The organism is Micromonospora sp. NPDC050276 (assembly GCF_044459545.1).
In the GTDB taxonomy this organism is placed as follows: domain Bacteria; phylum Actinomycetota; class Actinomycetes; order Mycobacteriales; family Micromonosporaceae; genus Micromonospora.
The window spans coordinates 460,221-515,711 of sequence record NZ_JBITJA010000005.1 but is presented as its reverse complement, the minus strand read 5'-3'; the positions used below and the strand labels follow the sequence as shown (position 1 = coordinate 515,711).

Sequence of the window (55,491 nt, the reverse complement as noted above, 5' to 3'; positions counted from 1 at the left end):
CGGATCGCCCCGGGCTCGCTAAGATCCACTCGGCTTCTTGAAAGTCGGGGTGACACGGCGGCACGGACAGCCCAGGTTCCTGAAACCCGAGTCGATCAAGCGGCCTCCGTACCCCAAGGGAGTTTCATGTCCGATCTGGTGACCTCCAACCGACGTCAGGCCGGGCTCACCGCCCTCTACCTGGGCATCTTCGCGATGGCCTGGTTCAGTGTGCCGGCGGCCGAGCAACCGCTGCGCGCCCTGCTCGTGGTGGGCAGCATCGTCGCGCTGCTCACCGCCGTGGCGGGCGGTGTGCTGTCGTCCCGGCTCCGGGGCGTCGGTAGCCCTCGGGACCGGGCCGCCGACCGCCCGTACCTGCTCATCGTCGTCGCCGAATTCGCCGCCGCCGGGCTGGGTGCCGCCGTGCTGATCGCCGCCGGTTGGTCCGAGTACGTTCCGGTGCTGGTCTGCCTGGTGGTCGGGCTGCACTTCTTTCCGCTCGCCCCGCTCCTGCGGGACCCGCTGCTGCGGCCGCTCGGGTTCGCCCTGTGCGTCGTGGCGGCGGCGGGGCTCGTCACCGGCCTCGCCTCGGCGGTCTCCGCCGGTCTGGTGATCGGCGTCGGCGCGGGAATGCTGCTGCTCGGTTACGCCGTGCAGGCGCTGGTCCGCGGGTACCGGCCGGCCTGACCGGCGAGACCGGTCACCGCTCAACGGGGCCTGGCCCAGGTGAGGAAGCGGTCGGTCAGCCGATCGTGCCCGGCGAGATCCCCGGCCGCCTCGCAGAGCAGCGTGGCGAGGTAGATGAGCAGGCCGATCCGATCCTCGCGGTATTCGCCCAGCAGCGCCAGGCGGGCCGGCGAACAGGGCCACGCCGCGCCGCAGACCCGGCAACGCCAGGACGGGCGGGCCGCCACGTGTGGGCGGTACCGGGGCATCAGTGCCCGCCGCCGTCGCGAGCCGACCGGGTGAGTCGCACGGGGAACCTCCATCGGGGTGGGTGGGGAGGGAGCGCCCCGGATCGGGGGTCACGGGGCGCTCCCGGCCTGGTTCCGCCCGCCGTCTGATCCCGTGAACGGTTCCGCTGCGTGACAGTCTGCTGATGGCCCGACTACGGTGGGAGGTTCCGCACGCCGACGACCAGCGCGTACGGCGATCGGCCCGGCGCGGTACGGGAATGTACGGGGGTTGTCCGTGGAGAGTTCGTCCATGCTGGAGCACTTCGCCGAGGAGCTGCGGCTGGCCCGGGCCGCCGCTGGGATGTCCCAGGCGGCGCTGGCCGAGGCGTTGAGCTATTCCGGGGCGCTGGTCGCCAAGGTGGAGACCTCCGAGCGCCGGCCGAGCCTGGACTTCGCCCGGCGGTGTGACGCCGTGTTCTCCGCCGATGGTCGGTTCGAACGCATCCAGCGGCGGATCAGCCGGGAGGCCGTGGTGCCGTGGTTCCGCGACTGGGCCGGCGTCGAGCAGGAGACCACGGCGCTGCGCTGGTTCGAACCGCTCTACGTGCCGGGCCTGGTGCAGACCGAGGCATACGCCCGCGCGATCCTGGCCGGTGCCGGGCTGTTCGCGGCGGACGAGGTCGAGCAGCAGGTGACCGCCCGGCTCGACCGGCAGAGCGTGCTCACCCGGGACCGGCCGCCGCTGCTCAGCGTGGTCGTTGACGAGTACGCGCTGCGCCGCCGCGTCGGCGGCCCGGAGGTGATGCGCGAGCAGTTGCGTCACCTGGTGAAGGTCGGCTCGGCCCTGCCCCGGGTCCGAATCCAGGTCGTGCCGCTCTCCGCCGGTGCGTACGCTGGGCTCGATGGTCCCTTCGTGATCGCCACCGCCGCCACCGGAGAGGATGTCGTCTACCTGGACGGGCAGCGGCACGGGCAGGTTATCGACCGCTCCGAGTACGTCCGGCAGATGGTTGAGGTGTGGGAGTCGATCCGGGGTGAGGCACTATCGCAGCAGCAGTCCCTCGACCTGATCGCGGAAGTGGCGGAGACATGGAGCTGACCGGCGCCCGGTGGCGCAAGAGCACCCGCAGCAACGGCAGCGGCGGTGCCTGTGTGGAGGTTGCCGACAACCTGCCCGGGATGGTGGCCGTCCGCGACTCGAAGGACCCGACCGGCCCGGTGCTCGTCTTCCCGCCCGACGCGTGGCGCGCGTTCGTCCGCTCCGACTCGGTTCGCCGGTAAGGCTCCGACTCGGTCCGCCGGTGACCAGCGGCCACGCCGCTTCGATCCGTTCCTTGATCCGCTCGTTGATCCACTCGGTTTTCCGGAAGTCGGGGCATCCAGGTGGCGTTGACACCCCGATTTTCAGCAAGCCGAGTTGATCAACGCGCGGGGTCGTGGACGGCACGGCGAAACCCGGGCGACAGGTCGACGGGGTCGTCGTAGGGTGACCGCCGGTCTGTCGTACCCCGGGGGTAGACAGGTCGTGGTGGTCGGCGCGGTGGTCGGGGTGGGCGGGGTGGTCGGGTGAGCGTGGCGGGATCGACGCGGTTCCCATGGGTGCCGGCGTGGGCGGTGTTCGAGCACTACCTGGTGGGTCTGCGACGCACCTGGCGGGCCGGGGTCTTCTCCTCGTTCCTGCTGCCGGTGCTGACCGTCCTCGGCTTCGGGTTGGGCGTCGGCGCCTACATCGACCAGGGCGTCGGCGGGGTGCGCTACCTCGACTGGCTGGTCCCCGGGCTGATCGCCTCGACCGCGCTCCAGGTCACCGTCGGTGACTCCACCTGGCCGGTGTTCAGCAACTTCCAGTGGGTCAAGACCTACTTCGCGCAGGGCGCGTCGCCGCTTCGGGTGGGTGACATCGTGGCCGGGCACCTGGCCTTCGTGCTGTTCCGGGTGCTCACCACGATCGCGGCGTTCCTGTTGGTCACCGGCGTGTTCGGGGCGTTGCGGTCCCCGTGGGCGGTGATCACCCTGCCGGTGGTGGCCCTGCTCGGGCTGGCCGTCGCCGCGCCGACCTTCGCGTACGCGGCGTCGGTGTCCAGTGACAGCTGGCTGGCGATGCTGTTCCGGTTCGCGGTCATCCCGATGACGCTCTTCGCCGGGGTGTTCTTCCCGGTCGAGTCGCTGCCCGAGGCGCTGCGCTGGCTGGCCTACGTGACGCCGCTGTGGCACGCCGTGGACCTGTGCCGTGCGGCCACGCTCGGCGTCGCGCCACAGTGGTCGATCGTCGGGCACCTGCTCTACCTGGCCGGCTGGGCGGTCGCCGGCTGGTTGCTGGCCCTGCGCGCGTTCCGCCGCAAGCTCGTCGTCTAGAGACCCAGTCAGAAGAGCAAGCAGAGAGGCTGTCGTGGTCACGCTGATCCTGCCCCGGCTGGTCGACGTCTCCGCCGCGTCCCGGCGGTCGGCGTCGGTGCTCGAACGCAACGTCGCGGCGCTGAAGTCGGTCTACTGGCTGCTGTTGCTCTCCGGCTTCGTGGAGCCGCTGCTCTACCTGCTCTCCATCGGGGTGGGCGTCGGCGCGCTGGTCGGCGACCTGCCGCTGCCCGACGGGCGGCTGGTCTCGTACGCCGAGTTCGTGGCCCCGGCGATGCTCGCCTCCTCGGCGATGACCGGGGCGCTCGCGGAGACCACCTTCAACTTCTTCGGCAAGATGAAGTACATGAAGCTGTACGACGGGGTGATCGCCACCCCGGTACGGCCGTTCGAGATCGCCATGGGCGAGTTGGGTTGGGCGATGTTGCGGGGCAGCGCCTACTCGGCGGCGTTCCTCGGGGTGATGGTCGCGCTGGATCTGACCAGCGTCACCCGCGCCCTGACCGCCCTGCCCGCCGCGGTGCTGGTCGGGTTCGCGTTCGGCGCGCTCGGCATGGCGATCTCCACCTTCATGCGCAGTTGGCAGGATTTCGACCTGATGGGCTCCGCGCAGTTCACGCTCTTCCTCTTCTCCGGCACCTTCGTGCCGGCGCAGGCCTATCCGACCCTGCTGCACTGGCTCGTCGAGATCACCCCGCTGTACCGGTCGGTGCACCTGATCCGCGGGGTCGCCCTGGGCAGCGGTGGCTGGGTCTGGCTGCTCGACGTGCTCTACCTGCTGGCGATGATGGCGGTGGGGCTGCTGGTGGCCTCCCGCCGGATGGGCAGGTTGCTCTACAAGTAGGGGTTACCCGTGCCCGTCGGCGGGGCATGTCCGGAGGTGACATCCCGCCGGCCAAGAGCCGGAGGTGACACCGTCGACCAGGAGGAGGGGCGATGGCCTCTGACGAGTCTTCCGCCCAGCGTGAGCGCGAGGGTGATCCCGCCACCACGCCGGTCGGGCCCGACGCGGGCCCGGACAGCCCCACCGACCTGCCGGGCAGTGGCTGGCGGGCGGCGCTGCGCCGGACGATCACCGAATTCCAGGACGACAGCCTGATCGACTGGGCCGCGGCACTGACCTACTACGGGGTGCTCTCCATCTTCCCCGGCCTGGTGGTGCTGATCTCCCTGCTCGGCCTGCTCGGCGAGAGCGCCACCGAGGGCGTCAAGGACACCGTCAACCAGGCGGTGCCGAACGACAGCATTCAGCAGATCATCGAGGGCGCGATCGACACGGCCCAGCGGAACGGCGGCCTGGCCAGCATCGCGGCGATCATCGGTCTGTTGGCGGCGTTCTGGTCCGCGTCCGGCTACATCGGCGCGTTCATGCGTGCGTCCAACACCATCTACGACGTGCCGGAGGGCCGGCCGATCTGGAAGACGCTGCCGATCCGGGCCGGTGTGACCGCGGTGATCGGCGTGCTGCTGCTGGTCTGCGCGGTGATCGTGGTCTTCACCGGCCGCCTCGCCGAATCGGTCGGTGATGTGATCGGGCTCGGCTCGACGGCGGTCGCGGTGTGGGACGTCGCCAAGTGGCCGGTGCTGCTGATCCTGGTCAGCCTGATGTTCGCGATCCTCTACTGGGCCTCGCCGAACGCGCGGCACGGCGGCTTCCGCTGGGTCAGCCCAGGCGGAGTGCTGGCCGTGGTGATCTGGCTGGTGATCTCCGGTCTGTTCGCCTTCTACGTGAGCAACTTCGGTTCGTACGACAGGACGTACGGGACGCTGGCCGGGGTGATCATCTTTTTGGTCTGGCTCTGGCTGAGCAACATCGCGATCCTGCTGGGTGCCGAGTTCGACGCCGAGCTGGAGCGCGGCCGTGCCATCTCGGCGGGGCACGCGGTGGACGACGAGCCGTACGTCGAGTTGCGCGATGATCGCAAGCTGCGCAAGAAGCGCAACTCCGCGGGCCGCCGCTGACGGCTCGGCCCGAAACCGCCCCGCCCGGCTCCGCACCAATCGCCCCGCCACCGAGGATCGGCTGGCGGGGCGATCGCATGTCCGTCGATGAAACTGCGGGCGAGGGGGTGCGGGCGGTCCGTGATCCTTTCCTTGATCGACTAGTAGCTTTTGTTCTTTCGGACAAAAGTTGGTTGCGGAACGGTTGAAGCTCTGGACAGGCGGCGTGGAACGCTCTTACTGTGTCGGACACAACACATCGGCATTGCGTCGATGTGAACGCTGCCAATGAAGAGGGGGCTCCCCGGGTGCGGACCGTCGACCCCCTGCACGTGCGACTGTTGCGGTTGCTCCGCGACGAGGGCGCCGTGTCCCGGGCCGAGTTGGGCGACCGACTCCAGATGCCGCGCCCGCGCATGTTGGCGGAGCTGGATCGTCTGGTCGCCCTGGGCTACGTCGCCGAGGCCGGGCTGGCCGCATCCCGGGGTGGGCGTCGCTCGACGTTGGTCGAGCTGAACCCGAAGCTCCGCTTCGCCGCCGTCGACCTCGGCGCCAGTTCGATGGACGTCGAGGTGGTCAACGGTCGCCTCGAACCGGTGGCCCACTACGCCGAGCCGGCCGACATCCGCAACGGCCCGAAGGTGACCCTGCAACGGGTCAACGAACTGCTGCACAAGGCCCGGGTCGACGGCGCGTACGAGCGACTGGACGCGGTCGGCATCGGTGTGCCCGGCCCGGTCAGCTTCCGGGACGGAGTTCCGGTCTCACCGCCGATCATGCCGGGCTGGGACCGGTTCCCGGTGCGCGAGCTGCTCAGCCGGGAGCACGGCTGCCCGGCGGTGGTCGACAACGACGTCAACATCATGGCGATCGGCGAGCGGCACGGTGGGGTCGCCCACTCGGTGGACGACTTCCTCTTCGTGAAGATCGGCACCGGCATCGGGTGCGGCATCTACCTCACCGGCGAGGTCTACCGGGGCACCGACGGCTGTGCCGGCGACATCGGCCACATCCAGGTCGACTCGCACGGTCCGATGTGCTCCTGCGGCAACGTCGGCTGTCTGGAGGCGCTGTTCAGCGGCGCCGCGCTGGCCAAGGACGCGGCTGCCGCCGCCCGCAGCGGGGCATCGCCGGCGCTGGCCGAGCGGCTGACCCTGCGGGGTGCGGTGACCGCGCTGGACGTCGCCGAGGGCGCCGTCGAGGGCGACGTGACCTGCATCCAGTTGATCCGCGACGGCGGGCGGCGGGTCGGCGGGGTGCTCGCCGGCCTGGTCAGCTTCACCAACCCGTCGATGATCGTGATCGGTGGCGGGCTGGCCCAGCTGGGTCACATCCTGCTCGCCGAGATCCGCAGTGTGGTCTACCGCCGGTCCCTGCCGCTGGCCACCGGCAATCTTCCCGTCGTCCTGTCCGAGCTGGGCGGCCGTGCCGGCGTCACCGGCGCGGCGGTGCTAGCGAGTGACGTCGCCTTCGGGGAAGCATCGTGAGCGCGAGGAGTGAGCCGGGTTTGCGAGCCCCGCAGTCGCGAACAGAGGCCGGCACAGTGAAGCTGTTCGAGATTCCGTCGTGAGCGAGGAGGAGACTGTGGCCCTGCCCGAGGATGACGCCGCCACCGCGTCGGCCGAGGCCGTCGCCGAGGCGCCGCTGGTCGAGGCTCCCGCCGACACCGTCGCGGGCGAGGTGGTCCTGCGCCTCACTGATGTGGTGAAGACCTTCCCTGGCGTACGGGCGCTCGATGGCGTGCAGCTGGAGGTGCGTGCCGGCGAGGTGCACTGCCTGCTCGGGCAGAACGGCGCCGGCAAGTCGACCCTGATCAAGGTGCTCGCCGGGGTGCACCAACCGGATTCCGGCCTGGTGGAGTGGCGCGGTGAGCCGGCCACGTTCGCCAACCCGCAGGCCGCCATGAAGGCCGGCATCGCCACCATCTACCAGGAGCTCGACCTCGTCGAGGACCTGTCGGTGGCGGAGAACGCCTTCCTCGGGCACGAGTACCGCAGCTTCGGGTTCGTCCGGCGCGGCCGGATGGCCCGGCACACCCGGCAGATCCTCAGCCGGCTCGGCCACGGCGAGATCCCGCCCGGACGGATGGTCCGGTCGCTGCCGGCCGCCGGCAAGCAGATCGTCAGCATGGCCCGGGCGCTGTCGCACGAGGCCCGACTGATCATCATGGACGAACCGAGCGCGGTGCTCGCCCACGACGAGGTCGGCAACCTTTTCCGGATCATCCGGGAGCTGACCGCGCAGGGCATCGCCGTCATCTACATCTCCCACCGGATGGAGGAGATCCGCGAGATCGGCGACCGGGTCACCGTACTCAAGGACGGCCGGACCACGGCGGCGAACCTGCCGGCGCGCGACACCCCGACCCGCGACCTGGTGAGCCGGATGACCGGCCGCACCATCGAGTACGTCTTCCCGGACCGGCCGACCGACGACTCCGCGGGTGCCGATCTGCTCCAGGTGGAGGGCTTGACCCGCGCGGGTGAGTTCGCCGACGTCTCGCTGAGCGTGCGGGCCGGGGAGATCGTGGGCATCGCGGGGCTGGTCGGCTCCGGTCGGTCCGAACTGCTGGAGACGATCTACGGCGCCCGCCTCGCGGAGGCCGGCACGGTGCGGATGGACGGGAAGGTGCTGCGTCCCGGCGTCGGCGCGGCGGTGCGGGCCGGCATGGGGATGGCCCCGGAGGAACGCAAGAGCCAGGCGCTGCTGCTCGGCGAGCCGATCTACCGCAACGTCACGCTGGCCACCTTCGGCCGGTACGCGCGGCTCGGCTTCACCAACGCCGCCAAGGAACGCGCCGAGGCGGACCGGATCGCCGAGACCCTGGAGCTGCGGCCCCGGGACGTCGACCGGCCGGTGCGCACACTGTCCGGCGGCAACCAGCAGAAGGTGGTGGTCGGGCGGTGGCTGCTCGGCGGCACCAAGTTGCTGCTTCTCGACGAGCCGACCCGGGGCGTGGACGTGGGCGCCCGGGCTGAGCTCTACCAGGTCATCCGGGCATTGGCCGCTCAGGGCGTGGGGGTGCTGCTGGTCTCCAGCGAGGTGCCCGAGGTGCTGGGCCTGGCCGACCGGGTGCTGGTGATGCGGGAAGGGCGGGTCGTCCGCGAAGCCGCGGCCGGCGAACTCGACGAGAACACTGTGCTTGACCTCGTGATGGCGGGGTCCTTGATGGAAGGCGCACCGGCATGAGCGACGCGACTCCCACTCCCACCGCGACACCGGAGCGCCCGCAGCTTCCGGCCCAGTCGCCGCCGGTGGATCCGGCGGAGACGGCGGTGGCCAGCGACAAGTCACATTCCACGGGCAAGCTCTCCTGGTGGCGGGGTGACGGTGGCGACGGTGCCAAGCGCAACCTCGGCCTGATCGGGGTGCTGGCCGCGCTCATCGTGGTCGGCGCGGTCACCAAGCCCGACCTGTATGGCGACCCGAACTGGGTCTGGAACAACGTCCTGGCCATCCTCCAGCTGGCCTCGGTCGTCGGCGTGGTCACGGTCGGGATGACCTTCGTGATCATCGGTGGTGGCATCGACCTGTCGGTGGGCGCGATCGTCGCGCTGGCCGGGGTCTGGTGCACCACGGTGGCCACCCAGAGCTACGGCGCCGGCGGCATGATCTTCACCGCCCTCGCGGTCGGCATCTGCGTCGGCCTCGTCAACGGGGTGCTCATCTCGTACGGGCGGCTGGTCCCCTTCATCGCGACGCTCGCGATGCTGGTGGCCGCGCGCGGACTCGCGGCATCGATCTCCAACAAGCAGACCCAGGTGTCGAGCAGCACCTTCATCAACGACATCGCGGCGCGCAAGGTGATCGGGATTCCGATCCTCGTCTACATCCTCGGCGCGGTCGTGCTGGCCGGCTGGGTGCTGCTCAACCGGACGACCTTCGGCCGGCGGACCATCGCCGTCGGCGGCAACCCGGAGGCGGCCCGGTTGGCCGGCATCAACGTCCGGCGGCACACCATGCTGCTCTACGCGCTCTCCGGTCTCTGCTGCGGCATCGCCGCCATCATGCTCACCTCGCAGGCCACCTCGGCGCAGGCGGCGATGGCCAACCTGTACGAGTTGGACGCGATCGCCGCGGCGATCATCGGTGGGACGTTGCTCAGCGGTGGTCGGGGCACGATCGTCGGCTCGCTGCTCGGCGTCATCATCTTCGCCACCATCACGAACCTCTTCGCTATCAACGGCCTCTCCATCGAGGCACAGAACATGGTCAAGGGCGGCATCATCGTCGCCGCCGTCCTGGTCCAGCAGTTCCAGTTCAAGTCCGTCACTCGGCTCCTCGCGCGGAACAGGGTCACCACCGCAACCTGACGCACCGCACCGTTGTCCTGGCGACGTCGAGACATTCGACGGTGGCCGGGCCTCGCACACCCTCAATAAGTCAAATCCCGCTCCCAGGAGGTCATTCATGACCCAGCACAGTCGCGACCTGTCGCGCCGCCGGTTGCTCTTCGGTGGAGCCGCAGTGGGCGCTGCCACCCTGCTCACCGCCTGCACCAGCAACGAGACCCCGGCCGCCAGCACCCAGACCAAGGCCGCCGGAAACAGTGAGGGCAACAACGCCCCGGGCAAGAAGGTCGTCATCGGCTTCTCCGCCCCGGCCGCCGACCACGGCTGGATGGGCGCGATCCACGCCAACGCCAAGGCTCAGGCCGCGGCCTACTCGGACGTGGAGTTCAAGGAGGTCGACGGTGGCTCGAACTCCGAGGCCCAGCGCTCCACGCTCGGCACGCTGATCGCCCAGAAGCCGGACATCATCGTCGTGCTGCCGCACGACGGCAAGGAGGTCAACGCTGTTGCCCTCCAGGCGATGCAGGCCGGCATTCCGATCGTGAACCTCGACCGGGCGTTCCCCGACGCGCTGGCCTCGCGGCTGGTCATCAAGGGCGACAACTACGGCATGGGCGTCTCGGCCGGGCACTTCATCGGCAAGATGCTCAAGGACAAGGGCGTCGCCAACCCGATCATCGGTGAGATCGCCGGTCTGGAGATCCCGCTGACCGTCGAGCGCAGCGAGGGCTTCAAGGCCGCCCTGGCGACGTACGGGTTCAAGGTGACCAACCGTCGCTCGGCCGAGTTCACCTCGGACAGCGGCCAGCGCGAGGCGTCCCAGCTGCTCCAGGCGCTGCCGAAGATCGACGCCATCTGGAACCACGACGACGACCAGGGCATCGGTGTGCTCGCGGCCATCAAGCAGGCCAACCGGTCGGAGTTCTTCATGGTCGGCGGCGCGGGCTCCAAGCTCGCGATCGACGCGATCAAGGCCGACAACACCGTGCTGAAGGCCACGGTCACCTACAACCCGTCGATGGCCTCCTCGGCGGTCTCGCTCGCGCGGCTCATCGCGCAGGGTCGGGGCCTGGGCGACCTGACGGAGCTGCAGGTGCCCAAGGAAGTGACCCTGGCTTCGGAGACGATCACCAAGGAGAACGCGAGCAGCTACGACAAGCTCGGGTTCTGACATACCGGGGGGAGACCCACCTTGTCCACGACAGACAAAGAACTGCGGGTCGGCATGGTCGGCTACGCGTTCATGGGCGCCGCGCACTCACAGGCGTGGCGCACCGTGAACCGCGTGTTCGACCTGCCGGCGCGGGCCCGGATGGCGTTGATCTGCGGCCGAGACACAGCGAAGGTGGCCGACGCCGCCGACACACTCGGCTGGGACGCGTACACCACGGACTGGCGTGACCTGATCAACCGGGACGACATCGACGTCGTCGACATCTGCACCCCGGGAGACAGTCACGCCGAGATCGCTCTCGCCGCGTTGGCCGCAGGCAAGCACGTCCTGTGCGAGAAGCCATTGGCCAACACGGTGGAGGAGGCACGGGCGATGACCGCCGCGGCGGACGTCGCCCGGGCCGCCGGAGTGCGGTCGATGTGCGGGTTCAACTACCGCCGGGTCCCCGCGGTCACGATGATGCGCCAGTTGGTCGCCGACGGACGGCTCGGGGTGATTCGACACGTCCGTGCGACGTACCTGCAGGACTGGATCGTGGACCCGCAGTTCCCGCTGGTCTGGCGGTTGCAGAAGGACAGGGCGGGCTCCGGCGCGCTCGGTGACATCGGTGCGCACATCATCGATCTGACCCAGTTCGTCACGGGTCAGCGGATCAGCGGGGTCAGCGCGGTCACCGAGACCTTCATCAAGGAGCGGCCGTTGCCGGCCGAGTCGAGTGGCCTGGCGGCCACGGTGGACGGCAGCACGGCGCCCACCGGGTTGGTCACCGTCGACGACGCCGCGGTCTTCGTGGCGCGGCTCGACGGTGGCGCCCTGGCCACGTACGAGGCGAGCCGTTTCGCCACCGGCCGCAAGAACGCGCTGCGTGTCGAGATCAACGGCTCGCTGGGCAGCGTGGTCTTCGACCTGGAGCGGCTCAACGAGTTGGAGTTCTACGACGCCACCCGTCCCAGCGTGGAGCAGGGCTTCAGCCGCATCCTGGTGACCGAGGGCGAGCACCCGTACATGTCGGCGTGGTGGCCCCCGGGCCACATCATCGGCTACGAGCACTCGTTCACGCACGAAATGCGTGACTTCGTCGAGGCGGTCGCCACCGGTGTCGACCCGACTCCCTCCTTCGCCGACGCGTTGCAGGTCCAGCTCGTGCTGGACGCGGTGGCGCGCTCGGCGGAGCTTGGCTCCTCCTGGGCCGAGGTGGAACCGACGCTGACCGCGGCGGCTGTCTGACCATTGACCATCCGCGATGGCAGTGTTCGCACCGCCATCGCCCGACCGGCTTTCCGAAGCCGACCGGCGAGGGACCAGCCACGGATTGCGCCCCGTGGCCGGGACAGAGGTCGGCAGCGGAGAGCGTGCAGCCGGGCCGTACGGCCCGGTGGCGCACGAGCAGGACGGTCGTCCGGTGCGACCGGACCGGGATTCCCCGGCCGCACCGGAGGACCGCCACCGGTGCACATTCCGGAGGACCTGATGACACCGCCCGCCGTTGCCCCCACCCGTACCGCATCCGCTCGCCGGTTCCCGGCGGGGTTCGGTCGGTGTCCTGGTGGGCGCGGCGGCCTGAGACGCCCGGCCGGGGCATGCCAATGCCCCGACCGGCCGGATGCGGGGGAGGCAGGGTCGAGACGCCGACCCGACCCTGCCTACCAGCCCCGTCTGCTCGCACCTGTACCGGGATCCGGTCCGGCGTCGTCGCCGCCGACGCCGACGTCGGAAGCCGGTGCCGTTCCGGTGCGGGGCGGGCGGACGGGGCCCATCCACCCGGGCTGTTTCCGAAACCGGACCATATCTTTCCGAAACATATTCTGATATCCCTATATTTAGCGGTACCGACGGTTCCTCGCGAACGGGGAAGGAGCACCATGCGAACAGGTGTCTGGCTGGTAGGAGCGCGCGGTTCCGTCGCGACCACCAGCATCGTCGGGGGGCTCGCGCTGCGGGCCGGCCTGGCCGGGCCGACCGGCTGCGTCACCGAGCTTCCCGAGCTGCGCGGCCCGGCCCTGCCGGCCTTCACCGACCTGGTCTTCGGCGGGCACGACGTGGCCACCACACCCCTGTGCAAGCGCGCCGAGGCGCTGGCCGACGCCGGTGTCATCCCCTGGCGGCTGGTCGCCGCGCTCCGCGACGAGCTGGGCGTGGTCGAGCAGGAGCTGCGCCCCGCGCCGTCCGGCGTCACCCAGGCCGATCGGGCTGCCGCCGCGGTCCGTGACCTCACCAGCTTCCGGGAGCGGCACAAGTTGGACCGGGTGGTGGTGGTCAACGTCTCCGCCACCGAGCCGGCCCCTCGACCACACCCCGGGCACGCCGACCCGACCGCGCTGCGGGCCGCCCTCGACGGGCCCGACGAGGTGCTGCCGGTCAGCTCCCTCTACGCGTACGCGGCGGTGTTGGCCGGCTGCCCGTACGTCGACTTCACCCCGTCCACCGGGCTGCGGCTGCCGGCGCTGGCCGCGCTGGCCGAAGAGGCCCGACTGCCGTACGCCGGGCACGACGGCAAGACCGGGGAGACCCTGGTCAAGTCGGTGCTCGCGCCGATGTTCGCGATGCGCAACCTGGCCGTGGGCTCCTGGTCCGGGGTCAACCTGCTCGGCGGTGGCGACGGCGCCACCCTCGCCGACCCGGCCGCGAACGCGGCAAAGGTGCAGAGCAAGCAGCGGGTGCTCGGCGAGACGCTGGGCTACGTTCCGCAGGGCGGCACCCGGATCGAATTCGTCGAGGAGCTGGGCGACTTCAAGACCGCCTGGGATCTGATCACCTTCAGCGGTTTCCTCGGCACCGGCATGCGGATGGAGTTCACCTGGCACGGCTGCGACTCCGCGCTGGCCGCGCCGCTGGTGCTCGACCTGGCCCGACTCACCGCCGCCGCGCACGCGGCCGGGCAGGTGGGCCCGCTGGCCGATCTGGGCTTCTTCTTCAAGGACCCGCTCGGCTCGCCCACCCACTCGCTGGGTGAGCAGTGGGCCCGGCTGACCGCCTTCACCCGGCAACTGCACGGCGGGGACGGTGCCCATGACAACGTTGGCTGACCTCGCCGAGTTGGTCCGCGCTCCAGCGGCGCTCTCGGTGCCCGGCGACGTGATCGCCGGGGCGGCGGCGGCCGGCGCGTTGAGCCCGCGTACCCCTGCCCTGGCCGGCGCGTCGGTGCTGCTCTACTGGGCCGGCATGGCCGCCAACGACTGGGCCGACCGACGCCTGGACGCGGTGGAGCGGCCCGAGCGGCCGATCCCCAGCGGGCGGGTCACCCCGGCCGCGGCGGTCGGTCTCGCGGCGGGCCTCACGGCCGCCGGCGTCGGCCTGGCCGCCGCCGTGGGCGGTCGCCGAGCCGCCGCCCTCGCCGTGCCGCTGGCCGCCACCATCTGGGGGTACGACCTGCTGGCCAAGAACACCGCGGCGGGCCCGGCCGTGATGGCCGCCTGCCGGGGGCTGGACGTGCTGCTCGGCGCGTCCGGCGGCCGGCTGACCCGGGCGTTGCCGGCGGCGGCCACCGTCGCCGCGCACACCTGGACGGTCACCGCGCTGTCCCGCCGGGAGGTCACCGGCGCTGACGCCGCCCTGCCGAAGCGCACCCTGGCGGGTACCGCGCTGGTCGCCGCCAGCGCCGCCGTCGCCGTGCCGGGCGCCAAGCGGGCCCGAGCGGTCGACCAGGCCGGTGTCACCGACTCCGCCGGGACCGTCGACGAGGTCGGTGGGCGCGCGAGACGCACGGCCGGGATCGCGGCCGTGCTACCCGCCGTGCTGGCCGGCTGGTATGCCGCCCGTTACGGTGCGGCCCAGGTCGAGGTGGTCCGGGACCCGTCGGCCGGGCGGGTCCGCGCCGCCGTGGGCGCCGGGATCACCGGGTTGCCCGCCCTCCAGGGGGCCCTCACCGCGCGGGGCGGCGCCGGTCTGCTCGGGGTGGCCGTCGCGGCGGCCGCGCCGCTGGGCCGACGGCTGGCCCGGAAGGTCTCGCCGACATGAGCGTCCCCGAGCCCCGACCGGCCGAGCCGCCCGCCGACGCCACGACGCTGCGCCTCGGGTACGGCACCAACGGCTTCGCCAACCACCGTCTCGACGACGCGCTCGCGGTCATCGCCGATCTCGGCTACGTCGGGGTGGCACTCACCCTCGACCACGATCACCTGGACCCGTTCGCGCCCGGACTGACACGTCGGGTCGCCGCAGTCGGCCGACGGTTGGAGGCGCTGGGCCTGGCGGTGGTCATCGAGACCGGGGCCCGTTACCTGCTCGACCCGTGGCAGAAGCACGCACCGACGTTGCTGCACGACGACCCGACCCGGCGGATCGAGTTCCTGCGCCGGGCCGTACGGATCGGCGCGGACCTGGGCGCGGAGGCGGTCTCGTTCTGGGCTGGTGTGCGGCCCGAGGCGGTGTCACCGCAGTGCGCCTGGGACCGGCTGGTGGCCGGCTGCGCCACCGTGGTCGACGCGGCCGACACCGCCGGCGTCACCCTCGGCTTCGAGCCGGAGCCGGGGATGCTGGTGCAGGACATCGCCGACTGGCGTCGGCTGCACGCCGCCCTCGGTGGTCCGGCCCGCTTCGGCATCACCCTCGACATCGGTCACTGCCGGTGCCTGGAGCCCTGGCCGGTGCCGCAGTGCGTCGCCGAGGTGGCCGGGCACCTGGTCAACGTGCAGATCGACGACATGCGCCGGGGCGTACACGAGCACCTGGAGTTCGGCGTGGGTGAGATCGACTTCCCGCCGGTGCTGGCGGCCCTGGCCGCGGCCGGCTATCGCGGGCTGGTCGCGGTGGAGTTGCCCCGCGACTCGCACGCCGCGCCCGCCGTGGCCGCCCGGTCGATCGAGTTCCTGCGGGCCGCCGCGGCCGCCGCTGGTCACAGTGCTCGCACCCTTTGCTCTGCACCCGCCGAGGCGACACCCGCCGAGGCGACACCCGCCGAGGCGACACCGGCCGAAGACCACCCAGGTGCATATGTAGGTGCAGAGCAAAGGGTGGCGGGGCACCGGGGTGCCGGCGTAGCTACAAGGGGAGGAGACGGGATGACACCGGATTCACTACGGGCCGCGCTGGGAGGCGTACCCGATCCCGATTGGCTGGACACGGCGCTGCGCCGAGTTGCGGCCGAGCCCGCCGCGATCACCCGGCTCTTCCCCGCCGTCGGCCGACGCTGCGGTCGGGCCGCATTGCCCGACGCCCCCGGCTGGACCGCCGACGACGCGGCCCGGGTGCTGCTGCTCACCAGCCTGCCCGGCGAGCACGCGGCGTACGCCGAGCGCCTCTACCAGCACGGTGACGCGGCCGAACGACGAGCCGTGCTGCGGGCCCTGTCGCTGCTGCCGATCGGCGCGGCCGGGGTTCCGTTGCTGCACGACGCGATCCGCACCAACGACACCCGGCTGGTCGCCGCCGCGCTCGGCCCGTACGCGCGGCACCTCGACCCGGCGGCCTGGCGGCAGGCGGTGCTCAAGTGCGTGTTCAGCGGCGTCCCCCTGGCCGTCGTGGCCGACCTGGACACCCGGGCCGACGGTGAGCTGGCCGCGATGCTGGCCGCGCTGGCCGCCGAACGACACGCCGCCGGCCGGGAACTGCCCGCCGACGCCACCGACCTGCTCGACCGGCTCACCGCCGCACTGCCCCGGGAGGCGTGAATGCGCATCTTCGACCCCCACATCCACATGACCTCACGCACCACCGACGACTACGAACGGATGGCCGCCGCCGGAGTACGCGCGGTGGTGGAGCCGGCGTTCTGGCTGGGTCAGCCGCGCACCAGCGCCGCGTCGTTCATCGACTACTTCGACTCGCTGATCGGCTGGGAGCCGTTCCGGGCCGGGCAGTTCGGGGTGCGGCACTTCGCCACCATCGCGCTGAACCCCAAGGAGGCCAACGACCCGCGCTGCCGTCCGGTCCTCGACCTGCTGCCCCGCTACCTGGACAAGGACGCGGTGGTGGCGGTCGGCGAGATCGGGTACGACTCGATGACACCCGAGGAGGACGAGGCGTTCGCGGCCCAGCTCGCCCTCGCGGTGGCGTACGAGCTGCCGGCGCTGGTGCACACCCCGCACCGGGACAAGGCGCGCGGCTGCGAGCGGACCCTCGCGGTGGTCGCCGAATCCGGCATCGACGCGGGACGGGTGGTGGTCGACCACCTCAACGAGGTGACCGTCAAGCTGGTCCGGGACAGCGGCTGCTGGCTGGGCTTCTCCATCTACCCGGACACCAAGATGACCCCGCAGCGGATGGTGGAGCTGCTGCGCGAGTACGGCACGGACCGGATGCTGGTCAACTCGGCCGCCGACTGGGGGCGCTCCGACCCGCTGCTGACCAAGGCCACCGGCGAGGCGATGCTGGCCGCCGGGTTCGGCGACGACGACGTCGACAAGGTGCTGTGGCGCAACCCGGTGGAGTTCTACGGGCAGTCCGGGCGGCTCGACCTCAGCGACCTGGACGACGCCGTCGCCGTGGACCCGCAGACCGGCAACTCGATCCTGCGCGGGGGCAGCTGATGCGGCTGCGACATGCCGGCGGCGAGACCGTCCACCTCGGCTACTGCACCAACGTGCACCCCGCCGAGGACCTTGCCGGCATCCTCGGTCAACTGGACACCTACGCGGTGCCGGTCCGCGAGGCGCTCGGCAGCGACCTGCTCGGGCTCGGCCTCTGGCTGGCCGCCCCGGTCGCCGCCGAGCTGGCCGCCGACCCGACGCTCCGCCGCCGGTTGCGCACCGAGCTGGACGCGCGCGGGCTGGAGGTGGTCACCCTCAACGGCTTCCCGTACGCGGCCTTCCAGGCGCCGGTGGTCAAGCAGGACGTGTACCACCCGGACTGGACCACCGAACAACGCCTCACGTACACCCTGGACCTGGCCCGGGTGCTCGCCGACCTGCTACCCGGCGACGCGGCCCGGGGCTCGATCTCCACGCTGCCGCTGGCCTGGCGGCAACCGTGGGACACCGACCGGGCCGACGCGGCCCGACGCCGGCTGGACCAGCTGGCCGCCGGCCTGGCCGAGGTGCAGCGGGACACCGGCCGGGAGGTGCGGGTCGCCTTCGAGCCGGAGCCCGGCTGTGTGGTGGAGAGCAGCGGCCAGGCTGCGGCGCTGTTGTCCGGGATGGACACCGAACGGCTGGGAGTCTGCCTCGACCTGGCCCACCTGGCCTGCGCCTGGGAGGAGCCGACCGAGGCCCTGCACCGACTACGGGCGGCCGGGCTGCCGGTGGTGAAGGTGCAGGTCTCCGCCGCCGTCGAGGCCGCCGACCCGGACGGCGGGGCCGACGCGCTGCGCCGCTGGGTGGAGCCGCGCTTCCTGCACCAGACCCGGGGCGCCGGTTGCGCCGGGCTGGCCGACCCGGCCGACCCGGCGTACGCGGCCGACGACCTGGACGAGGCGCTGGACCGGGCACTGCCCGGCCCGTGGCGGGTGCACTACCACGTGCCCCTGCACGCCCCACCCGAGGAACCGCTCGGCTCGACCCTGCCGGTGCTCCGTGCGGCGCTGAGAGCGCTCTTCGACGGTCCGACCGCCGGCTGCGACCACCTCGACGTCGAGACGTACACCTGGGGGGTGCTGCCCGCCGCACGACGGCCCGGCACCGACGCGGAGCTGGCCGGCGGCATCGCCGCGGAGCTGGCCTTCGCCCGAGACGAACTGGTCGGCCTCGGGCTGACCCCGGAGAACACCGTGACCGTGGGGGTGACGCGATGAGCCGGCGACTGGTGGTGCTCGACGTGGTGGGGTTGACGCCCCGACTACTGGCGCACATGCCTCGACTGCGGGGTGTCGCCGACGGCGGCTTCCGGGCCGAGTTGGGCACCGTGCTGCCCGCGGTGACCTGCTCGGTGCAGTCCACCTTCCTCACCGGCGAGCCGCCCAGCGGGCACGGGATCGTCGGCAACGGGTGGTATTTCCGGGAGTTGGGCGAGGTGCTGCTGTGGCGGCAGCACAACGCGCTGGTCGGCGGGGAGAAGCTCTGGCAGGCGGCCCGCAGGGCCGAGCCCGACTACACCGTCGCCAACGTCTGCTGGTGGTACGCCATGGGCGCGGACGTCAACTGGACGGTCACCCCCCGACCGGTCTACTACGCCGACGGGCGCAAGGAGCCGGACTGCTACACCGATCCGCCGGAGCTGCACGACGCGCTCACCGGGCGACTGGGCACATTCCCCCTGTTCACCTACTGGGGGCCGACCGCCGGGTTGCCGTCGTCGCGGTGGATCTGCCAGGCGGCCGAGCAGATCCTGGCCGACGTGTCGCCCGACCTGACGTTGGTCTACGTGCCGCACCTCGACTACGACCTGCAACGCTTCGGTCCCTCGTCGGCCCAGGCCGCCGCCGCGGCGGCCGAGTTGGACGCGGTGCTCGGCCCGCTCCTGGACGCCGCCCGGGCCCGGGACGCCACAGTGGTGGTGCTGTCCGAGTACGGCATCACCGACGTGTCCCGGCCGGTGGACATCAACCGGCTGCTGCGCGCCGAGGGGCTGCTGCGGGTGCACACCCAGGCGGGCATGGAGTATCTCGACCCGTGGACGTCGAAGGCGTTCGCGGTCGCCGACCACCAGGTCGCGCACGTCTACGTCAAGGATCCGGCGGATGTGCCGGCGGTGGCGAAGCTCTGCGCCGGCCTGCCCGGGGTGGCCGAGGTGCTCGACGCCGACGGCAAGGCCGCGCACGGGCTGGACCATCCGCGCGCCGGTGAGCTGGTGCTGGTGGCCGAGCCGGACGCCTGGTTCACGTACTACTACTGGCTGGACGACGCTCGCGCGCCGGACTTCGCCCGGCTGGTGGAGATCCATCGGAAGCCGGGTTACGACCCGGCCGAGTTGTTCTTCGATCCGGCCAACCCCGGTGCCGCGAAGGCTCGTGCCGGCGTGGCGCTGGCCCGCAAGAAGCTCGGCATGCGCTACCTGATGAGCGCGGTCGGCCTGGACGCCGGCGCGCGGGCGGTGCGCGGCTCACACGGGCGGTTGCCGGACGACCCGGCCGACGCCCCGGTGCTGCTCTGCTCCGACCCGGCCGCGGCCCGGGACAAGATCGCGGCGACCGAGGTCAAGGCGCTGCTGCTGGAGCTGGCCGGGCTGAGTGCCGGTGGCACGGAGGACGGGTCGGGGGAGGGGGCATGACGGTCACTGTCGCGCCCACCGACGCCAGTGAGCTGCGGGCGCGCTTCGACGCGGAGCTGGCCGGGTTCCTCGACCGGCAGGGCCCGGACTGGCCGGACGGGGCGCCGCGTGGCGTGTTCACCGCGCTCCAACGATTCGTGCTGGCCGGCGGCAAGCGGTTGCGACCGCTCTTCTGCTACTGGGGCTGGCGTGGGGCGGGGGCGGCCGACGGGACCCCGATCGTGGTGGCCGCGGCGGCGCTGGAGCTGTTCCACGCGTTCGCGCTGATCCACGACGACATCCTGGACGGCAGCGACCGCCGCCGGGGTGAGCCGTCGGTGCACCGGCTCTTCGCCGACCTGCACGCCCGCTCGGCGTGGCGCGGCGACCCCGAGGCGTACGGGCGCAACACCGCGCTGCTCTGCGGGGATCTCTGCGCCGCCTGGTCGGATCAGATGTTCCACGAGTGCGGGCTGAGCACCGAGCAGGTGCACCGGGGCTACAGCGTGTTCGCGCTGATGCGTACCGAGGTGATCGCGGGGGAGTACCTGGACCTGGTCTCGGGCGTGGGCGACGGCTCGGTGGCCAGCGCGCTCACCGTGATCCGGATGAAGGCCGCCCGGTACACGGTCACCCGGCCGTTGCAGATCGGCGCGGCCCTGGCCGGCGCGGGCCCGGAACTGATCGCCGCGCTGGGCGAGTTCGGTGACCCGCTGGGCGACGCGTTCCAGCTCCGCGACGACGTGTTGGGCGTGTTCGGCGACCCGGCGGTCACCGGGAAGTCGGTCCTGGACGACCTACGGGAGGGCAAGCCCACGGTGATGATGGCGCTGGCCCGCAGCGCCGCCGACCGGGCGCAGACCATCCGGCTGCGGGAGCTGTTCGGCAATCCGGCATTGGACGCCGACGGCGCGGCGGAGCTGCGCGACATCATCGAGGCGACCGGTGCCCGGGAGCGGATCGAGCAGATGATCCGGGTCCGTACCGAGGCCGCGCTCTCCGCCCTGCAGAGCGCGATGGTGGCCGACGAGGCCCGCGCGGCCCTGGTTGCGCTGGCCGGGCAGGCGATCGACCGACGCGCCTGACCGGCGACTTTCGATTAGATCGACAAAAGTTGATGCTGAACCGCCGGAAGGTATGGACACATCGACACGTGCGACTTAGTGTCGTGGCCAACACGACAATGTTTCGTCGAGGTGAACCGGCGGCGCGGTAACCCATCGACCCCCACCACCGCTACGGCATCCGGCGCGACGGCGCGCGCCCGGCCTGGCAGTCACTCGTCAGGAAGGGGCAGCACAGATGTCCATGAAGGACGCTCCCACACATCGATCCCGACGATGGTTCTCCGCCGGATCAGCGCTGCTGCTGGCGGTCGCCGCCGGCACGGTCACGCTCGCCGCCGGCTCGGCCCCCGCACAGGCGCACCCGATCGTCGCCACCGACTTCCAGCAGGTCGAGCTGGCCCGCGGGGTGGCCGACATGGGGGAGCCGATGTCGCTGGCGGTGCTGCCGGACCGCTCGGTCCTGCACACCGCCCGCAACGGCACCCTGCGCCGCACCGACGCCAACGGCACCACCTCCGTGATCGGCACCCTGTCGGTCTACACGCACGACGAGGAGGGGTTGCAGGGCGTCGGCGTCGACCCGGGCTTCGCCTCCAACCGCTACATCTACCTCTACTACGCCCCGCCGCTCTCCACCCCCAGCGGTGACGCGCCGGCCACCGGCACCGACTTCTCGGCCTGGAACGGGGTCAACCGCCTCTCCCGGTTCACCCTCAACTCCGACTTCACGATCAACCAGGCCAGCAAGGTCGACGTGCTCGACGTCCCGGCCAACCGGGGCATCTGCTGCCACGTCGGTGGGGACATCGACTTCGACGCCGCCGGCAACCTCTACCTGTCCACCGGTGACGACACCAACCCGTTCGAGTCGTCCGGCTACTCGCCGCTGGACGAACGGACCAACCGCAACCCCGCGTACGACGCGCAGCGCAGCGCCGGCAACACCAACGACCTGCGCGGCAAGATCCTGCGGATCAAGGTGAACGCCAACGGGACGTACTCCATCCCGTCGGGCAACCTGTTCGCACCCGGCACGGCCAAGACCCGGCCGGAGATCTACGCCATGGGGTTCCGCAACCCGTTCCGGATCAGCGTGGACAAGGCCAACGGTGTCGTCTACGTCGGTGACTACGGGCCGGACGCCGGCACCACCAGCTCCACCCGCGGGCCGTCCGGCCAGGTCGAGTTCAACCGGGTCGCCGCGCCGGGCAACTACGGCTGGCCGTACTGCACCGGCACCAACACCACCACCGAGACGTACAACGAGTGGGACTTCGCCACCAACGCCAGCGGCGCGAAGTACAACTGCACCGGCGGGCCGACCAACAACTCGTTCCGCAACACCGGCCTGACCACTCTGCCGCCGGCCCAGCCGGCCTGGATCCGGTACGCCGGCGACGCCGGCACCCCGACCGAGTTCGGCGGCGGCTCCGAGTCGCCGATGGGCGGCCCGGTCTACCGGTACAACGCCTCGTCGACCTCCACCACCAAGTTCCCGCAGTCCTTCGACGGGCAGTTCTTCGCCACCGAGTTCGGCCGAGGCTGGATCAAGCCGATCCACGTCAACGCCGACGGCTCCCGGGGCGCCATCGACACCTTCCCCTGGGTCGGCAAGCAGGTGATGGACTCCGCGTTCGGCCCGGACGGCGCGTACTACGTGCTCGACTACGGCACCGGCTACTTCAACGGCGACGCCAACTCGGCGCTCTACCGCTTCGACTACGTTGGCGGCGGCAACCGGGCGCCCACCGCGAAGGCCAGCGCCAACCGCACCTCTGGCGCGGCCCCGCTCACGGTGACCTTCTCCTCGGCCGGCTCGTCCGACCCCGAGGGCGGCGCGCTGACGTACTCGTGGAACTTCGGTGACGGGACCACCTCGACGGCGGCCAACCCGACGAAGACCTACAGCGCCAACGGCAGCTACACCGCGACGCTGACGGTGCGGGACCCGCAGGGTGCCACCGGCAGCAGCAGCGTGCAGATCAGCGTCGGCAACACCGCGCCCACGGTGACCATCAACAACCCCGGCAACGGCCAGCTGTTCAGCTTCGGCGACACGGTGCCGTTCAGCATCACGGTGACCGACCCCGAGGACGGCACGATCGACTGCACCAAGGTCAAGATGACCTACGTGCTCGGGCACGACCAGCACGGGCACCAGATCACCTCGAAGACCGGCTGCTCGGGCTCGATCACCATCCCGGTCGACGGTGAGCACGACGACGCGGCGAACATCTTCGCGATCTTCGACGCCGAGTACACCGACGCAGGCGGGCTGACCACGCACACCCAGCACACGCTGCCGCCGCGGCACCGCCAGGCCGAGTTCTACGGCACCTCGTCCGGGATCAACGTGTTCAGCAAGACCACCGCCGAGGGTGGCAAGACCGTCGGTGACATCAACAACGGCGACTGGATCGCGTTCCAGCCGTACCGGCTCGGCAACGTGACCTCGTTCAACGCCCGGGTCTCCTCGGCGGGTGCCGGCGGCACCCTCCAGGTCCGGGCCGGCTCGGCAACCGGCACCGTGCTCGGCTCGGCCACGGTCCCGGTGACCGGCGGCTGGGAAACCTTCACCACGGTCACCGGGACGATCAGCAGCCCGCCGACCGGCACCACCACGCTCTACCTGACCTTCGCCGGGTCGGGCACCGGGGCGCTCTACGACCTGGACGCCTTCACCTTCGTCACCGGGACGCCCCCGGCCGGTGGGGCTGGGCCGATCAAGGGCCTCGGTGGCAAGTGCCTGGACGTGCGCAACGCCGCCACCGCCGACGGCACGCAGATCCAGATCTACACCTGCAACGGCAGCGCCGCGCAGACCTGGGCAGTCACCCCCAACTCCACGATCAAGTCGTTGGGCAAGTGCCTGGACGTCTCGGGAGCGGGCACCGCCGACGGCACCAAGATCCAGCTCTGGACCTGCAACGGCACCGCCGCCCAGAACTGGGCCGCCCAGGCCGACGGCACGCTCCGCAACACGTCGTCGGGCAAGTGCCTCGATGTCTCCGGCAACAACTCCGCTGACAGCACGGTGGTCCACCTCTGGACCTGCACCGCCGCCGCCAACCAAAAGTGGATCCTGCCCTGAGCTGGCGGGAGGGGCCCTTCGACAACGCCTAGTGTGAGGCGAGGGGCCCCTCCTAACCGCAATTAGGAGAGCGATATGCGCAGACGCCTGCGACCCGTCCTCGGTGCGGCCATGGCCGCACTCGCCGTCATCGCCTGCACCACCCCGGCCACCCCGGCCAGCGCCGCCGACGCCCCGTACGACGTGCTGGTCTTCTCCAAGACCGCCGGTTTCCGGCACGACGCGATCCCGGTCGGCATCCAGACCATCCGCGACCTGGGCGCGGCGAACAACTTCACCGTCACCGCGACCGAGGACGCAGCCGCGTTCACCACCACCAACCTCGCCCAGTACGAGGCGGTCGTCTTCCTCAACACCACCGGCGACGTGCTCAACGCCAGCCAGCAGACCGCCTTCGAGTCGTACATCGCCTCCGGACGCGGGTACGTGGGTGTGCACGCCGCGGCCGACACCGAGTACGACTGGCCCTTCTACGGCAACCTGGTCGGCGCGTGGTTCGCCTCGCACCCGGCCATCCAACAGGCCAACATGAAGGTCGAGGACCGGGGCCACGCGGCGACCGGGCACCTGCCGCAGACCTGGACCCGCACCGACGAGTGGTACAACTACCGGACCAACCCCCGGTCGACCGCCCACGTGCTGGCCACGTTGGACGAGTCGTCGTACTCCGGCGGCGGGATGGGCGCCGACCACCCGCTGAGCTGGTGCAAGAGCTACAACGGTGGCCGGTCCTTCTACACCGGCGCGGGGCACACCCAGGCGTCGTACGCGGAGCCGGCGTTCCGGACCCACCTGCTCGGCGGCATCCGGTATGCCTCCGGTCGGAGCAAGGCCGACTGCCGGCCCGAGACCGGGTACACCCCGCTGTTCAACGGCTCGACGACCGGCTGGTCGCAGGCGGGCCCGGGTAACTTCACCAACTCCGACGCCACCCTGACCTCGGTCGGCGGTATGGGTCTCTACTGGTACAGCGCCAAGCAGTTCACCAACTACTCGCTGAAGCTGGACTGGAAGCTGGCCGGCGACGACAACTCCGGCATCTTCATCGGGTTCCCGCCATCGAGTGATCCGTGGTCGGCGGTGGACAACGGTTACGAGATCCAGATCGATGCCACCGACGCGGTCGACCGCACCACCGGCGCGGTCTACACGTTCAAGTCCGCCGACATCGCCGCTCGCGACGCGGCGTTGAACGCGCCGGGGGAGTGGAACACGTACGAGCTGTTGGTCGAGGGTGAGCGGCTGCAGATCTTCCTCAACGGGGTGAAGATCAACGACTTCACCAACACCAACCCGGTCCGTTCGCTGGCCGGCCACATCGGCATCCAGAACCACGGCACCGGCGACGACGCCTTCTTCCGCAACATCCGGATCAAGGAACTGGGCACCACGCCGCAGCCCGGGAACACCACCATCCAGGCCGAGGCGTTCAGCTCGGCCAACGGCGTCTCCGCGTTCACCAAGGCGGGCGCCAACGGTGGGCAGACCATCGGCTACATCGATCCGGGCGACTGGGCCGCGTACAACGGGGTCAACCTGACCGGGGTCACCTCGTTCACCTCCCGGGTCGTCTCCGGTGGCGCGGGTGGCACCATCCAGGTGCGCACCGGCTCGGCCACCGGCCCGGTGCTCGGCTCGGTCGCCGTGCCCAACACCGGCAGTTGGACGACCTTCGCCAACGTCACCACGGCACTGTCCAACGTCCCGTCCGGCACCCAGAACCTCTACCTCACCTTCACCGGTAGCGGCACGGGGCTCTTCGACGTGGACGACTTCACCCTGGTCAAGGGGACCGGAGGCAGCACCGGCGTCGGCCCGATCAAGGGTCTGGCCGGTAAGTGCCTGGACGTCCGCAACGGCGCCACCGCCGACGGCACCCAGATCCAGATCTACACCTGCAACAGCAGCGCGGCGCAGACCTGGACGGTGACGCCGAACTCGACGATCAAGGCGCTCGGCAAGTGCCTGGACGTCTCCGGCAGCGGCACCGCGGACGGCACCAAGATCCAACTCTGGACCTGCAACGGCAGTGGCGCCCAGAACTGGGCGGCCCAGTCCGACGGCACCCTGCGCAACCCGTCGTCGGGCAAGTGCCTCGATGTCTCCGGCAACAACTCCGCCGACAGCACCATCGTGCACCTCTGGACCTGCCTCAACGCGGCCAACCAGAAGTGGACCCTGCCCTAACCCAACCCCCTTGACGCGGCGCCCCGCCGGCTCCACCCCGCCGGCGGGGCGCCGCCCCACGCTCTGCCCCCCACCCCGCCCCGCCCCGCCCCGCCGATCTTGCGCTTTCTGTCGCGACCAATGCCACAAAGCCGGCGTTTCGTCGACACAAAGTGCAAGATCGGCGGGATGAGGGGGCGGCGGGGCGCGGCCTAGCAGGGGCTGCCGTACCTTCACCTGTATGGGGCGGTTCGCGCAGTGGCGTGAGATGGTGCTGGCGCGAGGCCATCAGATGCTGGGCGCGGTGGGTCGGGCGGAGGAGCCCGACGACCCGTCCGAGCCGACGCCCAGCCTGAACCGTCTCGACGCGCTCGTCGAGGGCTTCGCCGCCGGTCAGCCGGTGCGGTGGACCATGGCCGGGCAACCCCGGCCGCTGCCCGGCCCGGTCGACGTGGTGGCGTACCGGATCATCGAGGAAGCGCTGACCAACGCGTGCCGGCACGCCCCGGGCGCTCCGGTCGGGGTCCGGCTGCGCTACGACACCACGGGCATCACCATCGAGATCCGCGACGAGGGCGCCGGTCCCGCGCCGTCCGGCGGCGCCACCGCGGGCGCGGGGCGGGGTCTGCTCGGGGTACGCAGGCGCGCCGAACGGCTCGGCGGCACGTTCTCCGCCGGCCCACGCGCCGGTGGCGGCTTCACCGTACGGGCCGTCCTGCCCGCGCCGGAGGAAATGGTCGAATGATCGGCCGACCGCGGGGCTTCCCCGATGGGGTGGTGCGGAAATAGGGTGGGGATCGGCGACCGTGCTGGTGGCCGGTGACCCGGTGGGAGGCGCAACCCGCCGGGCTCAGGTGTGCTCCGCACCCACCGGTGACCGCCCGAGTGCCGCGTACGTCCGGTCACCCCTCGCCCCGGTCCGCACATGGAATCCCCATCACAACAGGGGAGAAGGACAATGGCGCGACCCATCACGCTCTTCACCGGCCAGTGGGCCGATCTTCCGTTCGAGGAGGTCTGCCGGCTCGCCTCCGAGTGGGGCTACGACGGTCTGGAGATCGCCTGCTGGGGCGACCACTTCGAGGTCGACAAGGCGCTCGCCGACGACTCGTACATCGAGCGTAAGAAGGAGACCCTCGCGAAGCACAACCTCCAGGTCTTCACGATCTCCAACCACCTCGTCGGTCAGGCGGTCTGCGACCACCCGATCGACGAGCGGCACCAGGGCATCCTGCCCGGCCGCATCTGGGGCGACGGGGAGCCCGAGGGGGTCCGTCAGCGGGCCGCCGAGGAGATCAAGGACACCGCGCGGGCGGCGGCGAAGCTCGGGGTGAAGACGGTCGTCGGCTTCACCGGTTCGTCGATCTGGCACACCCTGGCGATGTTCCCGCCGGTGCCGCCGTCGATGATCGAGCGCGGCTACCAGGACTTCGCCGACCGGTGGAACCCGATCCTCGACGTGTTCGACGAGGTGGGGGTTCGGTTCGCGCACGAGGTGCACCCGAGTGAGATCGCGTACGACTACTGGACGACGAAGCGGACGCTGGAGGCGATCGGCAACCGGCCCGCGTTCGGGCTGAACTGGGACCCGTCGCACTTCGTCTGGCAGGAGCTGGACCCGGTGAACTTCATCTTCGACTTCGCCGACCGGATCTACCACGTCGACTGCAAGGACGCGAAGGTGCGTACCGGGGATGGCCGGCGCGGCCGGCTCGCCTCGCACCTGCCCTGGGCCGACCTGCGTCGCGGGTGGGACTTCGTCTCCACCGGCCACGGCGACGTGCCCTGGGAGGACTGCTTCCGCGCGTTGAACGCGATCGGCTACACCGGCCCGATCTCGGTCGAGTGGGAGGACGCCGGAATGGACCGGCTGGTCGGCGCCCCGGAGGCGTTGCAGTTCGTCCGCCGGCTCGCCTTCGACGCACCGAGCGCCGCCTTCGACGCGGCGTTCAGCAGCAAGGACTGACCGCACCGCGGACAGACCACGGGCCGGTCGCCCTGCGGCGACCGGCCCGTCGACGTGCGATTGGTCAGAGCGTGCTGGCGTTCGTGCCCGAGCCGGACGGCTTGGTGCGGGGGTTGGTGGACGACGGCGACCCGGAGGTCGTGCCGACCGTGTTGGTGCCCGCCTTGGCGCCCACGGTGGCGGGCGTGCCGGCGAACGCGTCGTCGGCGGCGGTCAACTCCTGCTTGCCGGTGCTGCCGTTGCCGGTGCCCAGCTTCTCGCCCAGTTTGGTCTGGCCGAGCTTGTCCTTGCCCTCGCTGTAGAGCTTGTTGGCCTGGGCCTGCGCGACCCCGGCCGCCTCCTGGACGGTCGGGTGGTCGAGCACCTTGCGGCCTCGGACCACGAGCTCTTCGTACTTTTCCCGGCCGGCACGGGCGCCCAGGACGAATCCCGCAGCCAGCCCGCCAAGAAACATGATCTTTCCGCGCATGGCGGCTCCTTCCGTACCTGACGCGCCGTCACCCCGGCGAGTTGCCCCGTCGGAAGGCGACCTGTTCGCGCCTGCGTCCTCTGTCCGCAGCTAACTACCCATCCTGCTCTCCGCTCAAGCATGCTTGTGCCGGGATGGCGATTTACCCGAATTGTCAATGCGGTGGTGGGCAGGGAACCCACTGGACCGCCACCGGGGGATGTCCTGTACTCTTGTCCCGTCGCACGGCGTCGGGGAGATCCGAATGTCGCGCGGTGCACGATCCCCTGTAGCTCAATTGGCAGAGCAGCCGGCTGTTAACCGGCAGGTTATTGGTTCGAGTCCAATCGGGGGAGCTTCTCCACCCGACGCCCGTCAGCCTCCGGCCGACGGGCGTTTTCGTGTGTGACCCGGTTTCACCCACCCTCGACCGGCTTGCCCGGCAGGATGGTCGATGTCGACTGAGGCGCCCACTGCGTCGATTGATGCGTCGATCCCGGGGGTGAGTGCGGATGGCCGGACGAGGCGGCAAGGCCACCCTGATCGCGGTGGCGGTCGTGCTGGCCTGGTTGGTGATCGGGGGCGTGTCCGGCCCGTACGCGGGACGCCTCAGCGAGGTCGCCACCAACGACAACGCGGCCTTCCTGCCCACCGACGCCGAGGCCACCCGTGCCCAGGACCTCGCCGGCGAGTTCGTCGACCGGCAGACCACCCCGGCGCTGGTCGTCTACGAGCGGCCCGCCGGGATCACCGACGCGGACCGGCAACGGGTGGCCGCCGACGCCGCCCGGTTCGCCCAGATCCCCGGCGTGGTCACCCCACTGCCCCCGCCCATCCCGAGCGAGGACGGCCAGGCGCTCCAGGTGGTCGTACCGGTGGACGACGCCGAGGGCGAGGAGATCGGCGCGGTCGTCGAGCGACTCCGCGACATCAGCGGCGGGGACCGGGACGGCCTCACCGTGGACGTCGCCGGCCCGGCCGGTCTGCTGGCCGACCTGATCGAGGTCTTCGCCGCCATCGACGGACCATTGCTGCTGGTCACCCTGGTCGTGGTGCTGATCATCCTGCTGGTCGTCTACCGCAGCCCGGTCCTCTGGATCTTCCCGCTGCTCGCCGCCGGGATGTCGTACGCCCTCGCCTCGGTCTTCGTCTACCTGCTCGCCGACGCGGACGTGGTCAAACTCAACGGACAGGCCCAGGGCATCCTCACCGTGCTGGTCTTCGGCGCGGGCACGGACTACGCGCTGCTGCTGATCGCCCGCTACCGGGAGGAACTGCACCGGCACGACCGCCCCTGGCACGCCATGCGGGCGGCCTGGAAGGGCGCCGCACCGGCCATCATCGCGTCCGGCGGCACGGTCATCGTCAGCCTGCTCTGCCTGCTGCTGTCCAGCCTCAACTCCAACCGGGCGCTCGGCCCGGTCGCCGCCATCGGCATCGCCGCGACCCTGCTGGTGATGCTCACCTTCCTGCCCGCGCTGCTGGTGCTCGGCGGCCGGTGGGCATTCTGGCCCCGACGCCCCCGAGCCGACCAGGCCGACCCGCGAGCCGAGCACGGCATCTGGAGCCGCGTCGCCGGCTTCGTCGCCCGGCACGCCCGGCCGATCTGGCTGAGCACCGCCGTCGTGCTGGCCCTGCTGACCCTCGGCCTCACCCAGCTCGGCGCCACCACCCTCGGCCAGTCCGACCTGTTCACCCAACGCACCGACTCGGTCGACGGCCAGGAGGTGATCTCCCGGCACTACCCGGCCGGCACCGGAAGCCCGGCCACCATCTTCACCACCGAACAGACCGCCCGACAGGTCGCCCAGGTGGCCAAGGACGTGCCCGGCGTCGCCGACGTCCGCCCCCTCACCGCCGGACCGCAGACCGGCCCGCCAGACCCGAACGCCGCACCGAAGGTCGTCGACGGGCGGGTGCAGCTGGAAGCCACCCTGGCCGACCCACCCGACAGCGACGGCGCCGAGCGGACCATTCGCGAGCTGCGGGTGGCCGTACACCAGGTGCCCGGCGCGGACGCGGTGGTGGGCGGCTTCACCGCGATCAACGTGGACACCTCGGACGCCGCGAAACGCGACCAGAACGTCATCATCCCGGTGGTGCTGCTGGTCATCGCGGTGATCCTGGCCCTGCTGCTGCGCGCACTGCTCGCCCCGGTGCTGCTGATCGCCACCGTGCTGCTCAGCTTCGCGGCGACCCTCGGCCTCTGCGCGCTGCTGTTCCGCCACGTCTTCGACTTTCCCGGCGTGGACTCGTCGTTCCCGCTGTTCGCGTTCGTCTTCCTGGTTGCGCTCGGCATCGACTACAACATCTTCCTGATGAGCCGGGTCCGCGAGGAGTCGGTCAAGCGCGGCACCCGCGCCGGCGTGCTCTCCGGCCTCGCCGTCACCGGCGGTGTGATCACCTCCGCCGGCATCGTGCTCGCCGCCACCTTCTCCGCCCTCGCCGTGCTGCCACTGGTGGTGCTCGTCGAGCTGGGTAGCGCCGTCGCGATCGGGGTACTGATCGACACCATCATCGTCCGGTCGCTGCTGGTGCCCGCACTCGCGTACGACATCGGGCCGAAGATCTGGTGGCCGGGCCGGTTGTCCCGGGCGAACGGTGAGCGGGAGGCGCGCGGTGCTGGCTGAAACCGATGTGGTCATCGTCGGCGGCGGCCTGGCCGGCCTCGCCGCCGCCCGCCGGTTGCACCGCGCCGGCGTGCCCTGGCGGTTGGTGGAGGCCGGCGGCCGACTCGGCGGCCGGGTGGCCACCGACGTGATCGACGGTTACCTCATCGACCGAGGTTTCCAGGTGCTCAACACCGCCTACCCCCGGCTCGGCACGCTGCTCGACACCGACCGGCTCCACCTCGGGTACTTCACCTCCGGTGTGCTGGTCCGCAAGGGTGACGACCTGCTGCGGTTGGTCAACCCGCTGCGTGAGCCGACCGGCGGGCCCGGCACCGCGCTCGCCGGGGTCGGCTCCCTGCTCGACCGGCTGCGCTTCGCCGCGCTCGCCACCGGCTGCGCCACCCTGCCCACGTCCCGGCTGCTCGCCGCGCCGGAGACCAGCACCGAGACGGCGCTGCGCCGGGCCGGCCTCTCCGACGCGATCATCGAGGAGCTACTGCGACCGTTCCTGTCCGGCGTGTTCATCGACCGGGAGCTGTCCACCTCCAGTCGCGTGCTGACGATGGTGCTGCGGTCCTTCGCCCGCGGCCGGATCGGCCTGCCCGCCGAAGGGATGGCCGCGCTGCCCCGGGCCATCGCCGAACCGCTGCCGGCCGACCTGCTCGACCGGGACACCCCGGTCGCGGAGGTCACCCCCGGCCGGGTCCGCACCCAGGCCGGCGACATCCGCTGCCGGGCCGTCGTGGTCGCCGTCGACCCGCCCGCAGCGTCCGCGCTGCTGCCGGTCCTGACGACGGTACGCATGCACAGCTACACCACCTACTACCACAGCGCGCCCGAGCCGCCGCTCACCGAACCGATCCTGCTGATCGACGGCGACCGACGCGAACTCGTCGCCAACACGGTGGTGCTCAGCAACGCCGCCGCCACGTACGCGCCCGCCGGACGGCACCTGATCGCCACCTCCGTGGTCGGCCCGACCGCCCCACCCGAGCCGACCATCCGGGCCGAGTTGACCCGGCTGTACGGCCGTTCCACCGCCGACTGGACCCACCTCACCACCGTGTCCATCCCGGCGGCGCTGCCCGCCGCACCACCACCACAGGGACGGCTGCGCAAGCCGGTCGCACTGGGAGACGGCCTGTTCGTGGCCGGCGACCACCGGGACACCCCATCGATCCAGGGCGCTCTCACCAGCGGCTGGCGCGCCGCCGGAGCCGTGCTGGACGAGCTGCGCGCCGGCTGACCGCCGTACCCGAGCACGCTGTTATATTCCTGTAGCCCATCGTGCTGGTGCAGGCGTGGGCGCCGGCCGGCTCGGTGCTGGCTGCTGACCGCCGAGCGGGATAAGATCCGGCGCGGTGTTCGGGGCGGTAGCTCAGCCGGTTAGAGCAGGGGACTCATAATCCCTCGGTCGCGGGTTCGAGTCCCGCCCGCCCCACCCATGGCACGTGAGCTGGGAAACGTGAAAGCGGATGTGGCGGTACCCGCACCGCCTTGGCGAACGCGCCGTGACCTGGTGAAACGTGGTGTCGGCGTACAGGTTCACATGCATAGGTGCGTACGGTTGAGCTGTACCTGACTCTGCGCGTCGGCCTGTACACCGACGCGTGGGTGTGTAGGTGGTGCGGCCGTCGTCGTGCGCTGGCGGCCAAGTGCTCCGAGGGCCGCGGTGATCGGCCGGATCAGGTACGCCCTCGGGTTAGCGCTGCTGGTGTGAGCGGTGCCGGAGGTGGCGCTCCGTGGCGGTGCCTGGCGCCAGCTGCTGGCCAGTGGTCCCCGAGTCCACCGCGCTGTACCCGATGGACTCGATGAATTCGGTCACCGCAGCCTTCGCCGGCGCGGAGTCCCCGGCGACTTGCCGTCGAGCTCGGGGATGGGCCCGTCACGCTCGGGGCCGTAGCTGCTGCACGTGTCGATGACCGTTTTCCCGGCAAGCGGCGCGGCGGGCATGTCGGGGAAGGCCTTGACTGGCACCGTGATCACGACGATGTCACCGGCTGCCGCGGCCTGCCCGCTGGTCGCAGCGGACGCCCGCGGCCCTAGTTCTGCGACCGTGTCCGCGAGCGTTTTGGGACCGCGTGAGTTCCTGAGCACTACCTGATGCCCGGCCTCGACGGCGAGCCGCGCGATGGTGCTGCCGATGGCGCCGCTGCCGATGAATCCCACAGTGGTCATATTTTGAGCCGCCCTCCTTGTCATGCGCCGGACTCGTTGCGGTTGGGGTCCTTGTCGTCAGCTGGCGGGGAAGTAGTGGCCGTTGTCCAGATCGGCGAGCAGGCGGGGCTGAGCGGGTTCCCAGCCGAGGGTCCGGCGGGTGATGAGGTTGGACGCCGGGTAGCTTTGCGTGACGATGTTGGCGAGGAACCCGAAGTATCCCGGCAGCACCAGTTCGTCCACGGGAACGCTCACGGCGGGCAGGCCGAGACGGCTGCCGATGGCCTCAGCAATCTCGCGGAACGGGATGCCCCCGTCGTCGACCGCGTGCCAGTATCTGCCGGCCGGGCCCTTCTCCAGCGCCAGGCGGAACAAGGAGGCGACATCGCGGGCATGCACGGCGTTCCACAGGTTCGTGCCGTCTCCGGGGTAGCCGGCGAAGCCCTTCGCCTTCGCTAGCGCGATCAGTGTCGGGAGGAAGCCGGCGCGATCGGTCGTGTCGTGGGCGATATTGCCGATCCGCACGACCGAAGACCGCACGCCCCGCTCGGCGAGGCCGATCACGGTGGTCTCCACGACGTTACGAGCCCGCAGGCTGCCCTTGTGCTCATCGCCGCTGGGAAGGGCCGGGTCCTCCTCGGTGGCCGTCCGGCCCAGGAATCCCTGCCCGGGCGAGCCGATGCTCCCCGCCGCGACCAGCGGCTTTCCGGTTCCCGCCAGTGCCTCGCCGTACGCGAGCATGATCGGGACCTCTGCGGCGGCCACGGCGTGGATCCCGCCGGAGAAAAGCAGGTCCTGCCGGTGCGCGACGTGGATGACGCCGTCGGAGTCCGCAGCCGCCTCCTTGAGCCCGTCGAGGTCCTGGAGGTCGCCGCGACGCACCTTCGCGCCGAGCGCGGACAGCGCCGCCGCGGCGGTGTCCGACCGGGCCAGGCCGGTGACCTCGTGCCCAGCGGCGATGAGCTCGGGGACGATGTATGAACCGGAATGGCCGGTCCCGCCAGTGACGAAAACACGCATTCTGCTGCTCCGAGTGAGTGATGTGGCGCGAGAGGTGGTGGTGGGTGTGTGCTTAGACCAGAACGTTGACGCCGAGGGAGAAGTTGAAGTCCCCGACGCCGTGGCGGGCCAGGCTCACCATTAGCAGGCCCGTCCCTTCCAGCCAGTGCGCCATCTCCAGGCCTCCGGCATCCAGGGGGCGCAAACCGAGGCTCTCGATGAACGCCGATACGCTCGCCTTGGCCCGCGCGTCGTCGCCAGCGAAGAGCACGTCCAATGGGCGGCCTTGGGCCAGGACGTGGCCGAAGACGGTGTTGAACGCCTTCACGACGTGCGCGCTCGCTGGGGCGGCCTTGGCGATCTCCCGCGCGGCGGAAGTGCCGGCAGGGGTGGTCAGCCCGCTCGCGTCGGCTTTCATGGGGTTGGTGATGTCGATGATGACCTTGCCGGCCAGCGCGTCCCCGTACCCGGCGACGACCGGCACGGCGCTGGCGTTCGGCACGGCGAGGATGACGATGTCGCCCGCCGGGGCGCTGCCGAATGTCCCGGCCGTGGCGCCGCCGCCGAGCGCGGCAGCCAGGTCTTTGGCCTTGGCCGCGTCGCGACCGACGACCTCTACGGCGTGGCCACCAGCGAGCGTCCGGGCGGCCAGGGCGCGGGCCATGGTCCCCAGGCCGATGATGCTGATGCTGCTCATGAAGTGCCTGCTTTCCGAAGATGGATGGGGACGCCATGCCCGCCGGTCGCGAGATGTTTGGCGTAGTCCGGTAGCCGTGCTTCAGCGGACCTCGGCGCCCAGGGCGATGTCGAAGCCGGCGCCGCTGCGGGCCAGTCCCACCAGGAGGATGCCGGCCCATTCGAGGACGTGGGTCATCTCGAGCCCTCCTGCGTCGAGGGCCCGCATGCCCAAGCTCTCCAGGAAGGCAGCGACACGTGCCTTCGCCTCGGCGCTGTCGCCGGCGTAGAACGCGTCCACGGGCTTGTCCTCGGCGATGACGCCGCCGAAGATCGTGTTGAAGGCTTTCACGACATGTGCGCCCTCGGGGGCGACGGCGGCGATCTGCTGGGACACCGAGTTGCCCGCGGAGGTCACGACGCCACTTGCGTCGGCGTTGAACGGGTTGGTGATGTCGACGAGGACCTTGCCGGCCAGCGCATCGCCGTAGTGCTCGACCACGTCGACCGCGCCGGCGTACAGGACGGCCACGATGACGATGTCACCCACCGGCCTGGCGCCGAACGTGCCGACGGTGGCTCCGTTGCCGATCTGGTCGGCGAGCGCCCGAGCCTTGGCAGTGTTGCGGCTCATGAGCTCGACGGTGTGGCCGTGCTTCGCCGCCCGGGTGCCGATGGCGGTGGCCATGTTGCCCGAGCCGATGATGCTGATCGTGGTCATGACGTTGTTTCCCTTGTTGTGTATGAATCAGTTGGTCGAGGGTTCGGCGTGCTGGGCCGGGTGTCGAAGGGTTGCCGAACGGGCTCAGATCACTGTGGTGCCGCCGTCGGCGACCAGTTCCATGCCGTTGACGTAGCTCGACTCGTCCGAGGCGAGGAACAACGCGACCGACGCGATCTCCTCAGGGCGGCCCATCTCTCGCCGCGGAATCACGGACTCGAACTGCGCCTTCATTTCCGCGTCCATGACCTGCTCCATCATCGGCGAGGCGACCTGGCCGGGCGTCAGCACGTTCACCCGAATCCGCCGGTCCCTCAGCTCTGACACCCACACCCGGGCGTAGGCGGGCAGCACGGCCTTGCTCGCTGCGTAGACACTCCAATCGGGGTAGCCCCGCAACGACGCGTTCGACCCGGTCATGAGGATCGAGCCGCCATCGTTGAACAGCGGCAGCGCCTTCTGGACCGTGAACAGCGTGCCGCGTGCGTTCAGCGAGAACGCGGCATCGAACTGCTCCTCGGTGATCTCGCCGAGCCTGCCCTGCTCACCCGTCCCGGCACTCGCCCACAACACGTCGACCGCGCCTTTTTCCTGCTTGACCGTCTCGAACAAACGGTCCAGATCATCGAGGTCGGCCGAATCGGCCTGCACGCCGGTCACATTCCGGCCGATCAGCTTGACGGCTTCGTCCAGCGCGTCCTTTCGCCGGCCGGAAATGAAGACGTGAGCCCCTTCGTCAACAAACAATTTCGCACCGGCCAGCGCCAAACCACTTGTCGCGCCGGTGATCACCGCAACCTTGCCATCGAGCTTTCCCACGACTGGCTCCATTCACATAACCGTACCGAGTCATGTTTCTCGTACGGAATTCAATTCCGGCCCACCAGTACTTATCGAGCGTGCCATTGGCCCGAGTCGGTTGTCCAAGACCTCTTTCGGTCGTTGCGATACCCTGGAGGCATCGCCGGGGGAGGCTCCATGGATCTGGACCTGCGCAAGTTGCGTTACTTCGCCGCTGTCGCCGACAAGCTGCACTTCGGCCGGGCCGCCGATGAGCTGCACATCGCGCAGCCGGTGCTCAGCCGGCAGATCCGCGCGCTGGAGAAGGAGCTCGGCACTCCGCTACTGACCCGGGACAGCCACGGCGTGGCGCTGACCGACGCCGGCCGGCAGTTGCTGACCGACGCCGGCCCGCTGCTGGCCTCCGCGCACGCGGTCCGCCGCCGGGTGACCGTGGCCGCGCAGGGCAGCCGGCGGCTGATGGTCGGCTTCCGGGCGGGCATCGCGGTCACCCCAGCGGTACGGCAGTTCGCCATCCAGCACCCGGACGTACCGGTGGATCTGCGGCGGATCGAAGGAGACGACCAGGCCGCGATGCTGCTCGACGGCCGCATCGACGTCGGCTACGTGCGGCTGCCCATCGACGAGGCCGGCCTGCGCGTCACCCCGCTGTACACCGAGCCGCGGGTAGCAGTGCTTCCCGCCGGCCACCGATTCGCCGGCAAGGAACAGATCACCGAGGCCGACCTGGTCGGCGAGCCGCTACTCTGGCATGCCGACACGAGCACACAGCCCACCAAACGCCCGCACCCTGACGCCGGATACCGGGTGCGCGGGGTGGACGAGACGCTCGAGCATGTCGCGGCCGGCCGGGGCATCTCGTTCCTGGCCCGTTCGGCGACCGTATTCTATTCGCATCCGGAGGTCAGCTATGTGCCCATCCCGGATCTGGCACCCGACCAGGTGTGCCTCGCTGTGGCGGAATCGCGCACCTCGCCGCTGATCGACGATTTCCTCGCCGCGGCTCAGGTGACGTCCGAGATCACGGCAGAATGTGGAAATTATGAAATGTGGCAGCTTGGAGGCGATGCCGCTTCGAAGCACGGTTGAGCAGTTCGACCGACAACAGCAGCGCCAACCAAGGGCACGCGGCCAAGCAATGGCGAAGGAGTGCGGAAGTGGGCGCGGAGGTGATGCCGGCGCACCGCGAGACAATTCCACTCCTCGGTCTCGACCTCACCGAGCATACGGAGAATCCGCGCCGATGGCGTGATCTGCCGAGAGCCGACGAGACACCCCGAGGCAAATATCGGCCGACCGGCCGAAGTGGGTGTCGCAATCGGTTCCGACAGACACTCAGCGCACTCACATCGGCTACTTGTTTCATTGACCTCCGACCGTGGCCCATGACAGTGCATCCGCGCGCGCCTCTGCGGTACGTGTGACCGAAGGGCACGTCCCGTAGGAGGCAGTGCGCGAACCGGAGCGAGGGCTGCGTGTTGTGCGAGCCGAGGTTGTCCTGTAGGCCCCGGCTCCGTTCGCTGATTTGTTACGGCCAGTTTTCGCGCTGCCGCTGCAGTCCGTCGAGGATCAGGTCGAGTCCGATGTCGAACTCCTCGGTGTATGCGTAACCGGGTTTCAGTGCGCGGTCGGCGATCATCTCGGTGAGGTGCGGGAACTCGTCGCGGGGCATCTGTTTCAGGATCGGGCCTGCCACGTCCTTGAGGTCGATGGATGATTTGAAGGGCAGGCTGATCTCCTGGAGCGTGAACCCGTAGATGTAGCTGTCCACCACCGAGAACGCGTGTGCCGCACCAGCGATGGAGAAGCCGCCCGACCGTAGGCAGCCGATGACCGCGTTGTGGTGGCGCAGCGTCGCATGGCCAGGGTTTGACCGTGAATCCATCAGACTGATCGCCCATGGGTGGCGGATCAGTGCGCCGCGCATCGAGACTGCCCGCTGTCGCATCGCGGACCGCCAGTCGACGTCGTCCGACGGCAGCTCGATCTCGCCGAAGACGAGGTCGACCATGCCGTCGAGGATCACGTCCTTGTTGCGGAAGTGATGGTAGAGCGACATGGACTCGACGCCGAGCCGCTCGGCGAGCCTGCGCATGCTCGGCGCACCGGTGCCGGCCTCGTCCGCCAGCGCGACCGCTGTACGAAGCACCAACTCCTTGCTGAGCGAGTTGCGGCGGGGTGCAGGCGTGCCGGTTGGCTCTGTGGTCATGAGGGTCCTCCTGTCTGGGGTGCTGGGCCCGCTTGACAACCTTACACTGCAAGGTTATACCTTACGGTGTAAGGCTGGAGATGGCGGCGAACAGAGGAGGAGGCCCGTGGAACCGCTCGGTGTGGACGGAGCAAAGAAGCCGGGGACGGGGAAGAGGCTGTGCATTGTCGGCGCGTCCGGGAAGCTCGGGCGGTACATGGTGCAGCACGCGTTGGACCGCGGGTATGAGGTCGTGGGCGTGTGCCGAGAGCAGAGCGTGCACAAGCTCGCCGAGTTCGAGGGACGGATCACGGTGATCCCCGGAGCGACCGACGATCGTGCGGTCATCGCACGGGCGGTGAACGGATGCGACGCCGTGCTCACGGTGCTGGTGCCGTGGGGGGTGAACCACTACGCCTTCGGTACGGCAGGGGCGGTGCTCAACCACGCACGTCCGGGCGCCCGTTTGGTGTTCTCCTGCGGCTGGCACATCACCCGCGACGGCAGCAAGGACGTGTACACCCGGAGGTTCAAGCTGTACGCGGCCGTGTTTGGGCGGCTGGCGAAGCTTGCCCGTGTCGTGGACGTGGACGACCAGGTGGAGGCGTGCCGGATGATCTTTGCCAGTGACACCAGGTGGACGGTCGTGCGTGGCAGCGACCTGACGGAGGGCGACAGTCAGGGCCTGCCGGTGTGGAGCCAGCACGTGGGTGACCCTGTCCTCGCGAGCAACCTGACCCGCCGCGTGGACTACGCCCGTTTCATGGTCGAAGCCGTGGAGAACGACGCCCTCGTCCACGAGGCCCCGGCCATCGTCGGCCGGCTGACCCCATCGGCCCTCGCTCACGCCGACCGGCCGGCGTGAGCGTCTGGCTCGTGTCCGCCCCGCGCGTCACGGAGGGTCCTCGCCGGGAGGCGGGGTCGAGGTACGTCCACGAATCTTCAGCCCCAGGTTGGTCTGCACTAGGTATCGGACTCGCTGCGACGCCTGTAATCAAGGAGGACTAAGCTGTGACCGCACCGACGACGCTCGCGAGAATCGCAGGATTCCTGTATCTGATCGTCGCCGTGTTCACCATCTTCGCCGGGCTAGTGAACACGCGCATCGTCGAATCGGGGGACACCGCGGCCACAGCCGACAACATCGACAGATCGGCCACCCTCTTTCGCATCGGTTTTGTCAGCGAGTTGGTGGGGGCCACCGTCTTTCTGCTGACGAGCATGGCCCTGTACCTGCTGCTCAAGCACGTCAGCCAGATGGCTGCTGCCGCCATGGTCACCTTCGTCGCGGTCAGCGTCGCGATCCAAAGCCTGAACCTGCTCAACCAAAAAGCGGCGCTGACGATCGCCACCGCCCAGGACTACACCGGCGCCTTCGGTTCGGCAGCTTCCGACCAGCTAACTATGTTGTTCGCCGATATGCAACACGACGGGTATCTCATTGCCCAGACGTACTTCGGCCTGTGGTTGCTGCCGTTGGGCTACCTAGTTGTCAAGTCAGGCTATTTCCCGAAGATATTGGGCGTCCTGCTGGTGATCGGATGCTTCGGCCACCTCGTGGACGTGTTCGCGCGCTTTCTTGCCCCCGACTTCGGCGCAAACATTTCGCCGTTCGCCATGACTCCTGCGGCGGTCGCGGAACTTTCGTTCATCGCGTGGCTGCTGATCAAGGCCGTGCGGCTACCCGAACAGGACGCAGATGGGTTCACCGCACCGGCGTCGGACGTCCGGCGGCGGAGATGGGCTTGAAGCAGAGGAGCGGTACGTGGCAGACGAGGAGCCATGGTGCGGCCATGATCAGGTAGTTTCGGCGGCGCGAGTATCCCAGCCTGACCGCGTGGACTGGCAGCCGGCGGGCTGGTTCTGCTGGCGGTGGTTCCCCGGTCGTGGTGGTGTGTCCTGGCTTCCGGCTGGCCGGTGCTGGTGCCGGTAGCGGGAGGCTTGGCGGTGCTGGTCGCGGGGGTGCTGCCATGGCGGCGGGACGGCGTAAAGCATGAGGCGTCCGCCGCGCCGATGCCGCCGAATCGGCAGGTGCGGCCCTTACGGTCGTGGGTGGTTCCAACCGGGGTGGTCCTGGTGGGGATGGTCACCTGGGTCGCGGTCACGTGGTGGCAAGGTTCGGTTCCGGCAGTAAGTGACGGAGCGGGCGAAGTTGCGGGTGGAGTCCGTCCGGACCGGTTTGACCATCGGCGCGTCGGTGACCGCCGCGTTCGCGCTGCTGTTGGCGTTTCGCCGGCAGCAGTTGGCCGAGCGAACCCAGCAGGCCACCGAGTACGACGCCGGGGAAAAGCGCGTCACCGAGTTGTACGTCAAGCCGCCGACCAGCTCGGCTCCGACAAGGGCCCGGTCCGCCTCGCCGGCCTATATGCCCTCGAACGTCTCGCCCAAGACAACCCCGCCCACCGGGGCCAAGGTCGTTCGGCTGGTGAGGCGCTCCACCTTGTCCCCGTCCGGGAGGCTGGACGGTCTGCGACTGCCCGACGAGGAGACCCGCTCGCAGCAAGGGCCAGTCAGCACCCGTTCATGAAGGCTCGGTCTGCTAACCACAGTCATAGATCAGGTCGGGCCTTCCCCCTAGGGTTGGATGCCGATACCGTGGCGGGATGTTCAGGCGCATGGCCGTCTCTGGCGTCGTCGCTCTGGTAGTCGCCGGCGGTGTTATTGCGTATGTCTGGTGGCCTGGCGCTAAATTCACGGAGTGTCAGAGCCGAGCCACTACGCTGGGGGCCGCCCCGCTATTGATGGAGCAGCCAAACGGAGTGCAGCCAGACACGCCGTACTCCGGATGCGACGTGGACCGGCTAGTTGCCTACGCAGGCCGCCAGTATCACGGCGAATCTAACGAACAGGCCATCGTCTCTTTCTACCAGCAGGTAGCGAAAAAAGATGCGTGGCTGGTGACGCCCTCCGGTGCAGGCGTTGCCAAACTATGCGCGAGCAAGGACGTTAGCGGTGGCACGGTGTATATGAACCTTTCGTTTCCATTGCCGGGCACCTTCGATGTGCACATCGCCGATTCGCCCGACTCAGGGGCCCTTTGCTGACGTGTGCAAATCGAGGTGGAGCACCAGCGATCGATCACCCTCCAAACTGGCACTTCCGGGCCGCCTGGCGCGGGCAGTCCGCATCTAGTCCGCAAGAGGCCGACCGGCAGCGGGGGACTGATGGGAGTTGTCGAGAGGCGTTTCCGCTGCCAGCAACCCATGCGTCCGGGTCGGCGGGGCGGGCATTTGATCTCATAATCCCTCGGCCGCGGGTTCGAGTCCCGCCCGCCCCACCAGAGAGGCGGGCCTTGTCCCGACCTGGCAGTGGCTGGAGGCCCGCCACCGGACCCACGCCCGCGTCGACAACCGCATCCGATGCACCAAGGACACCGGCCTGGGCCGGCTACCCTCCGAATCATCGAGGCTAAGCGATGTCTCGTAAGTAGGTGAAGGCGTTTGCCCGACACCGGCCGGTGGTCAGCCGGTGAGAATGATGTTGTGGAGATTGGCGATGCCGGATGCGGCGTCGGTCAATGTGTGGGCGGCGCGGCGGTAGTCGCGCAGGATCTTGAAGCACTTCATCCTGGCCAGGGCGTGTTCGATTCCCGCTCGGACGGTACGGTGCTCGACGTTGAGGGCTTCCTTCCAGGCGGGTAGCGAGCTGCCGTCGGCGGGTTTGCGGTACGGCATGATCACCTCGGGGTTACCGCGGTAGCCGCCGTCGGCCATCACGGGCCGCCCGTCCAGCTTCTCGGCAATGCCCGAGGTCTGGTAGACGATCGTGTCGTTGCGGTTGCCCGGCTGCGGGTCGCCGACGGCGATTACCAGAAGGGTGGAGGCGTCGATGGCGACCTGCAGATTCGTCGAGTACCTGTAGTTCTTGCTCCTGGCCGCCAGCCGGTGGTCGCGGGTCGGGACCAGAGTCCCGTCGACGATCGCGATCTGCGCGACCGGCCGTTTACGCACCGGCGCCAGTGCCAGCAGCGGTGCGAGGGTGTCGATCACCCGGTGCGCCGCGGAGTGCGACACTCCGAACAGCGGGCCGATCTGGCGCATCGTCAGGTTCGTCCGCCAGTACGCCGCGACCAGCAACACCCGGTCCGGCAGGTCGAGAGCCCATTGCCGGCCTGGTCGGCCATCAGCGATGCCGTCACCGCCACGCTCGGCGACCAGCCGGACCAGCGTGCGGAACTGGGCGGGCTTCAGCCCGGTGAACGGAAAGATCCACTCCGAGCGAGCTGCCGAGATCACCTGCACCCCCGGCATCCTGCCCCACCATCCTCAACAGACAGATGCCCGGGGCTACGAGGTACCGCTTAGTCAGAGGTTTCGTCAGTCAGGCAGCGCCTGGGCCGGCCCGCCTTGCATAGCCGCACACGTCGTGCACCCAGTAGTCCAGATACCTGGCCACGGCCTCGCGATTGGCAAGGTCCAGCGATAGCCACTCCCGTGCCGCCCGGACCATCTCAGCTGTGGCCTGCTCACGCTCGTCAGGCTTGAGCTCCACCCGGTCGGTAAGTTCGCCCCAGATGAGGTACACGGAGCCGGCCGGATCCACCTCGATTGACGCATGCGCAGACACCCCGTGGATGTCCAGCGCTACCTCGTAAGGATCCTCGGCGGCGATTAGGTTCTCGGCCAACGCGGTGACCTCCCGCATGTATGCCACCTCGGCACCATCCTGCGCTGGGCCCGTCATGCCCCGAGGATCGCATCCGGCTGTGAACCCCGCTCGGATTTACGAGACGTCTCTTAGTCTTCGGATGCTTCCAGTTTCTGCCAGATGCGGACGAGTGCGGCGATGTCGTCCGCGTCGAGGGGGTCAACGAAGAACTTCTTGATCGATTCCTCGAAGGTCCGTGCCACGGTCTGAATGTAGCGGCGTCCGTCCTCGGTCAGGCTAATCAGAGAGATCCGGCCGTCACCTTGGTTGGCGCCACGTACGAGGTGGCCGGCGTCGATCAGGTCCTGCACGAGCCGGGACGCCCGGGTAGGGCTGACGGTCACCAGTTCACTCGCCAGGGAGCGGACGGGCTGGGGTTCGAGGTCCTTGAGGCGGCAGAGGATCTCGAAGGCGCTGAACGAGAGCCGGTGGCGTTCCATCAGCACGGCCTCGATCCGTGATCGCATGGCGGCCTGGGCGTAGATCAGCCCGAACCAGCCGTCCTGCTCCGTCTGGGAGATTATCGCGGCTGTTGTCCGGGGTGCCTTCACGGGATCCATGCTATCAGCGCATGCGTGCCGCCAGGGTTAGGTGCGTGCGCACGCATCAGGTAGTGTGTTGACGTAAGCCGGATGCCGTGAACGTTCATGGTCCTAGCGGTGTGCCGTTGAGGATGACCGCTACTTACGAAAACGAGGAGTTTCACAGTGCTGACCATCGACAACGAACTTCTTGAGGCAGTCGGTGCGATTGCAGCCGCCGCCTCACCGACACCGCCGGTCGTCGGCGACTGGAAGACCCGGCGGGCGAACATCGACGCCGTCTATGGCGGGTTGGCGGCCGCTGCGACACGCGACGACCCTGTCGAGACGATCGATCTCACGGTGCCGTCTTCGGACGGGCACGCCGTCCCGCTGCGCTTGTACAAGCCGGCGAACCTACCGCACGCTCTTGTCGTCTACGTCCACGGTGGTGGTCTCATCGCCGGAAGCCTCGACGGGTACGACCACGTCTGCCGCCGCTACGCCTCCGAGGCCGGGGTAGCAGTGATCGCAGTCGACTACCGTCTGGCGCCCGAATCGCCGTTTCCAGCCGCCGTGGAAGACTGTGTCGCCGCGGTCGAGTGGGCGATCGAGCATGCGGCGGAGCGCGTACCCGGGGCACGGGTCGCGCTCATGGGTGACTCCGCCGGGGGTGGTCTCGCGGCCGCAACGGCGCTGGTGTGCCGCGACCGTGGGGTCGGGCCGTTGGCCGCGCAGATCCTCATCTACCCGATGCTTGATGACCGCACGGCAGTCGCCGACCCAGCCATCGAACCGTTCCTTGCCTGGTCGGTCGCCGACAACATCACCGGCTGGCGCGCCTACCTCGGCGACAAGTACGGCACCGACGACGTGCCCGCGTCCGCCTCGGTCGCCCGCGCGGACACACTTCGCGATCTGCCGGCAACCTATCTTGAGGTCGGTCAACTGGACCTCTTCTGCGCGGAGACAGTCGCCTACGCCAAGCAGCTCATGGACCACGGCGTGACCGTGCACCTCTCCGTACGCCCCGGCGCGATCCACGGCTTCGACCAGTTTGCGCCCGACACCCGCGTGGCACGGAGCGCGCTCGCCGACCGCGTCGCCTTCCTACAGAACCTGTGACGCGCGTACCACTGTCGGGCCCGCAACAACAACGCCATCCGAGCGCAACCACAAGCCCATCTGTAATCGCCCAGGCAAGGAGATCCTATGGAGACTAAGACTGCCCTCATCACTGGCTCGACAAGCGGAATCGGTCGCGCCACCGCACTCAAGCTCGCCAGCGATGGCGTTCGTGTCGTCGTCTCCGGCCGCAATGCCGAACGAGGGCTGGAAGTGGTGGAGCAGATCCGCACCGCGGGGGGAGAGGCCTACTTTGTCGGCGCCGACCTACGCGACGCGCAATCCGCAGTAGAACTCGCGGCCAAGGCCACCCAGGTTGCCGAGTCCGCCGGCGGAACCCTCGACGTTCTGGTCAACAACGCGGCGATCGGAACCGGCGGACCGACCGCAGGCACCGAGGAGTCGGCCTTCGACGCGGTACTGGGCACCAACCTGAAGGCACCGTTCTACCTGGTCGCGAACCTTGCGCCCGCGATGGCGGCACGGGGCCGTGGAGCGATCGTCAACATCTCCACGCTCGCCGCCGAAGTCGCGCTCCCGGGCCTGTCTGTCTACGGCGCGAGCAAAGCCGCCCTGGACCTGCTCACCAAGAGCTGGGCAGCCGAGTTCGGCCCGGCCGGCGTGCGCGTGAACTCCGTGAGCCCCGGCCCGACCCGTACCCCGGGATCCGAGGGCTTGGGGGAGTTCCTGCAGGTGCTCGCGGCGCAGGCACCGCTGGGTTTCGTCGCCGATCCGGAGGACATCGCCGCCGCCATCGCGTTCCTCGTCAGCGATGAGGCACGGTTTGTCACCGGCGTGATTCTGAACGTGAACGGTGGCCGTACGGTCGTCTGAGTGGATTCCGCTCCGACGCCGTGCCCGACGGGGTCGTGCCACGACACCACCACCCGGTGGCGCCCTGGCCACGACCCCGAACGGGCCCCTGTCATCGACCCGCCTGTGCCCCCGCCAACATCCGCTCCACCAGCTGACCTCACAGTGCTTCTCCATTCCTTCGGGGCAGTAGCAGATCAGGGCCGGTGACAGTGGCGAAGGCTTCGAACAGGCCTTTGACGCCGTCTCCGCAGCTGCGTCGCTTTCACACCAGGCCGGAGCCTGGGCGGCCGGTTTGGTCGCGATGACGCCGGTGGGGCGTCGAGTATCGCCGCCGATATTGGAACGAGCCGTACCTGCAAGGAATGCGTCAGCTCAGGGCCAGTTGCGAAGCATTGGGCGTCTCACCGACCGACGCTGCCCTGCGCTGGCTCGTGCACCACTCGAAGCTCGGCGCCGCACATAGCGACGGCATCATCCTCGGCGCGTCCAGACCCGAACATGTCGTCCAGAACCTCGACGCGGTGCGGAGTGCGCCGCTTCCTCCCGAACTGCTCGCCGCGATCGACGCGGCGAGCGAGACGACCCGCCCGGCATGGCCGTCAATGCGCCGAGCCTGACATACACAGATAGTGGAAGTTAGAAGGAGTTAACTGGCATGACGACAAACACCCCCAAGACCTGGTTCATCACGGGAACAGCGCGAGGCCTGGGCGTCCGCTGGGCGGAAGCCGCGCTCTCCCGTGGCGACCGTGTCGCTGCGACCGCACGATCCGCCGACGCGCTGCGTCCTCTCGTTGAGAGTTATGGCGACCTGGTTCTTCCGCTCGAACTCGACGTCACGGATGAGGCGGCGGTGCATCAGGCGATCGCGACTGCCGAAGACCGACTCGGCGGAATCGACATCCTGGTCAACAACGCAGGGCAGGCGGTGATGGGCGCCATTGAGGAAGTCAGCGCGGCGCAGGCACGAGTGCAGATGGAGGTCAACTACTTCGGCGCACTGTACGCGACGCAGGCGATCCTGCCGCGTATGAGGGAGCGTCGCAGTGGCCGGATCATTCAGATCTCGTCCATGGGCGGCGTCATCGCCACCCCCGTCCTGGGGACTTACCATGCAACGAAGTGGGCGCTGGAGGCGTTGAGCCAGGCTCTGGCGGCAGAAGTATCGGAGTACGGAGTTCACGTAACTCTCATCGAGCCACTCACGTTCCCGAGCGAACTCGGTACGCCTGCTCCCCAGATGCCCGAGTACGACCATGCCCGCAAGGCGCTGATGGCGGGGTTCGAGGGCACCGGAATCGCTCCGGGCGATCCGGCTGCGGCCGCCCAGGCGATGCTCGCCGTCGCTGATGACCCCAATCCACCGCTGCGGGTGTTGTTCGGCGCGAACGGCCTGAAATTGCTTCGTCCAGAGTACGCGCGCCGCATCGCCCTGTGGGAGGAGTGGGATCACCTCGCCCGGCTCGCACAGGGCACCTCGCCAGCCTGAGGTCGGCGATCTCGCCCGAGATTCAGTTCCATGTCGGTGCCGGGCACCCCTCAAGGGCCCCCACGGCGGGACTGTCAGGACATGCGTCGGCGTATGGCTGATAGCGTGACGATTGGCGCCTCAGCTGCGGGAATGCGGTTCGGGTTCTGCCACGTCCGGTCCACCCATGGCACGTGAGCCGGGAAACGTGAAAGCGAATGTGGCGGTACCCGAACCGCCTTGGCGAACGCGCCGTGACCTGGTGAAACGTGGGCGGGTGCGGCCGTCGTCGTGCGTTGACGGCCGAGTGCTCCGAGGGCTGCGGTGATCGGCCGGATCAGGTACGCCCTCGGGGTTTGCCCTACTCGTGTGGCGGTGCCGGAGGTGGCGCTCCGTGGCGGTGTCTGCCGGTCCGCCGCGCTGGTGGACGGCTGCGTCGATGGGCTGCTGACCACCTGGCTGAGCTGACAGGGCGCCTTGTCTGCGGCCATGAGCGTGCATCCGAGCGTGGCCCCCGCGATTAGCTCGAGCAGGTCGATCACGTAGACAGAGCCGGGTCGAACAAGCCGGCGCATCCATGTGCGTCGTTGTCATGGTCACCGAAGATCCCGTTACCCAACCTGCCCGGCGAAGCGGCACTCGACCGACCCGCGCATGATCCAGTGCCCTCATTTCGGCTATGACAATGCATCCGCGCCGACAGGAAGCGTCCACGCACTTCTCTCACCTGCGGCTCTTGGCTGTACCGCAATCGTCATGCGAACCGGTTGATCGAGGGTTCGAGTCTTTCCTGACGAGCGAGCGAGGCTGCATGCATAATGAATGCATGGTTGCTCTTCAGATTAGGGACGTGCCGGAGGAAGTGCGAGACGCCTTGGCGGCCCAGGCCAAGGCGCGCGGGCAGTCACTTCAGGCGTACCTGCTGGAGTTGGTGGAGACGCAGGCTCGGCGGTTGCGCAACGCGGCGGCCCTTGATCGCTTCGCCGGCCGATCGGACGGTACGCGCTCCCTGCCGGGGGAGAGTGCCGCCGAGTTGAATGACCAGCGGGAGCAGCGCGGACCGTGGGGAAGCGCCGCGTGATCGTCGTGGACGCGTCGGTCCTGGCCGACGCCCTGATTGACGACGGGCCGGTCGGCGACGCGGCGCGGGCGGAACTGACCGGAGACCCACACTGGGCCGCGCCGAGCCATTTTCTGGTCGAGGTCATGTCCGTGATCAGAGGCAAGGTTCTCGGCGGGAAGCTCGGCCTTGCTCGGGCGCAGGAGGCGGTCGACGCCCTGCCCTCGTTGGTCGTCGATGAGGTTGGCGTCGCACTGTTGCTTGACCGGATGTGGCAGCTGCGGGGCAATGTCACGGCGTACGACGCGGCTTACGTCGCGGCGGCGGAGTTGATGGCCTGCCCACTCGTGACCGGTGATGGTCGGCTCGCCAAGGCCAGCGGCGTCCGCTGCGAGATCCGACTGCTCGCGGCGTCCTGACAGTGGCCGCGCCGAGGCTCGTCGCGGACGAGGACGCGCAACTCCTGCGCGCCACCAGCGAAGTGCCCGGCTTCGCCGGCATCTGGCTCGACGACAGCCCGACGGGGGCGGTGACGACCATCGCGGTCGCCGGATCCGGTCGCCGGGGCGCTCAGGTCCCGCCGACGTGCAGGGCGCGTTCCGTCGGCAGCCGGCCGAAGCGCTGGCACTCAGCGAGGGCGCCAAGGCACTCGCGAAGCCGGGCGCCCGCGTCCGGACCGTCGAGGTCCCATACACGTTCGCGCAGCTGAAGAAATGGCAGACCGTGATGGACGCGCTGCTCCCGGACGGCGTGGTGACCTTCACGGATGCCGACGAGCGCAACAACACCGTCACTGAACCGGGGCTCCGGCACGGTCAACGGGCAGCCCATCGGCATCGTCTCGGCCTGGCCGATGATGCAGGCCGACTTCTACCCGCGCGCCGGTCAGGTTTGATACAGCACCGCCCGGTAGCCCCACAACGCCGCGACGATCAGCATCGCGATCCCCACCGCCAACGGCCACCAGCGACCACGCGGGCGGGCGAGGGCGACGACGACGGTCGCCACATACAGCACCGCGACGACAGCCGTCCAGAGTGTCGCGGTGGACACCCGATCGGCGATCCGGCAGCCGGCAGGCGCGGGCAGGACGGCCGCGCAGAGGTCAAAGCGGGGCACGGCCAACCACCAGAAGCCCGCCGTGGCGGCCGCCGCTATGACGGTGGCCGTCGCGACCCCAAGCCACGAGCGAACGCGCACGGGCATCCTCACCTCCGCCGGCTCGTTCATAGCCGGAACTGTATTCGTCGGCCTCGTCTTGGACCCACCCTGCCCGGGCACGATCGATCTGGCCGGCCTGCGCCCGGCGGCTCCGCCTTGCCGGACGAAGCCTGGACTCCGGCTCGGCTCGACCGACACTCCATACAGCCGAGACCACCGGCTGACGCCGACACCGCCCGACAGTGGCAGACGGGTTGACCAGGAAGGCGGCTACTTGACCAGCCGTCAACGATCTTCGTCTAATCCCAAGGTCGGTCAGCGCGGCGCGGTCCCGTGATGAGTGGGACGATCTCCTATATGAAGCCAGCGAAGAACCCGTGGTGGCAGACAGCAAAGACGCCAAAGCAGGGTCTCATCAGGGCAGGCATCTGGCTCTTCCTGGCCGTCGGGTGGGTGGCCGTGGCCGTCGGAAACCCCACGCCGTGGCGCTGGGTGTTTGCCGCACTGTGGGCGGTCGGCGGTGTGGGCTACCTGGTGTCAGCCGTGTTGCTGCGGCGACGACAGCGTGCGACTCAGGACAGGGCAGGGCCAGAAGCCGCGGTCCGGGCCGATTGAGCGCGATCCAGCGACGGGCACGAGTATCGGCACGCATGACGGGTGGACTGGTTAGGGCACGCCCAGTCGCTGGGTGAGTGGCCAGATTGCCGGGGCGTCGGCGATGCTGTGCGCGTGGAGTACGTGTCCAGAGTGCCGCGACCGCCGCTGGACGGGCTGATCGACGACCTCTACTACCTGGAGGGCGCGCCGCCGTACGCCCGGCTGACGCTGCCGCCCGCGCCGTCGGCGCTGCTCATCGTCAACCTCGGGGCGCCGTTCCGCATCCGCGCCGGCACCGACATCGAGACGGCCGAGTACGTCGACGGCTGCGTGGTCACCACGCCCACCCGCGCGTGGGAGTTCGGTTACCCACTCGGGACCCGGTCCGTCGGCGTGCACCTCAAGCCGTGGGGGCTGGCGCCGTTCCTGTCGATGCCCGCGGCCGAGTTGTGTGACCGGCCGGTGACGATAGAGCAGGTTTGGGGTCGGCGCGCCATCGCTGAGCTGCGGGACCGGCTGGCCACGGCGAGCGGACCGCACGAGATGCTGACGCTGCTAGAGGAGGAGCTGATGCGGCGGCTGTCCGAGACCGCCGGCCTGGGGCTGATCCGCCATACGAGCAGTGTCATCGCGGCGGCCAGCGGTGCGGTGACGATCGGTGACCTGAGCGTGGCAGCCGGTGTCAGCAGCACCCATCTGGCACAGCGGTTCAAGGAGCTCGTCGGCGTCACGCCGAAGCGGCTGGCCCGCACCTACCGCTTCGCTGCCACCGTGTTCGCGATCAACCCTGCCGAACCGATCGACTGGAGCGACCTCGCCGGTGGCGCGGGCTACTTCGACCAGGCCCACTTCGGCCACGAGTTCCGGGCGTTCACCGGGCTCACGCCGACCCGGTACCTCGAAGTCCGGCGGCGGTTCCTGCGCGAACATCCCGGCCACGCGATAGACGGCTGGCCGCTGCCGGCGGATTGATTTCTTACAAGAGCGACAGCTCGCGACCCGCTAATTTAGGGGCATTCCACAGCAGAGGAGAGCCCCATGGGCAAGGTGGTCATGTACAGCTCGGTGTCGGTGGACGGCTTCATCGCGGACGAGAATGACCAGCCCGGACCGCTGTTCGACTGGTTGACCAGCGGTGACGTCCCGTTGGACTCCAGCGGCGTGTTGAAGGTGTCGCAGACGTCCTACGACTACACCCGGCCGTACTGGGACCAGGTCGGGGTGACAGTCGCCGGCCGCCACGTCTTCGACATGACGGACGGCTGGGACGGAAAGCCTCCAGGCGGGATCGACCACGTGGTCGTCGTGACCCACCGGCCGAAGCCCGAGGGCTGGGACCCCGCAGCGCCGTTTCACTTCGTCGACGGCGTCGAGGCGGCCGTGGCCAAGGCGCAGGAGCTCGCGGGTGACCGCATGGTCGAGGTCGCCGCTGGCGACGTCGGTGGGCAGGTGCTTGCCGCAGGCCTGGTCGACGAGGTGCGGATGGACGTCGTACCCGTCGTGTTCGGGTCCGGCAAGCGCTACTTCGGGTCGGTCGACGTGCAGCACCTGTTGGAGGATCCTGACGTGGTGATTCAGGGCGACCGGGTGCTTCACCTGCGCTATCGGGTGCGCCGCTGACCTATTTGAGCGGTACGCGAAGAAGATCCGCTCGTGGGGTTGCAGGCTGCGGGCCGTGGTGGGGTTATTCAGGCTTGACCGGCAGAAGGCCGCGTTGGCCGAAGACCTTCTTTGCGACGAAGGTGGCGTTGACGGCCTTGGGCATGCCGCAGTAGACGGCGGAGTGCAGCAACGCCTCGATGACCTCATCGGGTGCCAGGCCGACATTGAGGGCGGCGTTGATGTGGACTTCCAGCTGGGCTTCGCAGCCGCCGAGGGCGGTGAGCATGCCGAGGGTGACCAGTTGCCGGTCGCGCGGCGCCAAACCGGGGCGGTCATAGATTTCGCCGAAGGCCCATGCGACGACCTGGTGCCCGAGTTCCGGGTTGATGTCGGCGAGGGCGTCGATGACGCGCTGACCGGCCTCGCCGTCAACGCGGCTGAGGACCTCCATGCCGTGATCGAAGCGCTCCTGGCGAGTCTCGGCGGCGGGAGTGGTGCTCATGCAAGGACGTCCGTTTCCGACTGCTGGTCGAGCAGCTCTTCGTAGCGGTTGATCTTGTTGTCCAGAGCCGTGGCGTTGCGCCGCAGGCTGTGGATGCGCTCGGTGAGGTCGCGGCGGTGCTCACGGAGCATGGCCAGCCGGTCGGCGACGGTGGCGTCGCCGACGGCCCGTAGCTGCGCGTAGTGCTGCATGTTGCTGATCGACATCCCGGTCTCGCGCAGCCGGAGCAAGAACTCCAGCCAGGCCAGATTGGCTGCGGCGTAACGCCGCTGGTTTCCGGTGGTCCGGCCGACCCGTTCGATCAGCCCGGCGCGCTCGTAGTAGCGCAGGGCGTCTGGAGAGAGTCCGGTCCGCTCCGCGACCTGCGTGATCGTGAGGGTTGGCTCCCGCTGTGGGTGGGCGTTTCCATCGGCCATGGAAGGAACCTAAAACTTGGAGTGCGCTCCAGATCAAGCCATGACCGGGTGGCGCCCGTCACTCAAACTTCAGCGCGACGGTTCGCGCGCTCGCTGAGCGAACCCATGCGGAAATCCCTCGGTATTCAGCGTTGCTATCTACCGGTACCTAGTGTTACGGTCTACCGGTAGTCAGCGTCGCTTGGTAGCAAGGGGAAGAGGACATGGGCAACCAGATGACAGAGATGCTCAAGGGCACTCTCGAGGGCATCGTCCTGGCGATCCTGGCCCGCAGATCCGCGTACGGCTACGAGATCACCGCGTGGCTGCGCGACCGCGGATTCTCGGACATCGCGGAAGGCACCATCTACGCGCTGCTCGTCCGCATCGAGCAGCGCGGGTTCGTGGACGTGGAGAAGGTTCCCTCCGAAAAAGGGCCCCCGCGGAAGGTCTATTCCCTCAACGCGAGGGGGCGAGAGCAACTCGCCGAGTTCTGGAGGACGTGGGGCGTCCTCGCTGAACGCATCGAGCAACTCCACGACAACGACAACCAATTTGACCAAGGAGCATGAGCATGGCCGCGAAGTGGATCGAGACGATCGTCGGGTCGCTTGAGCAGAAGAAGCAGTACAAGCGCCACATGGCCCGCATGGAGGCCCTGCCGGAGCCCCATCGCAGCGCGGCCAAGGCTCTCCAGCGGTACTTCATGTACCAGGGAGGGGTCGTCGACGGGGACACGCTCATCACGATGCTCGGCGACTTCGTCGACCTCTGGGAGCGGGCGGTCGCCGACGGGACGCCGGTCCGCGCGATCGTCGGGGACGACCCCGTCGAGTTCGCCGAGACGTTCGTGCAGGCGTACTCCGGCAAGCAGTGGATAGACAAGGAACGCGCTCGCCTGCGGAAAGCGATCGACGCTGCCACCGGCGACAACGGCGAGGAGAAGAGCGCATGACCACCAAGACGCGCGAACCCGCGATCAGGGTGCAGGCGATTACGAAGTCCTACAAGGACCTGCAGGTGCTACGGGGCGTCGACTTCGAGGTGGCAGCCGGGAGCATCTTCGCCCTGCTCGGCTCGAACGGTGCCGGAAAGACCACGCTGGTGCGGATCCTGTCGACGTTGCTGAAGGCGAACACCGGCACCGCGACCGTGCACGGCTTCGACGTCTCCTCGGCCCCGGGGGACGTACGCAAGTCGATCAGCCTGACCGGGCAGTTCGCCGCAGTCGACGAAGTGCTCACCGGCCGGGAGAATCTGGTCCTGGTCGCGAAGCTCCGCCACCTGAAGAACCCGGGTGCGGTCGCCGACGACATGCTCGCCCGCTTCTCGCTCACCGACGCCGGAAATCGGCGGGCGGGGACGTACTCGGGCGGCATGCGCCGGCGGCTGGACATCGCGATGAGCCTTGTCGGCAATCCGCCGGTCGTGTTCCTCGACGAGCCGACCACCGGCCTCGACCCGCAGGCGCGCATCGAGGTCTGGCAGACGGTGCGGCAGCTCGCCAAGGACGGCACGACCATCCTGCTGACCACCCAGTACCTCGACGAGGCCGAGCAGCTCGCCGACCGGATCGCGATCCTGCACAAGGGCACGATCATCCAGAACGGCACGCTCGCCGAGCTGAAGCAGCTCCTCCCGTCCGCCAAGGTCGAGTACGTCGAGAAGCAGCCGACCCTCGAGGACGTCTTCCTCGCCCTCGTCGGCGACACCAGTGACACCGCTGGCAAGGCGGCCATGTCCGCAGGAAAGGAATCCCGATGACCGCCCACGTCCTCAGCGACACCGGAACCCTCACCGGCCGATCCCTGCGCCACATCCTCCGCAGCCCGGACACCATCATCACCACGGCGGTCACCCCGGTCGCGCTGATGCTGCTCTTCGTGTACGTGCTGGGCGGAGCCATCAACACCGGATCCGACGAGTCGTACATCAACTACATGCTCCCGGGCATCCTGCTCATCACGATCGCGTCCGGCATCGCCTACACGGCGTACCGCCTGTTCCTCGACATGCAGGGCGGCATCTTCGAGCGCTTCCAGTCGATGCCGATCCCACGACCGTCGGTGCTCTGGGCCCATGTGCTGACCTCACTCGTCGCCAACCTGGCCTCGATCGTGATCGTCACAGGCGTCGCGCTGATCATGGGTTTCCGCACCGGCGCATCCGTGGCCGACTGGCTCGCCGTCGCCGGCATCCTGATCCTGTTCACCCTCGCCCTCACCTGGATCGCCGTGATTGCGGGCCTGTCCGCCAAGACCGTCGACGGAGCGAGTGCCTTCAGCTACCCGCTGATCTTCCTGCCCTTCATCAGCTCGGCGTTCGTCCCCACCGACTCGATGCCCGGCCCGGTCGCCTGGTTCGCCGAGAACCAGCCGGTGACGTCCATCGTGGATGCTCTCCGCGCGCTGTTCGCACAGCAACCCATCGGCAACGACATCTGGATCGCCCTCGCCTGGTGCGTCGGCCTGCTCGTGGCTGCCTACACCGCCGCGACAGCGATCTACCGCAAGAAGATCAGCTAGCCGAACGCGAGAGGACAGCGCCGCATCCCTTCGGATGCGGCGCTGCTCCGTCCGACAACAACGTGGCTCGCGGAACCCCGCCACCCGGACTCGCGTCCGCCGATCAGGTAGCGGTATGAATCCACGTGCAGGTGGATGCCCGCACTCGCGCCCACCGCGATGTGACGCCCCGCTACCCGCGCCGCAGGCGTCAGGCGGAAAGTTCCGCCCGGATCAGCGCGGCCAGCTCGGCGGGCTGAGAAAGGAACGGCGAGTGCGAGGAGTCCAGCCGCAATACCCGCTCGGCCCGCTTGGCCATGAGTTCCTGCGCGAAGGGCGGCAGAGCGTTGTCGGCCTCGCAAATGATGTAGGTGCTGGGAATGGTGCGCCACGCCGCCTCGGTCACCGACTGCTGCGTCGAGGCCCACGATTGGAGTCCGAGTCGCGCAACGGCCTGTTCCGCGATTTCCGGATCGACGTCGCCGTAGAAGACCTCTCGGGGCTG

57 protein-coding genes, 2 tRNA genes and 2 pseudogenes (1 of these 61 cut by a window edge) are annotated in these 55,491 nt (G+C 69.4%); 46 read left to right on the top strand and 15 right to left on the bottom strand.

Translation table 11 applies throughout. The features are described from left to right. The first annotated feature begins 126 nt into the window (after positions 1-126). Positions 127-666, top strand: a complete 540-nt coding sequence (locus tag ACIBF8_RS13870) for a hypothetical protein (protein ID WP_396783078.1) — start codon at positions 127-129, stop codon at positions 664-666. Positions 667-686: 20 nt separating this feature from the next. Here ACIBF8_RS13870 and ACIBF8_RS13865 read toward each other — a convergent pair whose 3' ends face one another. Continuing rightward, positions 687-914, bottom strand: coding sequence for a flavin reductase (locus tag ACIBF8_RS13865; RefSeq protein ID WP_396783076.1), 228 nt, complete (start codon positions 912-914; stop codon positions 687-689). Positions 915-1,185: 271 nt separating this feature from the next. Between ACIBF8_RS13865 and ACIBF8_RS13860 the strand changes: the two genes are divergently transcribed. From ACIBF8_RS13860 to ACIBF8_RS13755, 22 genes and pseudogenes are all read left to right on the top strand, one after another. Beyond that, positions 1,186-1,974: a Scr1 family TA system antitoxin-like transcriptional regulator gene (locus ACIBF8_RS13860; protein WP_396783074.1), complete on the top strand. Its 789-nt coding sequence runs from the start codon at positions 1,186-1,188 to the stop codon at positions 1,972-1,974. Beyond that, complete coding sequence (locus ACIBF8_RS13855; protein ID WP_396783072.1) at positions 1,965-2,156, top strand: DUF397 domain-containing protein; 192 nt, start codon at positions 1,965-1,967, stop codon at positions 2,154-2,156. The genes ACIBF8_RS13860 and ACIBF8_RS13855 overlap by 10 nt, the downstream gene beginning before the upstream one ends. A gap of 285 nt (positions 2,157-2,441) precedes the next feature. Then, positions 2,442-3,230, top strand: coding sequence for an ABC transporter permease (locus ACIBF8_RS13850; protein WP_396783071.1), 789 nt, complete (start codon positions 2,442-2,444; stop codon positions 3,228-3,230). Between the two features lie 34 nt (positions 3,231-3,264). Further along, on the top strand, positions 3,265-4,074 hold the full coding sequence (locus tag ACIBF8_RS13845) for an ABC transporter permease (RefSeq protein ID WP_396783069.1): 810 nt from the start codon (positions 3,265-3,267) through the stop codon (positions 4,072-4,074). Positions 4,075-4,166: 92 nt separating this feature from the next. Further along, positions 4,167-5,192, top strand: coding sequence for a YihY/virulence factor BrkB family protein (locus ACIBF8_RS13840; protein WP_396783068.1), 1,026 nt, complete (start codon positions 4,167-4,169; stop codon positions 5,190-5,192). Positions 5,193-5,479: 287 nt separating this feature from the next. Continuing rightward, positions 5,480-6,658: an ROK family protein gene (locus ACIBF8_RS13835; RefSeq protein WP_396783066.1), complete on the top strand. Its 1,179-nt coding sequence runs from the start codon at positions 5,480-5,482 to the stop codon at positions 6,656-6,658. A gap of 193 nt (positions 6,659-6,851) precedes the next feature. Further along, positions 6,852-8,360 (top strand): sugar ABC transporter ATP-binding protein, encoded by a 1,509-nt coding sequence (locus ACIBF8_RS13830; protein WP_396783135.1) that lies wholly within the window; start codon positions 6,852-6,854, stop codon positions 8,358-8,360. Continuing rightward, on the top strand, positions 8,357-9,484 hold the full coding sequence (locus ACIBF8_RS13825) for an ABC transporter permease (RefSeq protein ID WP_396783064.1): 1,128 nt from the start codon (positions 8,357-8,359) through the stop codon (positions 9,482-9,484). Before ACIBF8_RS13830 ends, ACIBF8_RS13825 begins: the two co-directional genes overlap by 4 nt. A 97-nt stretch (positions 9,485-9,581) precedes the next feature. Continuing rightward, positions 9,582-10,634, top strand: coding sequence for a substrate-binding domain-containing protein (locus ACIBF8_RS13820; RefSeq protein WP_396783062.1), 1,053 nt, complete (start codon positions 9,582-9,584; stop codon positions 10,632-10,634). Between the two features lie 54 nt (positions 10,635-10,688). Continuing rightward, positions 10,689-11,864, top strand: a complete 1,176-nt coding sequence (locus ACIBF8_RS13815) for a Gfo/Idh/MocA family protein (protein ID WP_396783134.1) — start codon at positions 10,689-10,691, stop codon at positions 11,862-11,864. Positions 11,865-12,499: 635 nt separating this feature from the next. Then, on the top strand, positions 12,500-13,663 hold the full coding sequence (locus ACIBF8_RS13810) for an inositol-3-phosphate synthase (protein WP_396783061.1): 1,164 nt from the start codon (positions 12,500-12,502) through the stop codon (positions 13,661-13,663). After that, positions 13,647-14,594: an SCO3242 family prenyltransferase gene (locus ACIBF8_RS13805; RefSeq protein WP_396783060.1), complete on the top strand. Its 948-nt coding sequence runs from the start codon at positions 13,647-13,649 to the stop codon at positions 14,592-14,594. The genes ACIBF8_RS13810 and ACIBF8_RS13805 overlap by 17 nt, the downstream gene beginning before the upstream one ends. Further along, positions 14,591-15,442: pseudogene (locus ACIBF8_RS13800) on the top strand (sugar phosphate isomerase/epimerase family protein); the annotation flags it as partial. The gene ACIBF8_RS13805 and the pseudogene ACIBF8_RS13800, both read left to right, overlap by 4 nt. Before the next feature lie 195 nt (positions 15,443-15,637). Next, positions 15,638-16,246 (top strand): EboA domain-containing protein, encoded by a 609-nt coding sequence (locus ACIBF8_RS13795; protein ID WP_396783133.1) that lies wholly within the window; start codon positions 15,638-15,640, stop codon positions 16,244-16,246. Continuing rightward, positions 16,247-17,104 (top strand): TatD family hydrolase, encoded by an 858-nt coding sequence (locus ACIBF8_RS13790; RefSeq protein WP_396783059.1) that lies wholly within the window; start codon positions 16,247-16,249, stop codon positions 17,102-17,104. After that, entirely contained in the window at positions 17,104-18,303 is a 1,200-nt protein-coding gene (eboE, locus tag ACIBF8_RS13785) for a metabolite traffic protein EboE (RefSeq protein WP_396783058.1), read from the top strand. Before ACIBF8_RS13790 ends, eboE begins: the two co-directional genes overlap by 1 nt. Beyond that, positions 18,300-19,718 (top strand): alkaline phosphatase family protein, encoded by a 1,419-nt coding sequence (locus tag ACIBF8_RS13780; protein WP_396783057.1) that lies wholly within the window; start codon positions 18,300-18,302, stop codon positions 19,716-19,718. Before eboE ends, ACIBF8_RS13780 begins: the two co-directional genes overlap by 4 nt. Then, on the top strand, positions 19,715-20,782 hold the full coding sequence (locus tag ACIBF8_RS13775) for a polyprenyl synthetase family protein (protein WP_396783056.1): 1,068 nt from the start codon (positions 19,715-19,717) through the stop codon (positions 20,780-20,782). Before ACIBF8_RS13780 ends, ACIBF8_RS13775 begins: the two co-directional genes overlap by 4 nt. A 217-nt stretch (positions 20,783-20,999) precedes the next feature. Beyond that, entirely contained in the window at positions 21,000-23,855 is a 2,856-nt protein-coding gene (locus ACIBF8_RS13770) for a PQQ-dependent sugar dehydrogenase (RefSeq protein ID WP_396783055.1), read from the top strand. Between the two features lie 75 nt (positions 23,856-23,930). Beyond that, the gene (locus ACIBF8_RS13765) at positions 23,931-26,042 is read left to right on the top strand and encodes a ThuA domain-containing protein (RefSeq protein WP_396783054.1); all 2,112 of its coding nucleotides are present in this window, start codon (positions 23,931-23,933) and stop codon (positions 26,040-26,042) included. 220 nt (positions 26,043-26,262) lie between these two features. Further along, on the top strand, positions 26,263-26,766 hold the full coding sequence (locus tag ACIBF8_RS13760) for a sensor histidine kinase (RefSeq protein ID WP_396783053.1): 504 nt from the start codon (positions 26,263-26,265) through the stop codon (positions 26,764-26,766). Positions 26,767-26,979: 213 nt separating this feature from the next. Next, positions 26,980-27,987, top strand: coding sequence for a sugar phosphate isomerase/epimerase family protein (locus ACIBF8_RS13755; protein WP_396783052.1), 1,008 nt, complete (start codon positions 26,980-26,982; stop codon positions 27,985-27,987). Between the two features lie 64 nt (positions 27,988-28,051). On the opposite strand, the gene ACIBF8_RS13750 is transcribed toward ACIBF8_RS13755, so the two are convergent. Then, complete coding sequence (locus ACIBF8_RS13750) at positions 28,052-28,456, bottom strand: hypothetical protein (RefSeq protein WP_396783051.1); 405 nt, start codon at positions 28,454-28,456, stop codon at positions 28,052-28,054. Positions 28,457-28,718: 262 nt separating this feature from the next. On the opposite strand from ACIBF8_RS13750, the gene ACIBF8_RS13745 reads away from it, so the two are divergent. From ACIBF8_RS13745 to ACIBF8_RS13730, 4 genes are all read left to right on the top strand, one after another. Further along, positions 28,719-28,791 (top strand) — tRNA-Asn (locus tag ACIBF8_RS13745). A 156-nt stretch (positions 28,792-28,947) separates the two neighbouring features. After that, positions 28,948-31,065, top strand: a complete 2,118-nt coding sequence (locus tag ACIBF8_RS13740) for an MMPL family transporter (RefSeq protein WP_396783050.1) — start codon at positions 28,948-28,950, stop codon at positions 31,063-31,065. Beyond that, positions 31,055-32,293: an NAD(P)/FAD-dependent oxidoreductase gene (locus tag ACIBF8_RS13735; protein WP_396783048.1), complete on the top strand. Its 1,239-nt coding sequence runs from the start codon at positions 31,055-31,057 to the stop codon at positions 32,291-32,293. Before ACIBF8_RS13740 ends, ACIBF8_RS13735 begins: the two co-directional genes overlap by 11 nt. Before the next feature lie 121 nt (positions 32,294-32,414). After that, positions 32,415-32,488, top strand: a tRNA-Ile gene (locus ACIBF8_RS13730). Between the two features lie 380 nt (positions 32,489-32,868). On the opposite strand, the gene ACIBF8_RS13725 is transcribed toward ACIBF8_RS13730, so the two are convergent. The 5 genes from ACIBF8_RS13725 to ACIBF8_RS13705 form a co-directional block, all read right to left on the bottom strand. Then, positions 32,869-33,225 carry an NADPH-dependent F420 reductase gene (locus ACIBF8_RS13725; protein WP_396783047.1) on the bottom strand — a complete coding sequence of 119 codons (357 nt, stop codon included), beginning with the start codon at positions 33,223-33,225 and terminating at the stop codon, positions 32,869-32,871. A 57-nt stretch (positions 33,226-33,282) separates the two neighbouring features. Further along, positions 33,283-34,224 carry an SDR family oxidoreductase gene (locus ACIBF8_RS13720; protein ID WP_396783046.1) on the bottom strand — a complete coding sequence of 314 codons (942 nt, stop codon included), beginning with the start codon at positions 34,222-34,224 and terminating at the stop codon, positions 33,283-33,285. Between the two features lie 52 nt (positions 34,225-34,276). Beyond that, positions 34,277-34,900, bottom strand: coding sequence for an NADPH-dependent F420 reductase (locus ACIBF8_RS13715; protein ID WP_396783045.1), 624 nt, complete (start codon positions 34,898-34,900; stop codon positions 34,277-34,279). An 81-nt stretch (positions 34,901-34,981) separates the two neighbouring features. After that, positions 34,982-35,599, bottom strand: coding sequence for an NADPH-dependent F420 reductase (locus ACIBF8_RS13710; protein ID WP_396783043.1), 618 nt, complete (start codon positions 35,597-35,599; stop codon positions 34,982-34,984). Between the two features lie 84 nt (positions 35,600-35,683). Beyond that, entirely contained in the window at positions 35,684-36,418 is a 735-nt protein-coding gene (locus ACIBF8_RS13705) for an SDR family NAD(P)-dependent oxidoreductase (RefSeq protein ID WP_396783042.1), read from the bottom strand. Positions 36,419-36,577: 159 nt separating this feature from the next. Here ACIBF8_RS13705 and ACIBF8_RS13700 point away from each other — a divergent pair, with 159 nt between their 5' ends. After that, a complete protein-coding gene (locus ACIBF8_RS13700; RefSeq protein ID WP_396783041.1) occupies positions 36,578-37,489 on the top strand; it encodes a LysR family transcriptional regulator in 912 nt (303 codons plus the stop codon). 439 nt (positions 37,490-37,928) lie between these two features. On the opposite strand, the gene ACIBF8_RS13695 is transcribed toward ACIBF8_RS13700, so the two are convergent. After that, a complete protein-coding gene (locus ACIBF8_RS13695; protein ID WP_396783039.1) occupies positions 37,929-38,549 on the bottom strand; it encodes a TetR/AcrR family transcriptional regulator in 621 nt (206 codons plus the stop codon). Positions 38,550-38,730: 181 nt separating this feature from the next. On the opposite strand from ACIBF8_RS13695, the gene ACIBF8_RS13690 reads away from it, so the two are divergent. From ACIBF8_RS13690 to ACIBF8_RS13675, 4 genes are all read left to right on the top strand, one after another. Then, on the top strand, positions 38,731-39,453 hold the full coding sequence (locus tag ACIBF8_RS13690; RefSeq protein ID WP_396783132.1) for an NAD(P)-dependent oxidoreductase: 723 nt from the start codon (positions 38,731-38,733) through the stop codon (positions 39,451-39,453). 146 nt (positions 39,454-39,599) lie between these two features. Continuing rightward, a complete protein-coding gene (locus ACIBF8_RS13685) occupies positions 39,600-40,337 on the top strand; it encodes a DUF4386 domain-containing protein (protein WP_396783038.1) in 738 nt (245 codons plus the stop codon). A gap of 409 nt (positions 40,338-40,746) precedes the next feature. Beyond that, the gene (locus ACIBF8_RS13680; protein WP_396783037.1) at positions 40,747-41,115 is read left to right on the top strand and encodes a hypothetical protein; all 369 of its coding nucleotides are present in this window, start codon (positions 40,747-40,749) and stop codon (positions 41,113-41,115) included. Between the two features lie 76 nt (positions 41,116-41,191). Then, positions 41,192-41,632, top strand: a complete 441-nt coding sequence (locus ACIBF8_RS13675; protein WP_396783035.1) for a hypothetical protein — start codon at positions 41,192-41,194, stop codon at positions 41,630-41,632. 417 nt (positions 41,633-42,049) lie between these two features. Here the strand turns inward: ACIBF8_RS13675 and ACIBF8_RS13670 are convergent, their stop codons facing one another. The 3 genes from ACIBF8_RS13670 to ACIBF8_RS13660 form a co-directional block, all read right to left on the bottom strand. After that, positions 42,050-42,829, bottom strand: a complete 780-nt coding sequence (locus ACIBF8_RS13670) for a transposase family protein (protein ID WP_396783131.1) — start codon at positions 42,827-42,829, stop codon at positions 42,050-42,052. A 79-nt stretch (positions 42,830-42,908) separates the two neighbouring features. Then, positions 42,909-43,271, bottom strand: a complete 363-nt coding sequence (locus tag ACIBF8_RS13665) for a hypothetical protein (RefSeq protein WP_396783034.1) — start codon at positions 43,269-43,271, stop codon at positions 42,909-42,911. 53 nt (positions 43,272-43,324) lie between these two features. Beyond that, on the bottom strand, positions 43,325-43,786 hold the full coding sequence (locus tag ACIBF8_RS13660; RefSeq protein ID WP_396783033.1) for a MarR family winged helix-turn-helix transcriptional regulator: 462 nt from the start codon (positions 43,784-43,786) through the stop codon (positions 43,325-43,327). Between the two features lie 156 nt (positions 43,787-43,942). Between ACIBF8_RS13660 and ACIBF8_RS13655 the strand changes: the two genes are divergently transcribed. The 7 genes from ACIBF8_RS13655 to ACIBF8_RS13625 all read left to right on the top strand — a co-directional run bounded on the left by ACIBF8_RS13655 (position 43,943) and on the right by ACIBF8_RS13625 (position 49,120). After that, a complete protein-coding gene (locus tag ACIBF8_RS13655) occupies positions 43,943-44,881 on the top strand; it encodes an alpha/beta hydrolase (RefSeq protein ID WP_396783032.1) in 939 nt (312 codons plus the stop codon). An 87-nt stretch (positions 44,882-44,968) separates the two neighbouring features. After that, entirely contained in the window at positions 44,969-45,715 is a 747-nt protein-coding gene (locus tag ACIBF8_RS13650) for an SDR family NAD(P)-dependent oxidoreductase (protein ID WP_396783031.1), read from the top strand. A gap of 344 nt (positions 45,716-46,059) precedes the next feature. After that, on the top strand, positions 46,060-46,314 hold the full coding sequence (locus ACIBF8_RS13645; protein ID WP_396783030.1) for an aldo/keto reductase: 255 nt from the start codon (positions 46,060-46,062) through the stop codon (positions 46,312-46,314). Positions 46,315-46,352: 38 nt separating this feature from the next. Then, positions 46,353-47,186, top strand: a complete 834-nt coding sequence (locus tag ACIBF8_RS13640) for an SDR family NAD(P)-dependent oxidoreductase (RefSeq protein ID WP_396783028.1) — start codon at positions 46,353-46,355, stop codon at positions 47,184-47,186. Between the two features lie 805 nt (positions 47,187-47,991). Beyond that, positions 47,992-48,246, top strand: coding sequence for a FitA-like ribbon-helix-helix domain-containing protein (locus ACIBF8_RS13635; protein WP_396783026.1), 255 nt, complete (start codon positions 47,992-47,994; stop codon positions 48,244-48,246). After that, positions 48,228-48,644 (top strand): type II toxin-antitoxin system VapC family toxin, encoded by a 417-nt coding sequence (locus tag ACIBF8_RS13630; RefSeq protein ID WP_396783025.1) that lies wholly within the window; start codon positions 48,228-48,230, stop codon positions 48,642-48,644. The genes ACIBF8_RS13635 and ACIBF8_RS13630 overlap by 19 nt, the downstream gene beginning before the upstream one ends. 347 nt (positions 48,645-48,991) lie before the next feature. Next, positions 48,992-49,120: a hypothetical protein gene (locus ACIBF8_RS13625; protein WP_396783024.1), complete on the top strand. Its 129-nt coding sequence runs from the start codon at positions 48,992-48,994 to the stop codon at positions 49,118-49,120. Here the strand turns inward: ACIBF8_RS13625 and ACIBF8_RS13620 are convergent. Further along, positions 49,111-49,455, bottom strand: a complete 345-nt coding sequence (locus ACIBF8_RS13620) for a hypothetical protein (protein ID WP_396783022.1) — start codon at positions 49,453-49,455, stop codon at positions 49,111-49,113. The two genes, ACIBF8_RS13625 and ACIBF8_RS13620, sit on opposite strands and share 10 nt — an antisense overlap. Positions 49,456-49,743: 288 nt before the next feature. On the opposite strand from ACIBF8_RS13620, the gene ACIBF8_RS13615 reads away from it, so the two are divergent. The 3 genes from ACIBF8_RS13615 (at position 49,744) to ACIBF8_RS13605 (ending at position 51,603) form a co-directional block, all read left to right on the top strand. Beyond that, positions 49,744-50,001 carry a hypothetical protein gene (locus ACIBF8_RS13615; RefSeq protein WP_396783021.1) on the top strand — a complete coding sequence of 86 codons (258 nt, stop codon included), beginning with the start codon at positions 49,744-49,746 and terminating at the stop codon, positions 49,999-50,001. A gap of 114 nt (positions 50,002-50,115) precedes the next feature. After that, on the top strand, positions 50,116-50,955 hold the full coding sequence (locus ACIBF8_RS13610) for a helix-turn-helix domain-containing protein (protein ID WP_396783020.1): 840 nt from the start codon (positions 50,116-50,118) through the stop codon (positions 50,953-50,955). A 66-nt stretch (positions 50,956-51,021) separates the two neighbouring features. Beyond that, positions 51,022-51,603 (top strand): dihydrofolate reductase family protein, encoded by a 582-nt coding sequence (locus ACIBF8_RS13605; RefSeq protein ID WP_396783019.1) that lies wholly within the window; start codon positions 51,022-51,024, stop codon positions 51,601-51,603. A 64-nt stretch (positions 51,604-51,667) separates the two neighbouring features. Here the strand turns inward: ACIBF8_RS13605 and ACIBF8_RS13600 are convergent, their stop codons facing one another. Together ACIBF8_RS13600 and ACIBF8_RS13595 are read right to left on the bottom strand one after the other, a co-directional pair. Continuing rightward, entirely contained in the window at positions 51,668-52,087 is a 420-nt protein-coding gene (locus tag ACIBF8_RS13600; RefSeq protein ID WP_396783018.1) for a carboxymuconolactone decarboxylase family protein, read from the bottom strand. Further along, positions 52,084-52,503 carry a MerR family transcriptional regulator gene (locus tag ACIBF8_RS13595; protein WP_396783017.1) on the bottom strand — a complete coding sequence of 140 codons (420 nt, stop codon included), beginning with the start codon at positions 52,501-52,503 and terminating at the stop codon, positions 52,084-52,086. The genes ACIBF8_RS13600 and ACIBF8_RS13595 overlap by 4 nt, the downstream gene beginning before the upstream one ends. Positions 52,504-52,706: 203 nt before the next feature. On the opposite strand from ACIBF8_RS13595, the gene ACIBF8_RS13590 reads away from it, so the two are divergent. The 4 genes from ACIBF8_RS13590 to ACIBF8_RS13575 are packed head-to-tail and all read left to right on the top strand — an operon-like array spanning position 52,707 to position 55,007. Further along, positions 52,707-53,054 carry a PadR family transcriptional regulator gene (locus ACIBF8_RS13590; RefSeq protein WP_396783016.1) on the top strand — a complete coding sequence of 116 codons (348 nt, stop codon included), beginning with the start codon at positions 52,707-52,709 and terminating at the stop codon, positions 53,052-53,054. 2 nt (positions 53,055-53,056) lie between these two features. Beyond that, entirely contained in the window at positions 53,057-53,437 is a 381-nt protein-coding gene (locus ACIBF8_RS13585) for a DUF1048 domain-containing protein (protein ID WP_396783015.1), read from the top strand. After that, positions 53,434-54,246: an ABC transporter ATP-binding protein gene (locus ACIBF8_RS13580; protein ID WP_396783013.1), complete on the top strand. Its 813-nt coding sequence runs from the start codon at positions 53,434-53,436 to the stop codon at positions 54,244-54,246. The genes ACIBF8_RS13585 and ACIBF8_RS13580 overlap by 4 nt, the downstream gene beginning before the upstream one ends. Next, on the top strand, positions 54,243-55,007 hold the full coding sequence (locus ACIBF8_RS13575; RefSeq protein ID WP_396783011.1) for an ABC transporter permease: 765 nt from the start codon (positions 54,243-54,245) through the stop codon (positions 55,005-55,007). Before ACIBF8_RS13580 ends, ACIBF8_RS13575 begins: the two co-directional genes overlap by 4 nt. Positions 55,008-55,197: 190 nt before the next feature. On the opposite strand, the pseudogene ACIBF8_RS13570 reads toward ACIBF8_RS13575, so the two are convergent. Then, a pseudogene (locus tag ACIBF8_RS13570) lies at positions 55,198-55,491 on the bottom strand (alpha/beta hydrolase); its annotated part runs 273 nt beyond the window's last position; the annotation flags it as partial.

Excerpts from the sequence above, each read along its gene's own strand:
- ACIBF8_RS13870 (WP_396783078.1), top strand. The coding sequence starts at position 127 with ATGTCCGATCTGGTGACCTCCAACCGACGTCAGGCCGGGCTCACCGCC.
- ACIBF8_RS13865 (WP_396783076.1), bottom strand. The coding sequence starts at position 914 with ATGCCCCGGTACCGCCCACACGTGGCGGCCCGCCCGTCCTGGCGTTGC.
- ACIBF8_RS13860 (WP_396783074.1), top strand. The coding sequence starts at position 1,186 with ATGCTGGAGCACTTCGCCGAGGAGCTGCGGCTGGCCCGGGCCGCCGCT.
- ACIBF8_RS13855 (WP_396783072.1), top strand. The coding sequence starts at position 1,965 with ATGGAGCTGACCGGCGCCCGGTGGCGCAAGAGCACCCGCAGCAACGGC.
- ACIBF8_RS13840 (WP_396783068.1), top strand. The coding sequence starts at position 4,167 with ATGGCCTCTGACGAGTCTTCCGCCCAGCGTGAGCGCGAGGGTGATCCC.
- ACIBF8_RS13825 (WP_396783064.1), top strand. The coding sequence starts at position 8,357 with ATGAGCGACGCGACTCCCACTCCCACCGCGACACCGGAGCGCCCGCAG.
- ACIBF8_RS13820 (WP_396783062.1), top strand. The coding sequence starts at position 9,582 with ATGACCCAGCACAGTCGCGACCTGTCGCGCCGCCGGTTGCTCTTCGGT.
- ACIBF8_RS13815 (WP_396783134.1), top strand. The coding sequence starts at position 10,689 with ATGGTCGGCTACGCGTTCATGGGCGCCGCGCACTCACAGGCGTGGCGC.
- ACIBF8_RS13810 (WP_396783061.1), top strand. The coding sequence starts at position 12,500 with ATGCGAACAGGTGTCTGGCTGGTAGGAGCGCGCGGTTCCGTCGCGACC.
- ACIBF8_RS13805 (WP_396783060.1), top strand. The coding sequence starts at position 13,647 with ATGACAACGTTGGCTGACCTCGCCGAGTTGGTCCGCGCTCCAGCGGCG.
- ACIBF8_RS13795 (WP_396783133.1), top strand. The coding sequence starts at position 15,638 with ATGACACCGGATTCACTACGGGCCGCGCTGGGAGGCGTACCCGATCCC.
- ACIBF8_RS13790 (WP_396783059.1), top strand. The coding sequence starts at position 16,247 with ATGCGCATCTTCGACCCCCACATCCACATGACCTCACGCACCACCGAC.
- eboE (WP_396783058.1), top strand. The coding sequence starts at position 17,104 with ATGCGGCTGCGACATGCCGGCGGCGAGACCGTCCACCTCGGCTACTGC.
- ACIBF8_RS13780 (WP_396783057.1), top strand. The coding sequence starts at position 18,300 with ATGAGCCGGCGACTGGTGGTGCTCGACGTGGTGGGGTTGACGCCCCGA.
- ACIBF8_RS13775 (WP_396783056.1), top strand. The coding sequence starts at position 19,715 with ATGACGGTCACTGTCGCGCCCACCGACGCCAGTGAGCTGCGGGCGCGC.
- ACIBF8_RS13770 (WP_396783055.1), top strand. The coding sequence starts at position 21,000 with ATGTCCATGAAGGACGCTCCCACACATCGATCCCGACGATGGTTCTCC.
- ACIBF8_RS13765 (WP_396783054.1), top strand. The coding sequence starts at position 23,931 with ATGCGCAGACGCCTGCGACCCGTCCTCGGTGCGGCCATGGCCGCACTC.
- ACIBF8_RS13760 (WP_396783053.1), top strand. The coding sequence starts at position 26,263 with ATGGGGCGGTTCGCGCAGTGGCGTGAGATGGTGCTGGCGCGAGGCCAT.
- ACIBF8_RS13755 (WP_396783052.1), top strand. The coding sequence starts at position 26,980 with ATGGCGCGACCCATCACGCTCTTCACCGGCCAGTGGGCCGATCTTCCG.
- ACIBF8_RS13750 (WP_396783051.1), bottom strand. The coding sequence starts at position 28,456 with ATGCGCGGAAAGATCATGTTTCTTGGCGGGCTGGCTGCGGGATTCGTC.
- ACIBF8_RS13740 (WP_396783050.1), top strand. The coding sequence starts at position 28,948 with ATGGCCGGACGAGGCGGCAAGGCCACCCTGATCGCGGTGGCGGTCGTG.
- ACIBF8_RS13725 (WP_396783047.1), bottom strand. The coding sequence starts at position 33,225 with ATGACCACTGTGGGATTCATCGGCAGCGGCGCCATCGGCAGCACCATC.
- ACIBF8_RS13720 (WP_396783046.1), bottom strand. The coding sequence starts at position 34,224 with ATGCGTGTTTTCGTCACTGGCGGGACCGGCCATTCCGGTTCATACATC.
- ACIBF8_RS13715 (WP_396783045.1), bottom strand. The coding sequence starts at position 34,900 with ATGAGCAGCATCAGCATCATCGGCCTGGGGACCATGGCCCGCGCCCTG.
- ACIBF8_RS13710 (WP_396783043.1), bottom strand. The coding sequence starts at position 35,599 with ATGACCACGATCAGCATCATCGGCTCGGGCAACATGGCCACCGCCATC.
- ACIBF8_RS13700 (WP_396783041.1), top strand. The coding sequence starts at position 36,578 with ATGGATCTGGACCTGCGCAAGTTGCGTTACTTCGCCGCTGTCGCCGAC.
- ACIBF8_RS13675 (WP_396783035.1), top strand. The coding sequence starts at position 41,192 with ATGTTCAGGCGCATGGCCGTCTCTGGCGTCGTCGCTCTGGTAGTCGCC.
- ACIBF8_RS13665 (WP_396783034.1), bottom strand. The coding sequence starts at position 43,271 with ATGACGGGCCCAGCGCAGGATGGTGCCGAGGTGGCATACATGCGGGAG.
- ACIBF8_RS13650 (WP_396783031.1), top strand. The coding sequence starts at position 44,969 with ATGGAGACTAAGACTGCCCTCATCACTGGCTCGACAAGCGGAATCGGT.
- ACIBF8_RS13645 (WP_396783030.1), top strand. The coding sequence starts at position 46,060 with ATGCGTCAGCTCAGGGCCAGTTGCGAAGCATTGGGCGTCTCACCGACC.
- ACIBF8_RS13640 (WP_396783028.1), top strand. The coding sequence starts at position 46,353 with ATGACGACAAACACCCCCAAGACCTGGTTCATCACGGGAACAGCGCGA.
- ACIBF8_RS13635 (WP_396783026.1), top strand. The coding sequence starts at position 47,992 with ATGGTTGCTCTTCAGATTAGGGACGTGCCGGAGGAAGTGCGAGACGCC.
- ACIBF8_RS13625 (WP_396783024.1), top strand. The coding sequence starts at position 48,992 with ATGCCGACGAGCGCAACAACACCGTCACTGAACCGGGGCTCCGGCACG.
- ACIBF8_RS13620 (WP_396783022.1), bottom strand. The coding sequence starts at position 49,455 with ATGAACGAGCCGGCGGAGGTGAGGATGCCCGTGCGCGTTCGCTCGTGG.
- ACIBF8_RS13615 (WP_396783021.1), top strand. The coding sequence starts at position 49,744 with ATGAAGCCAGCGAAGAACCCGTGGTGGCAGACAGCAAAGACGCCAAAG.
- ACIBF8_RS13605 (WP_396783019.1), top strand. The coding sequence starts at position 51,022 with ATGGGCAAGGTGGTCATGTACAGCTCGGTGTCGGTGGACGGCTTCATC.
- ACIBF8_RS13600 (WP_396783018.1), bottom strand. The coding sequence starts at position 52,087 with ATGAGCACCACTCCCGCCGCCGAGACTCGCCAGGAGCGCTTCGATCAC.
- ACIBF8_RS13595 (WP_396783017.1), bottom strand. The coding sequence starts at position 52,503 with ATGGCCGATGGAAACGCCCACCCACAGCGGGAGCCAACCCTCACGATC.
- ACIBF8_RS13590 (WP_396783016.1), top strand. The coding sequence starts at position 52,707 with ATGGGCAACCAGATGACAGAGATGCTCAAGGGCACTCTCGAGGGCATC.
- ACIBF8_RS13585 (WP_396783015.1), top strand. The coding sequence starts at position 53,057 with ATGGCCGCGAAGTGGATCGAGACGATCGTCGGGTCGCTTGAGCAGAAG.
- ACIBF8_RS13580 (WP_396783013.1), top strand. The coding sequence starts at position 53,434 with ATGACCACCAAGACGCGCGAACCCGCGATCAGGGTGCAGGCGATTACG.
- ACIBF8_RS13575 (WP_396783011.1), top strand. The coding sequence starts at position 54,243 with ATGACCGCCCACGTCCTCAGCGACACCGGAACCCTCACCGGCCGATCC.